Raw genomic sequence first — 45929 nt, 5'->3', positions numbered from 1 at the left:
CCGTCCAGGAGCAAGCCACGCAGATACAGGCCGCCCTTCACCCGCTGATCCGCCCGCGCCAAAGGCTTGAACATCTCCCCGGCGAACTCCTCCAACCGGTCCCGAAACGTAGCGAGTTCATCCGCCCTCATACCCGCAGAGAAGCACCAGACTGCCGACCCGACAAGACACCTAACAAAGCACTACTAGCCCTCGCCTTTCAGTTGGGCCCCTGAGATGGGTTGATGCCGGCGGCGATGTCCTCTCGGCCGTGTGTGGTTGCCGGGCATGTCGAGGGCCTGCCCGGAACCGCCGCGCGGAACCGAACCACAGCCCCGGTAGCCTGACCCGAACACGACCCGCCGGCCGAAGCATCGGCACCCGCATGCCGGAGCACCTTCGCACAGGTGGCGGTGGCACTGTTCAGCGAGGGCTCCGACAACGGACCCGGCCAGCCGACGGACAACGCCCGACCGTCCTTCGCCAGAGGACCGTGTCCCCGGTGCCGCCGCCCGAGAACGACGTGTCCACCGCCGCGCAGCCCGGCCCGACCGTACCGTCGGTCCGGCGCACCAGCGATTGTCAGGGGGTCCACACCCAAGGGGCAACCTCAAGTACGCCTTGTCCCCGGCCGCCGCGTCGGGCCGGCCTGCGGGAGCGGCCGATGGGCCCGCGGACCCGGACTCCCCCCGGCCGGTGCCGCCACGGCCAGGGCCACCTTCGCCGTCGCACTGACCGCACACCAGCGCCCCGCCGGCGTCCGCCGGTGACCAGCCCCGACTCGGCGGCCAGGCGCGGGCAGCCGCCGCATCCCGTTGCGTCGGCTGCGGCCGGGGGGCAAGCGGAGGGTCTCAGCCGACCGAAGGCCCAGGCCGGATCGAAAAGGGAGCGCCGGGCCCGGGCTGCCGCAAGGGCGGGACTCAGTCCCAGACCGGACCACGGAACCAGAGCTGCCACTCACCGCCGTTGCAGGGAAGGGTGTAGGTCCACTCCCGGAAGTCACCGTCGAGGCACTCGCCCGTCTCCAGGTTGACGAGGTTGTACATGCTTTCGCTCACCTGGTAGTAATGGTCGTCCTTCCGGTCGCCCACGTAGACGGCCTTCCAGCGCTGGGAGCGAGCGCCGTTGCAGGTCCAGCCATACACGTCGTCCCGGTTGTACCAGGTGTCGAGGCACAGGCCGGTGCTCTTCTCCTTGATCTCGTAAGCGCCGACCGACGACTTCCAGGTTATGGTCATCGTGCTTGCGTACTGGTACAGGTGGGCCGTTCCTCCTTCCTTGTTGCCCTCGATGCCCACGCCCAAGCCTGTGCGGTAGTGCCTGAGCTGCCCCGCCCCCTCGATCCCCTGGGCGGCGGATGCCGGCGCCTGGGCCACGGCGCCCAGCAACGACACCACGAACAACAACACCAGCGACGTCCGAGGCAACAGCGCTCTGATTTTCATCTGACAGTCCTTTCAACGCGGCACGATGGAGAGGGCCCACCCTCAGCGGACGAGTCGGAACCCTGCCGCGCCAGCGTGATCACGCCCGTGTCCACTTGCGCCAACTGACGGTGGACAGTCGAAGAACAGTTGACGGCACGACAGGTCCGTCGGCCCCTCAAGAACGGAAAGGCAGGGGTGAGGGCCCTCGACATCACCTTGTGCGGCGGCGGAGAACAGTCGCAGACGCAGGCGCTTGGGCTCCCAGCGGCGAGTCCCGCCGCTCAAGGCGAGCAGGGGAATCCAGGCGAGCAGGCCGAGTGCGATCTGGACGATCTCGCCAGATCCGGTTCTGCGCGGCCCGGTGAAGGGGGAGGATGCGCAGGCCGGTGTCGCGGGCGGCGCGGATGCGGTCCTCGGCCTGGGCCCGCCGGCGGTGCCGCGGCTCCCGCTGGGCGATTGGCGTGCCGACGGTGTCGGTATCGGCGACCCAGGCACCGTCGCGGCCCCGCTCATCCGGGATCTTCGCCGCCCGGCACCGCTCACGGTCGGCTGTCCAGGACTTGGGCAGATACAACTCACGGTCCACCAAGGCCCGTCCGCGTTCGGTGGGCGTAGGCGGCGAACACCCCGATCCGACAGTTGCCGATCTTTTCGAGGTGCCGGTGTACTGCCGGCTCACCCCCGCAGACGTGCGGCGGACCAGGGAGTCCTGCCAGGGCCGCCCTCCGTCAGGGAGGCGAGCTTGCGGACAGCCGAGCCCGCGCGCCTCAGCCGCCTGCCCCGTGCCTCGGCCCCAGCCAGCCCAGCTCCGCCGCCCGCAGTGCGATCTGGAAGCGGGTCTTCGCGCCCAGCGCACTGCCCGCGTCGGTGACGTGCTTCTGCACGGTGCGGCGGCTCACCTTCAGTACCCGGGCGATGGAGTCGTCCTTCAGGCCGGTGGCCATCAGCCGGAGGATCTCACGTGTCCGCTCGTCGACCCGGGGCACGTCCGGGCCGCTCTGGCCCTCCGAGCCGTCGGCGCCCCCGGGGGCGTTCGCCCCTCCCAGCACCGGCCAGTCGTCCCGGCTCTCCAACGACACCGGCGCAGCCTCCGCCCACAGGCTCTCGAACAATGCCGCCAACGCCTCCACCAGCGCGGGGGAGTGGACCACCAGCGACCCCACCTCCGGCCGGTCGCCGCGCACCGGCAGCACCGCCGCCGTCCGGTCGAAGACCACCAGCTTCATCGGCACCCGCGAGGCCAGGCGCAGTTTCCCGCCCAGCGCCGTACCCCGCAGCGCCGTCTCCAGCGAGACGGCGTCGGTGAAGCCACCCGTCTCGTACACCGATCGCAGCTCCACGCTTGCCATCACGCCCAGTTCATCCGAGGACACCCCGGAGCCCGTCACATACGGGGGCTTCGCCAGGTGCAGCACCTCCACCGAACTCTGCTTCAGCAGCTGGGTGTAGCGCGCGGTCACCTCCTCGTGCTCCAGCATCTCCACCAGATGCGCCGCCCGAGGGACCGACATCGCCTCGTACGCCTCCTGGAGCTGTTCCAGGATCCCCTCGGCCGCGGCCAGTTCGGCCCGGCGGCGGGCCAGCAGCGCGCCGAGCGACGAGCGCGGCGGGCTCGCGGCCCAGCGCACCGGCCGCCCGTCGAGCCGTCTCACGAGCAGGGCGCCCTCCAGCCGCCGCAGCGCCTCCTCGGCCTCGCGCAGCGGGACCCCGACGGCCGTTGCGACCGCGGCCGCGTCCGCGGACGGCGCGTCCACCAGGTGCTCGAGCACCCGTCCGCTGATCGCGTCCATTCCGGCTGCCGCCCACGGGTTGTCCGGGATGACGTTCATACGGCCTGACACTCCTGTACGCGGGACCGGGCGAGGTCGATCGGAACCTATGCCGACGCGCAACGGGCGTCGCTCGTATGTCCGTTGGGACGACTCACGCATGTGTGCAATTGCACGAACACGCACCCTGGCGGTCTTGTTCCCGCCGCCGCGTCCCGCGAGATTGATCACGCAACCTGCATGCCGTCCACATGTGACCCGCATGCCTCATCAGTCACGAAGACGTGCCTGGGCTTCCCCCTCTCTTTGTCCCATGAGGGACCTCCCTGAAGGGTGCCGCATGTCACCACGTCATCTCGGAGCACAAGTCGCGGTGCTCGCGGTCCTGCTCTTCGCCGCCACTGCGCCCCCGGCCGCCGACGCGGCCGAGTCCGCCCAGCCCGGCTCCCAGGCCGCCTCCTCCGCCTCCTCGTCCACGTCCACGTCCCACAGCATCTCCCTCGCCGACGGCTCGGTCGTCCGCTGGAGCGACGACGGCACCGGCACACTCACCGCCAAGGACGGCATCACCCGTCCCTTCCCCGTGGCCGGCACCACCGGCCGCAGCGGGCTCGGCGAGCAGCTCGCTCCGTCCGCCGCGCTGCTCCAACGCAGAGCTGACGCGGCAAAGGCGACGCCGTACCAGGTCACGTCGGGCGTGGGTTCGGCGTCCTCCGCCGTCCGCCCCCAGACCATGAACACCGGCGCCGTCGAGCTGCCCGAGCAGGTCCGCTCCGCCATCGACGACCTCGCCTCTCCGGCGGCCGGCGCACGCTCCACCGCGCGCGGAATCGCACCCGGCACCGCGACCGACGCCGCCGCCCTGCCCACCAACGCCGGCCTGACCACGTCCTTCCAGTCGTACCTCAACGCCGGCGGAGTCGACGCCGTAGGTGCCTTCCAGGACACCGCGACCTACTTGAACGCCCTGCCCGGCGCCGGGCAGATCATCACCAACGTCTCCCTCGGGGACCTCACCGACCAGTCCATGGCCGACGCCGGCGACGCGTACGTCAAGCAGTACGGGCCCACCACGGTCGTCAAGCACGGCCAGCGCTACCTCGATTACCCGTCCCTGCCGCTGATCCCCACCTACACCAGCGACAACCACGGCCGCCTCGACCCGGTCGGAACCATCGAGGGGCAGGATCCCAACCTCGCCGAAGTCCTCCTCGACTTCTCGATGATGGCCCCGCTGCCGCACGACCGGCAGCGCCCGAAGGCGACCGGAAGCGGTGTCACCGACCTGCTCGGCATCGCCCCCGGCGCCGACTACCGCCTCGTCGTCCCCGAGGAGGCGTCCGGCACGGGCATCGCCGCCGCGCTGCGCGCCGCCGCCGCCCAGACTCCCCGGCCCGACGTGATCACCGCGAGCCTGGGCTTCGGCACCGACGGCTCCATCGGCTTCCCGTCGCGCTGGCTGGAGGACGACCCGGAGATCCGCGAGACCCTGCGCGAGATCGTGGACTCGGGCATCGTGGTCGTCGTCTCCTCCAACGACGGCACCCGGCTCGGCCTGCCCGTCTCCGTCGGTCCCGACGGCGGCAGCACCCCGACCGAGCGCACCACCAGGGCCAAGTCCGAGACCGTCATCGACGACGTCGCAGCCACCACCGTCCCCTCGAGGGTCCGTGACACGGGCGCGATAGCCGCCGGTGGCAGCACCACCGATGACACCCTCAGCTCCGGCGACGTCCGCACCTCGGGCTACCCCGCCACCCGCTACAACGGCACGGCCGGCTACTCCTCGGGCTTCGGCAGCCGTGTCGACCTCGCCGCCCCCGGCGACAATCTGCCCTCGCTCATCCACGTCCCCGACGGCACCGGCGTCGTCCTCAGCGGCGGCACCTCCGCCTCCGCCCCGATGATCGCCGCCGCCGCCGCGAACGTCCTGTCCGCCGCCGAAGCCACCGGGCAGAAGCTCACCCCGCTCCAGGTCCGCGACCTGCTCGTCGACACCGGACGACCGCTCGCCCAGCCCCCGCAGACGGACCGGAAACTTGCCATGGGGCCGCAGCTCGACGTCACCGCCGCCGTCGAGAAGGTCCTGGCCAAGAAGCACGGACTCATGCCCACCGCGGTCCGGCTCTCGGTCGCGGAACGGCAGTTGATGTCCGTCACGCCCACCACCAACTTCGTGGAGGCCACCGACTCGGACGCCATCGACCTGGGCGGACCGCGCGACGACAACGGCAATGGCAACGGCCAGAACGCCGTCTCACCGATCACCCTCGGACTCGACCTCACCGGAGCCCGCGAGGGCCTCACCTACCGGCTGCGCGTCGACGGCGGCAAGACCATCCCCGCCCCCGGCCCCAGCCTGCGCCTTCTGCCCAGCGAACTGTTCGCCGCCGCAGGGCTGCCGCTTGCCTCGAAGGAGTCCCGCAGCCTGACGGTCACCTTCGAGGCACTCGAGCACGGCCGCGTTGTCGCCTCGGCGGGCCGCACGCTGACCTTCACCGCCACCGACGGCACCTACGCGCAGCCTCAGGCGCCCACCGCGCCCGGCACGACTCCGCTCGGCGACTCCGTGACCGTCCACTACGACCTGACCGGTCTGCGTGACACCACCGAACCGGAGCTGGTGCTCTCCTCCGTGGGCCACTGGACGCCGTTCACCACCGCCGACAAATGGCGCGCCACCTGGCGCACCCCGCTCACCGAGACCAAGGGCACCGTCACCATCCCCGCCTCCGCCTTCGAGGCGGGCGGCGCGGGACTCTACGGCGTGGGCATCACCCTGTACGGCGGGCAGGTCTACGGTGACTTCCGCGCCCTGACCGTCGGCGCCGGCGCGGACCAGCGCGCCGAGGCGCCTCAGCTCGGCCACGGCGCCGCCACCGGGTACTCCGCGCAACTCACCTACGGCCAGCGCACCTTGACGGTCTCCTGGGACGCGAACGGGGTGCCGGGCGCGAACGGCGCCGCCATCGAGTTCCTCACTCCCGCGCCCACCTTGTACGGCGCGCTCAACACCACCACCAACCAGAACGGCAGCGGACGCGACGACAACGGTGTCGATCACGCCTCCACCCTGTTCCGGGAGCTGCCGTCCGCCAAGGGCCGTACCACCCTGGATCTGCAGGCGCTCAACCTGCCGACCGGCCTCCAGTACCCCGTACGGATCATCGCCACCCGGGACGGCAAACCCGTGGGCCAGGCCTCCCCGACCTCCTTCCTGGAGTACCTCGACGGCGACCTCGTCTCCGGCGTCCTGGAGAACTTCGAGGTCACCGGCGACACGGCGCTGCTCGCCACCGACACCTTCTCCGAGGACGGCGAGCTCACCGGCGGCAGCGTCACCGGCTACTCGCTGACCGACGGCAGCCGCGGCTCCACCGTCTCCACCGACACCGGCTCGGGGATGATGCGGACGGTGGTCGGCGCCGACCCCACGACCGGCACCACCCTCATCGCACACCGGCCGTACGCGGGAGGCCTCCTCCCGGAGATCGACCTGCGTGACACCAGGACCGGTGCCGAGGTCAGGACCGCCACGCTGGACCCGAACGCGGGCACCACGTCCGTCTACTACCAGGGCGGCGCCGTCGACCCCGACCGACACCGTGCCGCGATCGTCACCTACAACGCGGTCTCCGGCATCGACCAGCTTTGGACCGTCGACATGAAGAGCGGCGAGGTCTCCGAACCCCTGCCCGTCAACCGGTCGAGCCCCGGCCGCGCCTTCAGCAACGTCTCGGTCGACGCCTCCACCGGCACCTTCTTCGTCGCCACCACCGGTACCCAGGGCCGCTGCGTCGACGTTCGCGTCCCCTATGCCGCGGTCAGTTTCGACCCCGAGGCCCGCACGGTGTCCCCGATGACCACCATGCCGCAGTGCACCGCGGGGCTGCTGCCCGACGGCAAGGGCGACAAGGTCTACGTCGCCGCCGGCCCCGCCACGCCCGACTACTCCAGCGGCTCCTTCCCGACCGGCACCTGGCGCACCGCCGACCAGCACACCCTGGCCACCGGCACCGCTGCCGACCTCGGCACCCGCGGCGTGGTCTGGCCCGCGCTCGACACCCACAACAACGTGGCCGTCGTCGCGCATCTCTACGAGGAGGCCACCAGCGGCGACAACAACGCTCTCAGCGAGATCACCGTCGTCGAACCCGACACCGGAAAGGTCCTCGCCCGGCACCCTCTCGCCAACCTCGTCAACAGCATGGGAGGTCTCGACAACTTCGAGCCGACCTCCCTCCGCGGGCTCCACCTCGACCCCGAGACCCACACGGTGTACCTCGTCAATCCGTGGGCGAACGGGCTGCAGCGGCTGAAGTACTGACCGCACGACACGAGACCGCACAAACACGGACGGCGCCGCACTTTTTTGCGGTGGGTGCGGCGCCGCCTTTCTTCCGGGCACGGAATCGACTCATGGAGTCCGCTTGCACTCCGGCGACGATATTCCGTGCGGCAGAAACCTGCCGCATTCCGGCGCTAAATGCCGTGCAGGGAACGCTTGTTGTGCGCTTCAGAAGCACGCGACGGCAAAGTCCTTTTACTGCAAGGAATTTCGCACGCAACATTCACATGTCATGCTCTTGTCAATAATTCGGCCTTCCGTCGGTTTTCGACGGGTGTGCCGAAACGAGTCCAGGAAGGACGAACCTTCAGATGCGCGCTCCCTCTATATCCACCATCGCCATCGCACTCGCCATCGCCACCGCGGCCTCCGCCTCGGTCACGGTGACCGCCGTGGCGAGCCCCGCGCCGAGCGGCTCGAACACCTGGCAGGCGCTCCCCTCCGGGGCGGCGATTGCCGACGCCGCCCGGACGGCGGCCTTCGCACAGGCCGCCGAGACCGGCCTGACCGAACAGAGCGGACTGGCCGCCACGGACGTTCTGATCGACCAGGACGGCAAGCAGCACGTGCGCTTCTCGCAGACCTACCGGGGCATCCCCGTCGTAGGTGCCGACATCGTCGTGCACCTCACCGCGAAGGGCGGGTACCTCGGGGTGACCCGCGCCTACGACCAGCCGGTCTCGGTACCGACCGTGGCGGCGAAGGTGACGGCGGAGCAGGCGCGGGTCAAGGCCGCGTCGGTGGTGTCGAACGGGGCAGCAGCGACCCCCCGGCTGATCGTGCACGCCCAGCACGGCACCAGCATCCTGGCCTACCAGGTCCAGGTGGAGGTGGACGGTGACGCGACGGCCTCCCACTCGGTGCTGCTCGACGCGGGCACGGGCAGCGTGGTGAGCGACGTCGCAGCCCTGGACGGGATCATCTCGCCGAAGCTGGCGAAGAAGCTCAAGGCCCTCGGCAAGAGCGCCACTGCCGGCGGCCAGTCGACCGGAGGGAAGGCCGCGGGGCAGGCTGCCTCGACGCCGGCGGTGGGCAGCGGGCTGTCGATGTACAGCGGCACGGTGACGCTGAACACCACACGGTCCAAGACCTACAACCTGATCGACAGCACCCGCGGCAACGCCGAAGTAAGGAACGCCAACAACAACGCGCTGTCGGAGTCACGCGTCTTCAGCGGCTCGAGCTCCATGACCGACTCGGACAACACGTGGGGCAATGGCACCACGTCCGACGTCAACACCGCCGGTGTGGACGCCCAGTACGGGCTGACGTCGACCTTCGACTTCTACAAGAAGACCTTCGGCCGTAACGGCATCCTCAACGACGGCGTCGGCCCGCACGGCGTCGTCCACTACGCGCGCAACTACGGCAACGCCGGGTGGAGCGACGGCTGCTGGTGCATGGTCTACGGAGACGGTGACGGCGTGACCTTCACCAAGCCGCTGACCCAGCTCGACGTCACCGGGCACGAGCTGACGCACGGTGTGGTGTCGGCCACGGCCGGCCTGGAGACCGACTACAACGCCTACGGCGACCAGATCGGCGAGCCGGGTTCGCTGAACGAGTCGCTGGCCGACATCTTCGGCACGTCCGTGGAGTTCGCCACCAACAACGCAGCACACGCTCCCAACTACCTGATGGGTGAGCAGCTCGGTCTGGCACAGGGGTTCCTGCGCCGGCTGGACCACCCGTCGCTGGACAAGCTGGAGGGCACCGTCGACTACTGGAGCACCAACGCCCCCCAGACGGAGGTGCACGCGGGCTCCGGTGTCTCCTCGCACGCCTTCTACCTCCTGGCGGAGGGCAGCGGGAGCAAGACCATCAACGGCGTGTCGTACAACTCGGCGACGTACGACGGCTCGACGGTGACCGGCATCGGCCGGGACAAGGCGGTGGCGATCTTCTACCAGGCGCTGACCCGGTACATGGTCTCCAGCACCGACTTCCATGGCGCCCGCACGGCGACGCTGCAGGCCGCGGCTGACCTCTATGGGCAGGGCAGCACGGAGTACGACACGGTGAACAAGGCGTGGGCCGCGGTGAATGTCACCGCGGCCAACGGCTGAGGACGCTGCGGCTGGCACCGGCCCATGTCTGAGGCCGCCCTTTCCTCATGCATGACCGCCTGACCGTCGTCACACCAGTGGCTCGTCACGTCGTCCCGCACCCCGCGGGCACCCAGGCCGACCAGGTGCCTGCGCGGTGCGGGACCACGGATGCCGGACGGCAGGGGCGGACGGAGGCCCAGCGTGCGTTACGCGGGGGTCCTCGGCTCCCGGCTCGGTGAGCGGGTGCCCGGCAAAGCGAAGCAGCGGGCGCACGCTGCGCCCGAACAGTTCATGTCCCACTACCGAGCCCGGCCTGTGCCGGGCTGTCGGAGGCACTCGCACATGTCATCAGGCATACCGCGTACACCGGTTGGGGTGACAGGCCGTATCGGCCTGTCGGCCCTGCTCGCCGTGGCAACGGCGCTGGGCGTCAGCGGACTGACCGCTCCCGCGCACGCAGCCGCGTCCGCCCCGCTCGTCCAGGACGCGACGTCCGTCACGGCGGCTCCCGCCCTGGTGGAGGGGCTGGCCGAGCCGGCGGACGCGTCCGTGCCGGCCGCAGCCGCAGCCCGGGCGCATCTGGCGGAGCACCAGGACCGCTACCGGATTCCCTCGCCCAACCGGGATCTGGTCACCGACGCCGTCACCACGCAAAGCGACGGCTCCGAGACCGTCCGCCTGAACCAGCGGTACCGCGGGGTGCCGGTGCTCGGCGCCCAGTACCTGGTGCGGATGACCCACCGGGACGGCAAACGGACCGTCACCGGCACCTCCGGCTCCTACTTCACCGACCTCGACGTCGACACGGACGCCCCGGCTCTCCCCACCCCCGGCGCGGTGCGGAGCGCGGTGGACCAGGTCCGGGCCGAGCTGACCAAGGGCGGATACCGGCCCGCCCACGCGGCCGGCGGCGCGGACAGGCTGTCCGGCACCGACCGCGGACTGACCGTCCTGCCCACCGGCAAGGGCGTGCTGACCCGCCATGTCACCGTACGCGGCACCGACCCGGCCAGCCGCACGCCGGTGGTACAAGAGGTGTTCGTCGACGCCGCCACCGGTGTCGCGCTCTTCGAGTACGGCGGGCTGCCCACCTTCACCGCACCGAGCCAGGGCGGTGCCGCCGGGCAGGGCGGCGAGCAGGCCCAGCCTGGCACGCCGGGCGAGCCCGGACCCGGTTCGGCGTCCGTCACCGGCAGCGGCACCCTGCTGAACGGCACCACCGTGCCGCTGTACCTGACCAAGCCGGTCCGGTGAGGGCGGACCAGAATGCGACGGCCTTCGACCGGTGGGTGCGGACTGCCTCGCCGTGGACGGTGGGAAGGCTCAGCGTGGTCCGGGTGCCCGGAAGCGTGGCGCCGGCATCCTTGGAGGTCGCGTCCTTGGTCGCACTGGGTTTGAGGGTGGCCGAGTCCGTCGTCCGGGTGAGGATCAGCGGAAGTTCACTGGTGTGCTTGTCGTCGTACCCCTGGGCTATCAGCTGGGTGACGTCGAAGAGTTCCTTGTCGAGTCGACCGGCTGCTATGTAGGCCACGGCATCGTCCGGGTACACATACGTGTTCCCGTCCTCGGTGGAGACGCGCACCGAGCCCGTGGCGCCCGGCGCGCGCTGGACGTTCACCTCAGGAGTCGATCCGGCAGTTCCCGGAGTCACCGTCACCTTGTCTCCGGTGATCAGGGTCACCGTGGCCGGTGTGCGGTTCGTGCTGCCGGTCACGGCCGATGGCGCCGCTGTGAGCGACGGTGATGGGGCGTCAGCGCCATGTGCTGCCCCATGCGTCATCAGAGTGGCGACGAGGGCTGAGCTGAGACACGCCGCAAGTCTTCGAGTGAAGAGAAGCCGCATACTGCCTCCAGATTTGAGAAGTTGAACGATTTCGCCCACATTCGATGAAGTGGTGTGCAGGTCCTGAACGCTGCGCGACCTGGAGCCGCAGGTTGCTCGGTTTTGCATTCCAGGTCAAGCAGCCTGCTGGCGGCACGACTTGATGACGCACCGAGTGCAACAGGGGATAAATGCGGGCCGGTTCGGGCAAGAAGCCCCAGCCCCACCCCCCTTCGGGTCCCGAACGGCAGCCAACTGCCCGAACTGGCACGACGGACGGACCGTAGGGACAGTCGGCTCCGCCCTTGCCGCGTCCCTGGCGGGCCTGTGGGGGCGGCGCGCGCGGAAGACAGGATCGAGACGCGCGCACGACCCGGCGCCACCCGCTTCCGGCCGCCACCGGCACGTTCGGACTCTCTCCATGGCACTCGACATGGCCGGAGTCCAGTGACGGCTTGCCCAAAAGGCGTGTTTCCGTCAATTTCTAACTAAATCTGCTCAGTTGATGTGTTATCAGTCTTTAACATGATCAACATGGGTACTTCACAGAGCCTACTGAGCACCACCGTCCGTACTCTCGGCAAGGACAGCTCACTCGAGGCCGTCCAGGGCTATGACAACGTCACCGGCGTCGGCTCGCCCGCTCCCGGCTACGTCGCGTCCTGGCGCTGATCGGCAACCCCACGCGAACCCCGTCAGGCGTTCGGCCGGTGCTCCGGCCGAACGCCTGACGGGCCTCGACAAGCGAGCACCTGCCGACCAGACGATGGGCGCGTTCGGGCTGGCTCTGACCGGCCGGGCAGGTGCCCGTCTCGCCTGGGCCATGGGGATCGCGACCAGCCGCACCATGCTGTTGCGCCGCCGCAGCCGCTCGGTGACCCGGGCCGTGGCGGCGGGTCAGTCCCGGCACCTGCTCCACGAACGTTCGCCGACCGCATGCCGTGGCTGCGCAGAAGAACCGCCGGACCCGCAAGGCAAGTTGGGCTCTCCGTCCGCCGGCTGGCAGGTCTGCGGGAAACCGCAGGCAGGAGCTATGGACCCGTTCCGTCCAGTGGGTGCAGTCGGAGCAGGTGGCTCCGATGGGCGTGCACCGGGCCTCGACGCGTATCGCGTCGCCGTCCGTATGTACGGCCACGACGGCGACTTTGGGGACTGATGGGAACAACAACTCCTGCAACCGGGACAGCGCCTCGTTCACGGCCACCAAATGCCGGCCGTGTCACCCGCACGAGGAGCGACTTCAAGGCAACTTCCGTACCACGCGACGAAAGATCCGTAACTACAAGGCGTGACCGGCTCGCTGAGTAGGCCCGGAGTACTACGGCGGCTCCGCCCCGTCCCGGACCGATCAGCGGTCGATGCGCTCAGCCCGGGCAGCCTGGTCGAATCGCTTCGCCACAGCACTCGCCGTGCACAGGCCCGCAATACTCGCGCCGACCACGACAGCCCGCCGCCGTAATGTCGTAGGGCTGGATGACAGATCCTTACATGTGGATCTTGTACCTGGGACCTGGCACGACCGCGCCCGGTCCACCTGATGGCTCAGGGCGAGCCGGCCGAAGACGACAGCCCCGCGGTCTGACCGGTTGGCCGGGCGTGGTCACTTGACGGCCGCTCAACAGCGTCTTTACGGGCGTGTGGTCGTCCCAGCTCCCCTCGTCCGGATCAGGCCGGCTCGCGGGGTCCGATACCGTTCCCTCAAGCTCTTCGTACAGAGGTGCTTTCGGCGGTGATGGCGTCGGTCGCCAGGGCCGCGCCCTCACTCCCTCCGCCGCCTTGCGGCGTACGGGGCCGGACCCCGCTCCCTCACCAAGCCGGACCGCATGGCGCGGCCGGTGGGTGGGCCGGGGTCAGAAGGCCAGGCTCCAGCTCTGGAGGTGGCCCGGGTCCAGCGTGAAGATGCCCGGAGTGCCGTCGGTGACGCGCAGCTTCCAGGTGCCCTTCGCCGGGACTGCCGAGGCGTCGACGGTGTATGTCTCATTCAGCTCGGTAGTGATCACCCAGGGGCCCCAGGGCTTGACCGGGATGACGGTGCCGTCCGGGGCGATCAGATCGATCACCATGGCATTGCTGAACTGGTGGGTGATGTCGACCGTGACCTTGAGGTCACTCGGAGCGTTGCCCGGGCCTCCCGGGACGACGATCGGGGACTCGAGGGTGCCCCCCTTGGGGATCAGGTACGTCGTGGGGTTGACGAAGTAGTGCCCGCCGGACTCGACAACGGTCCAGGTCACCGGGATCTCCCGGACGTCCCCTGCCGACGTCGTGATGGTGATGACCGTGCTGTACGCCCCGACCTTGCTCGGCGTGCCGGTGATCAGGCCGGTGGCCGGGTCGATGGACAGGCCCTTGGGCAGGCGCTGGGCCGAGTAGCTCAGCGGGCCCGGACGGTCGCTCGTCGCCACGATCTGACGGCTGACCGGCTGACCGAGCGCCACCGCCCCGCTCGGCAGCGACGCGACGGCGATGTGGTCGATGTAGCGGGCCCCGACGTTGACGGCCGCCCAGGCGTTGGCGACGGCCTCGTAGGCGTCGCTGCCCGCGCCGTAGAGGTCGGCGGCGGCCTGGAGCGTGGCGGTGCGGGCACCCGCGTAGTCGGTGGTGCTGGTCATGTAGACGGTGAGCGCGCGGTAGATGACGTCGGTGGCGTTGGTCAGTCCGATGCCCGCCACCGGCAGCCCGTCGTAGGTGGGGCTGTCGTAGTCCACGCCGTTGATGGTCTTCCGCCCGCTGCCCTCGGCGAGCAGGTAGAAGAAGTGGTCTCCCACCCCGGCCACCATGTGTGGCTCGTCCCACTTCGCCTGAGGCGTCCAGTAGTCCAGAGGCGCGTAGCCGACGGCGCTGATGCCCGCCTTGGAGGGCAGGTCCATGTAGCGGATGGGCTTGCCGTCACCGTGCAGGTCGTCCAGCTCGGCCATCGTGTAGTCGGGCACGTCGTTCGGGCTGTCGGCGTAGAACTCGACGGCGGCGGCCATCATGTCGCTGATCGCCTCGTTGAGGGCAGCCGGCTCACCTTTGTCGCCCAGACCGGCCGTGCTGTAGGTGACTCCGTGCGCCATCTCGTGGGCGGCGATGTCCAGAGACGTCACCGGGTGCTGACCGTCCTGGCCGTCGCCGTAGCTCATGCAGAAGCAGTCGTCCTGCCAGTTGGCGTTCGCGAGGGATTCCCCTTGCACCGCCTGGTAGTGGACCCGGGAGTAACTGCTGCGGCCGTCGCCGGCTATGCCGTTGCGGCCGAAGCGGTCCTTGTAGAAGTTCCAGGTCGTCTGCGCACCGTAGGCCGCATCCACCGCCGCGGTCTGGGGATCTGCCGCGGTTCCGTCGCCCCACACGTCGTCGTCGCCGGTGACCAGGACCCCGCTGGAGCCGGTGGTCGAGTCGAGCGTCCGGTGGCCGGTCTGCGGGTCGATCAGGGCGTAGCTGCCGTCGTCCTGGCGGGTGCTGCCGATATGGACCGTACCGCTGTACATGCTGTTGCCGACGGCGGATTCGACGTGCTCCGCGCTTTTGAGTACCGCGCCGCTGTCGGCGTCGGTGAGAACGTGCAGCTCGCTGGGAGACCCGTCCTTCTGCACACCGGTGACCACGGACTCCCACGCCAGCTTCGGCTTGCCGTCCTGCGCCCAGACGACCAGGCGGGGTGCCTTGTCCGAGGCCGCCTTGGCGGTGCCCTTGGCCTTGGCCTCGCTCATGGCCGACTTCTTCGCCTCGGCCGCCGGGTGCTCGGCCTTGGTCGTCGGAACGGACAGCTTCTCCTTGAAGGCGAAGCTGGTGCTCAGAACGCCGGCCCGATCGTGCACCACCAGGTCGCCGCCCAGGACGGGCAGTCCGGCGTACGTCCGCTCATAGCGGGTGTGGACGGTCCCGTCGGCGTCCTTGACGACATCCTTCGGAACCAGCTTCTCCTGGGAACCCAGCTTCAGCGCGCGAGCGGTCTCCGGCGCCGCGTCGGCTGCCTCGTCGAGCAGTTGCCGGCGCTGTGCGGGCGAGAGCGGGACGGCCTTGGCCCCGGGGCGTGGCTGCGCCACTGTCCGGGGTGGCGCCGCTTCCGTGTCGGCGGCTGCCCGAACGGCGGCGGAAGCCGGCAGCACGGAGGCGGCCAGGGCGGCGACCAGGACCGTCGCGGTCGCGGCGAGCCGCCCCCGCGAACGGCGAGCACCCTCAGGTGCTGAGACCCGTCTACTGGAGCTATTCACTTCTGAAGTTCCTTTCGTCCCCGCGGTGTTTCCGGCGCGGAGAACCACTCAGGCGTGTTTGACCGGGTGATCGTTACAGCAGAGATCCACGCTGTCAGGCGCGGCCGAATCCGGTGTCCGGAAACCGTCCACCGGCACCGCGTGAGCACACGACACACCAGGTGGGCATTTACGCGCGGGCAACAGTGCCGTTACCGGAAAGATTGGCTAATTCCGACTGTCGACAGGGCACTTGACCGCGAGTAATGGTGGGCTGCGCGGGAATCGGACAATGCCGGGTAGATGTCCCGATTCTCTTGCTCCCGGATATGCCGTTGCATTCCTCCTGTCTGTGAGGGGGCGCTACCACGGGCCTGTGAACTTGGGAACACGCTTGGTTTGCAAGGAAGTTGCCTGCTTGTGATTTTTGGCGCCGCGATTGGTTCGGAAGGCCTGTTGCCGCAGTAAGTGCCTTTAATTTCAGTGCAGTTCACCCGCAATTCATGCTCTCGTCATTCCTCGTCGGCTGTTCGCTGGTTGTCGGCGGCTGCGCTGAGACGAGCCCAGGAAGGACGAACCTGCCCGACATCGTTGTCCACCTCGCCAGGTCCTCGGCATACCTCGGGGTGACGCGTGCGGGCCCGGGCGGGGGCCTGTTCCACGAACCGGAACAGGGCATGCGGGATTCCGCCCCCGGCCGTGTCCTTATGAAGGTGTGATCGCAGAACAGAGGGAAGCCGCTGCCAGGGGAGCCAAGGACGCCGACTCCGGGGAATCCGAGGCCCGCCGGTCCGTCCTCGGTCGGGCCTTCGAGCTGCTGGACTGTTTCGACGGCCTGGAGCCCGATCAGTCCATCGCGAGCCTGTGCAGACAGACGGGGCTGCCGCCGGCCACCGTGCACCGGCTGCTCGCCTCACTGGTGGAGTGGGGAGCGGTGGAGCGTTCGTCGCGCGGCCACTACCGGCTCGGGATGCGGCTGTGGCGGCTCGGCTGGGGCGTGCCCGAGGCGCGGGTGGTCCGGGACGTGGCCCGTCCCTTCATGGTGGACCTGTACGCGATGACCAGGGAGATCGTGGTGCTCGGCAGCCGGGAGGGCGACAGTCTGCTGCTCGTCGACCAGATCGCGGGGCAGTCCGCCGAGGTCGCCTGGCGGTCCGCCCGCAGGGTCCCGCTCGGCGCCCTCGCCCCCGGGCTGGTGTATCTCGCCCAACTGCCGCTCGACGACCTGCGGCGCAAGCTGGCCGACTCGGTCCTCGGTCTGCCCGCCGAGCTGGCGGACAACGAGTACCGGCTGCTCCAGACCCTCGCGGAGATCCGCGCCACCGGCGTGGCCGTGAGCCGCGGCCGGAGCCGGGGCTGGATCTCCGCGCCCGTCCTCGACGCCGACGGAAGCGTCCGCTCCACGCTGTCGATGGTCGTCCCCGAACAGCGGCTCAACGTGACCGGACACGGGCGGCTGGTCGGCCAGGCGGCCCGGGCGGTCTCCCGCAGCCTCGCCGCCCGGCGCGCGCTCGACCAGCCCTGACACGGCTCCCGCAGGACGCGTACCTCCCTGAACGGACGCGTACTCCCCTGAACAGCGCCCCGGAACAGGGCGCGTACCCCCACGAAAGGTGAACTCCCGTGAAGCGACGCAGCATCGAGGTGCCCGGGCGCGGGCACGGCACCCAGCCCATCCCGGCCGCCTCCGTCGTCGGCAACCTCCTGGTCTCCGGCGGGATCAGCGGCAAGGACCCGGCGACCGGCACCGTCCCCGAGGACCCGGCCGCCGAGGTGGCCCAGGCGTTCGCCAACCTGCGGGCGATCCTCGACGCCGCGGACGCGAGCCTCGACGACGTCGCCAAGGTGACCGTGTTCGTGAGGGAACGAGGCATCCGCGCCCATCTGAACCCGGTGTGGACCGAGCTCTTCCCCGACCCGGACTCGCGCCCCGCCCGCCACACCCTGGAGGCGAACCTCACCGGTATGCGCCTGCAACTGGAGTGCCTCGCCGTACTGCCCGGCGCGGACGGTTCCACTGGGTGAGAGGAGGTCCCCGCGACCCGCGTGCGGCGGCGGATGCTGCCGTGAGTGACACGGTACGACGGCGAAGGGCTCGATGGCGATGGCAGAGATCGTGGTGGGAGTGGCGGCCTCCCACACCCCCCAGCTCAGTTCGGGTGTGGACATGTGGGAGGACCACGGCGAGCGTGACCGGACGAAGAACAGACTCCTCGGCCACGACGGCGAGTTCCACGAGTACGAGGAACTCCTGAAGACCGCCGGCCCCGAGATCGCCGGCGAACTGACCGCGGAGGTCTGGGAGTCGAAGTACCAGAGGGCCCAGGACGGCATCGACACGGTCAAGAACGTCCTCGCGGAGGCCGCGGCCGACGTGGCCGTCGTGATCGGTGACGACCAGTGGGAGATCTTCCGCGCCGAAGGACTGCCGACCTTCGGTCTCTTCCACGGCGACAAGCTCTTCGACGACCCGCGCCGGGGCGAGGAGTACGAGCGGATGTCCGCCGGGGTGCGTGCCGCCCACTGGGCCATGCACGGCGAGTCGCGGGCCTGGCACCGCACCGACGGCGCGCTGTCGCGGCACATCACCGAGACGCTGGCGCAGCGGGACTTCGACGTCTTCCACTTCTCGGAGCAGCGTGAGGACCGTTCACTCGGCCACGCGTTCACGTTCCCCCGCTACCGGATGGGCCTCTCGCCCGAGACGCCGATCGTGCCGGTGTTCATCAACACCTACTTCCCGCCCAACGTCCCCAGCGCGCACCGGTGTTACCAGCTCGGCCAGGGCCTCAGGCACGCGATCGGGACGTGGGACGCGGACGTCCGCGTCGCCGTCGTCACCTCGGGCGGCCTGAGCCACTTCGTCGTGAACGAGGAGCTGGACCGGCGGGTTCTGAGCGCCCTGGGCGCGGGTGACTTCGCGGCCTTCGGCGACCTGCCGCGCAACCAGATGCGCTCGGGCAACTCCGAGATCCTCAACTGGGTGACCGCCGCCGGAGCGCTGGAGAAGCACACCGCGACGGTCGTCGACTACATCCCGGGCTACCGCAGCCCCGCCGGCACCGGGACCGGCATGGCGTTCGCCTACTGGAAGTGACGAGAGGGACAAGCGAGATGGCGTACAAGGGCACCCTGGTGCTGGACGTGCACGGTCATGTGACCGTGCCTCCGGGCGCCAACAATCACCTGGTCCAGATGCTGGGCTCCAACCAGCCCTTCCCGAGCCCGATCGGGCAGCCGGGAAAGAACTGGAAGCACATCTCCGAGGAGGAGTTCCGCAAGGCCGCGCAGATCCACGTCGACTACATCGACGCGCGGAACATCGATGTCCAGGTGATCGGCCCGCGGCCGTTCCTGCAGATGGGCTGGATGGAGCCCCATATCGCGCCGGCCTGGGCGGCCTACAACAACGACATGATCGCCCAGCAGGTGTCGTTCTTCCCCGAGCGGTTCGTGGGCGCGGCCCAGCTGCCGTTCACACCGTCCGCCCCGGACACCGAGCACCTCCTGCCGGAGCTCGACCGCGCGGTCGAGGAGCTGGGCTTCGTCGCCGCCTACGTCTCGCCGGACGCGAGCGGCACCCGGGCGCAGCCCGGCATGGACGACCCGTGGTGGTTCCCGCTCTACGAGCGTGCCGAGGAACTCGACGTCCCGCTGATCGTGCACGGCACCAACACCCTGGACCCGCGGTTCCGGCGCGTGCCGATGAACTACCAGCTCGCCTTCCTCACCGAGCAGTACCTGGCCGGGCAGTTCCTGAGCCACGGCGACGTCTTCGAGCGGTTCCCGCGGCTGCGGATCATCATCTGCCACTGCGGCGGTGCCCTGGACCGGTTCATCCCGACCGACCACCACATCGCGCAGAAGGATCTGAGCGCCAACCTCTTCTACGACAGCTGCGGTTACGACCTGAACTTCCTGGAGGCGGCCATCAAGCAGCGCGGCGTGAACCGCGTGGTGTTCGGCACCGAGGCGCCGGGATCCGGCGGCGCCGTACGCCCCGAGACCGGCCGGACCTCGGACGACCTGGTGCCCGTCCTGGACGGCTTCGGTTTCCTGACCGACGCGGACCGCAAGGCGATCCTGCACGACAACCCGCTCCGCGTCGTCCCCGGCTTCGTGAAGTCCGGCCGGGTCAAGCCCCTCGACGTCTGACCGCACCGACCGAAGGAGAAGAACGACCATGCTCAGCGTGGCGGACAACGAACTGCTGACCAGGACCGGACGGGGCACCCCGATGGGCGACCTCTTCCGACGCTTCTGGATACCGGCGCTGCTCTCCGCCGAACTGCCGGCGCAGGGCGGCCCGGCGGTCAAGGTGGGACTGCTCGGCGAGAAACTGATCGCCTTCCGCGGCGCCGGCGGCAAGGTCGGGCTCCTGGAGTCCCGCTGCCCCCACCGGCACGCCAACCTCTACTGGGGGCGCAACGAGGAGGACGGCATCCGCTGCGTCTACCACGGCTGGAAGTTCGGCCTGGACGGCGGATGCATGGAGATGCCCGCCGAGCCGGCGGACAGCCAGTACAAGGAGCGCGTCAAGGCGGTCGCCTATCCCACCCACGAGGCCGGCGGCATCATCTGGGCCTACCTCGGCCCCGCCGAACCGCAGCCGGAGTTCCCCGAGTTCGACTGGGCCCGGCTGCCCGAGGACCACTTCTACGTCACCAAGCGCCACCAGCGCTGCAACTGGTTCCAGAACGTCGAGGGCGAACTCGACACCGCCCACGTGCAGTTCCTGCACCGTGAGCTCAACAAGAACCACACCTTCACACCGCAGAAGGTCTTCGAGCAGGCGACCAGCCCCGAGTACACCATCGCCGAGACCCCGGTCGGCATGCTGGCCATCGCCCGGCGTGGCCTGCCGGACGGCGACAACTACTGGCGCATCACGCCGTTCATGATGCCCTCGTACACCATCGTGCCGACCCTGCCCGGCAACCGGTACACCTTCACCGCCGCGGTGCCGATCGACGACACCAGTATGTGGGGCTTCACCGTGAGCTGGGCCCCCGACCGGCCGCTGCGCGACGACGAACTGGAGCAGGACCGCTCCGGTGTGCGGCTCCACGTGACCGTCGACCCGGTCACCTTCGAGCCGGTCGCCAACAAGGACAACGACTACCTGCGCGACTTCGACCTGATGACCACCGAGAACTTCACCGGCATCATGGGCATCCGCAACCAGGACCTGCCCGTCCAGGAGGACCAGGACGGTCCGGTCTGCCGGCGAGAGAGCGAGCACCTGGGCACCACCGACCGGGCCATAGTCGCCGCCCGCCGGCTGATGCTGCGGGCCGCGAAGGCACTCGCCGACGGCACCGAGCCCGCCCAGCCGCGGCACGCGGCCGCCTTCCGGCAGCGTTCCTTCGCCGGCGAGGGCGGGGGCGAGCAGGCCTGGCCCGAACTCTTCGACGGCGTGCAGGCGAGCGAGACCCAGGCCCTCGGGATCCACGCATGAGCCGGGGGACGGGGCTGCTCGACCGCCTCGCCGCACTCGACTCCTGCGTGGTCTCCGACGCGCTCGACCACCTCGGCCTGTCCGGTGCCACCACCGGCATCCGGCCCATGTGGGGCATCCCGAAGATCGTCGGGTTCGCCCGCACCGTGGAGGTCGTGGACGCGGCCGCCGCCGGTGACGTCAAGGGCCGTCACCTGGCCACCCGGACGGTGGAGTCCTCGGGGCCCGAGGACGTCGTCGTCATCGCCAACCAGGGGCGTACCGACGTCTCCTGCTGGGGTGACATCCTCACCACCGCCGCCCAGGAGCGCGGCATCCGCGGGGTGGTCGTCGACGGCGCCTGCCGCGATGTCGACGCCATCACCGAGGCGGCCTTCCCGGTGTACGCGCGGGCCGGGGTGCCGGTCACGGCGCGCGGCCGGATCGTGGAGCGGGCCAGTGACGTACCGGTGTCCTTCGGCGGTGTACAGGTACGCCCCAACGACCTGGTCATCGCCGACGCCAGCGGCGTGGTGATCGTGCCCGCCGCGCACGCCGGGGAGGTCCTGGCCGCCGCCGAGCGCCTCGCCCTGCGGCAGGAGCGGATGCTCGCCGCCGTCCGCTCCGGACGCTCGGTCGTCGAGGTCATGGCCGACGGCCAGTTCGCCGCCGCGCTGTCCGGCAGGGGCCCGGACGCCGGGCCGTCCGGCACGCACTCCACGCACTCCACGCACGAGAACACCTTTCCCGCAGGCGACTCCCGAGGAAGCGCCGCTCACCGAACCGGGGGTCCCGCATGACCGACATGGCCCGGCTGGCCCATCTGGGCACGGCCACCGTCTCGGACGCCCTCGACCGGCTCGGACTGCCGGGCAGCGCGCACGGCATCGCCCCGCTGGCCGACGGCACCCGGATGGCCGGACCCGCGTACACCGTGCGCTACGTACCGGTCGGCGATCCCAAGGGCACCGTCGGGGACTACATCGACGACATCCCCGAGGGACATGTCGCGGTCCTCGACAACCAGGGCCGCACCGACGCCACCGTCTGGGGCGACATCCTCACCACCTACGCCCACCACCGCGGCATCGCCGGCACGGCGATCTGGGGCGTGTGCCGGGACGTGAAGGTCGCCCTGGAATCCAGGTACCCCATGTACAGCGCCGGCCGGTTCATGCGGACCGGCAAGGACCGGGTCGAGGTCGCCGACGTCCAGGTGCCGGTCGCCCTCGGCGACGTCCAGGTCCGGCCCGGCGACATCGTCGTCGGCGACGACGACGGTGTGGTGGTCATCCCCGCCCACCGCCTGGCGGAGGTCGCCGCGCTCGCCGAGTCCATCGGCACCACCGAGGACGCCATCGCCGAGGCCGTCGTCAGCGGCCACACCATCGGCGAGGCCCGTGCCCGGCACGGCTACCACACGCTCCAGCGGCAGGAGACCTCATGAGCACCTCAGTCGCCGGGGAGAGGGTGACGGACGAGCAACTGGCCGGCCTCGGCCGCTACGGCACCGCCACCGTCTACGAGGCCTCCGGCCTCGACTGTGCCCTCGACCCCGCGCTGCGCCCGGTGTGGCGCGGCGCCCGGATCGCCGGCCGCGCCCTTCCGGTACGCACCCACCCGGCCGACAACCTGCCACTGCACCTCGCGCTCGAACAGGCGCGGCCCGGTGATGTGCTGGTGGTCGACGGACGCGGGGAACTGTGCGGCTACTGGGGCGAGGTGCTCGCCGTGGCCGCCCGGGCCCGCGGCGTGACCGGCCTGATCATGGACGGTGGCGTACGGGACACCGTCGAGCTGGAGGAAATGGGCTTCCCGGTGTTCTCGCGCGGCGTGTGCGTGCGCCGCACCGGCAAGTTCTGGCCGGGTCTGGCGGGCGAGGAGATCACCGTCGCCGGTGTGCCGGTGCGCCCCGGTGACGCGGTCGTCGCCGACGCGGACGGGATCGTGGTCCTGCCGCCGTCGGCCGTCGCGCCGACGCTGGAGAAGTCCGAGGCCCGCGTCGAGAAGGAGACCGCATTCCTGGAGCGCATCCGGGCCGGCGCGTCGACCATGGACCTGTACGGGTTCGGCCGATGAGCACGGCCGTCGACCTGGCGCCGCCCACGGTGGACCGGCTCGCGGTCCGCGAGATGCTGGTCCGGCAGGTGCGCTGGGAGGCCGACGGGGTGGTCTCCGTGGAACTGGCCCCGGCCGACGGCACACCCGTTCCCGCCTGGGAACCGGGCGCGCACCTCGACCTGGTCCTCCCCTCCGGGACGGTCCGGCAGTACTCGCTGTGCGGGGACCCGGCCGACCGCTCCCGGTACACCGTGGCCGTGCTCCGTGAGGAGCGCGGCCGGGGCGGCTCCCGGGAGATCCACGACACCGCGCTCGTCGGCCGCACGATCGGAGTGCGCGGGCCGCGCAACCACTTCCCGCTGAGGGAGGCCGGCGCCTGTCTCCTGATCGCAGGCGGCATCGGGATCACCCCGCTGCTCGCCATGGCGAGGCAGCTTCAGCAGCGGGGCGCCGACTGGCGGTTGGTCTACGCGGGCCGCTCGCGCCGCACCATGGCCTTCCTGGACCTGCTGGCCGAGTACGGCGAGGCGGTACGGGTCGTGCCGGAGGACGAGGAGGGCAGGCTGGACCTGGCGGCCCTGATGGCCTCGGCGGTGCCGGGCACCGAGATCTGGTGCTGCGGACCTACGGGACTGCTGGAAGCGGTCGAGAACGCGGCGCGGGAGCGGGACATCCCCGTGCACACCGAACGCTTCACCGCCTCCGGGCAGACACCACCCGCCGCGGACGCCCCCGGCGGCGAGACCTTCGAGGTGGAGCTGCGCCGCAGCGGCCGTACCGTCGAGGTGACGCCGGACCGCAGCGTTCTGGACGCCGTCCGCGAACACGTCCCCGACGTGGTCTCCTCCTGCGAGGAGGGCTTCTGCGGAGCCTGCGAGACACCCGTGCTGGAGGGGATCCCGGACCACCGGGACGAGGTCCTGAGCGACGGGGAACGCGCGGAGAACAACACCATGATGATCTGCGTCAGCAGGGCCTGCTCGAAGCGCCTGGTCCTCGACCTGTGAGCCTTGTCCGCTGAGCGGCCACGCAGGCCCGAGCGGTCACAGAAGCGGGGCGCCCCCGGCGGGGGCGCCCCACACGCGTTCGCACGAGGACGGACTCACAGCCGGGCGGCGATCTCCCGCAGGATCACCGCGGCCTGAGGGCAGCGGTCCTCGGGAATGAGGTCGTGGGCCTCCCACAGGCGGGACCGCAGGGCCGTCCACTTCTCCAACTCCCCTGCGGAGCAGGACAGTTCCGCCTGGCGGACCTGGATGTCGACCAAGGTCCACAAAGCGTCTATCTCGCTCTCCCGGTAGATGAGGTCCTCGAACGTCGTCGCCGCCATGAGGCGTTCCGCGATCGCCGTGAGCGTGTCCGGGGTCAGCTCGGCGACCTGGTGCATCCGGTTCCGGGCAGATCCGATCTGGGTGTCCATGGCCCCCACGGTAGGACGGCCGGACGGGCCGTGGAGCTTCAATTCCACTGGGTGCGAGCGGCCCTGCGGGCGGCCCGCCCCGGCGAGCAGCATGACGGCATGGCAACGGTGCGTGACGCGGTCTTCGGGGTGCTCAGGCAGCTCGGACTGACCAGGATATTCGCCAACCCGGGCTCGACCGAGGTGGCGCTTCTTACCGATCTTCCCGACGACCTCTCCTTCGTGCTCGCCCTGCACGAGAACTCCGTCATCGGCATGGCCGCCGGTCATGCCCTGGCCTCGGGGCGGCCCTCGCTGGCCCTCCTGCACACCACGGCCGGTTTCGGCAACGCGGTCGGCGCGATCGCCACCGCCCGCACCAACCGGGCACCCCTGGTGATCCTCGTCGGACAGCAGGACCGCCGGCACCTGGACGCCGAGCCGTTCCTCGCCGGGCACCTGCGGGGCCTCGCGGGCGAGTACCCGGTCTCCGTCCGCACCCCCGAGTGCGCGCAGGCCCTGCCCGGCGCGGTCGCCCGCGCCTACCACGACGCCGTCGCCCGCAAGGGTCCCGCGGTCGTGATCGTGCCGATGGGCGACTGGGCCGAACCCGCCGGCGAACAGGCGCGCCCCGCCGCCCCCGTGGTCCTGCGCCACAGCGCTGCCGCCGACCCCGCGGTCACCACCGAGGTCGCGGGCCTGCTCGCCGGCGCCACCGCCCCCGCGATCGTCGTGGGACCCGGCGCCGACGACGCCCGAAGCTGGGCCGCCCTCATCGACCTCGCCGGCCGGCTCGACGCCCCCGTCTGGCAGGAGGCGTACGCCTCCCAGGCCGGCTTCCCGCACGACCATCCCCGTTTCCGGGGCCATCTGCCCGCCCTGCGCGACCGATTGCGCGCCACGTTGGCGCCGCACGACCTGGTCCTGGTGGCCGGGGGACCGGCCTTCCGGCAGGGCGGCTTCCGCGAAGGGCCGTTCGTCGAGGACGGCACCACCGTGGTGGTCCTCACCGACGACCACGACATCGCCGGGTACAGCGCCGCCGACCTCGCCGTCGTCGGGGACATCCCCGCGACACTGGAGGACCTCGCGCCCCGGGTCCGGGCCCGTGAGCCCCGTACGGCCGCCCCCGCGGAGCGCGCCGTCCCGGCCGTCGAGCCCGGCGGCCCCCTGCGTGCCGCGCACGTCTTCGCCGAACTCGCCGCCCGGCTGCCCGCCGAATCCACGGTGTTCGAAGAAAGCCCCTCCACCCGCGGCCAGTTGCTCGACCTGGTGCCCGCCCGCGCCCCCTTCGGCTTCCTCACCGTCGCCCAGGGCGGCCTCGGCTTCGCGCTGCCCGGCGCCACCGGCGTGAAACTCGCGCGTCCCGAACGGCCCGTGGTCGCCCTGGTCGGCGACGGCGCCTCGCTCTACGGCATCCAGGCCCTGTGGAGCGCCGCCCACTACCGGGCCGGCGTCCTCTTCGTGATCCTCGACAACGGCGGCTACGCGGTGATGGACCGGCTCGCCCACGAGGCGGGTGGAAAGCCCCCGTGGCCCGGTTTCGCGGAGATCGACCCGGTCGCCCTGGCCACCGGCTTCGGCTGCCCCGCCCGGCGCGTCGACACGTACGGCGAACTCGTCGACGCGTTCGACGAGCTCGTGCCCACGCTGGCCGGACGCACCACACCCCTGCTTCTCGACGTCCACGTCGAGCCCTGACCCCCGCAAGGAATCCCCCCGACTCCCGTACGGAAGCACAACGTTTAGGAGAGCCGCCATGGCCAAGGACTGGCTGGCAGAGAGCATTCTCACGCCCGAGCAGGAGGCGCTGCGCGACGCCGTCTCGGACATCGCCCAGAGCTTCGACCGCGAGTACTGGATCGAGGTCAACGCCGCGGGCCGCTATCCCGACGAGTACGTCCAGGCGCTCACCGACGGCGGCTGGCTGTCGATGCTGATCCCCGAGGAGTACGGCGGCGGCGGAGCCTCCATCGAGGAGTCCGCACTGGTCCTGGAGACCCTGAACCGCTGGGGCGGCAACGCCAACACCGTGCACGCGCAGATGTACCAGATGGGCGCGGTGCTGCGGCACGGCAACGACGAGCAGAAGCGCAGGTGGCTGCCCCAGATCGCGAACGAGGGCCTGCGGCTCCAGTCCTTCGGCGTCACCGAGCCGGACGCCGGCACGGACACCACCCGCATCCGCACCTACGCGGAGAAGCGCGGCGACAAGTACATCGTCAACGGCGGCAAGATCTTCACCTCTCGCTTCCAGCACACCGACCTGATGCTGCTCCTGGTGCGCACCAAGCGCTACGAGGAGGTCGAGCGCAAGACCGACGGCATCACCGTCCTGCTCGTCGACACCCGCGAGGCGCGGAACAACGGGCAGATCGAACACCGTCAGATCAAGGTCATGGCGGGCGGCAGCGACACCAACCAGCTCACCTTCAACGACCTGGAGGTCCCCGCCGAGAACCTCATCGGCGAGGAGGGCAAGGGCTTCCGCGTCATCATGAGCGGAATGAACGCGGAGCGGATCAGCGCCGCCTCCGAATACATCGGCTCCGGGCTCTACTTCATCGACCGGGCTACCGAATACGCCAAGGAACGCGAGGTGTTCGGCCGCCCCATCGGTATGAACCAGGGCATCCAGTTCCCGCTCGCCTCCTCCTTCACCGAGCTGCGCGCGGCGAGCGTGATGCGCTGGCAGGCCGCCCGTCAGTTCGCCGCCGGCAGCCGCGACGGCTTCTACGCCAACACCTGCAAGTACCTGGCCGCGAACGCCCTGTGGAACGCCGCCAACGCCGCGATGGACACCTTCGGCGGCTACGGCCTGGCCTCGGAGTACGGCATCGAGCAGAAGTTCCGCAGCGCCCGCGCCTCGCTGATCGCGCCGATCAGCCGCAACCTCATCCTCGCAGGCATCGCCCACCGCGACCTCGGCATGCCGAAGTCCTACTGACGGGAGCCGCACATCATGGGAGCCGCACTGGGCGCGACCGAGGTCATCGCCCGATTCGCGGTGGCGCCTCGGCCCACGGCACCGGCCAACGCGGCCGCCGTGGGCCGTGTCCTTCAGGACACGGCCGGAGTCGCCGTCGCCGGGACGGGCACCGGCACCGGACGGCGGCTGCTCGCCTGGCTGGAGGGCGAACGGGCACCGGGACCCGCCACCGTGTGGGGCACCGGGCTCGCCCTCGCCCCCTCACAGGCCGCGCTGGCCAACGGCACCACCGCGCACGCCCTCGACTGGGACGACGCCGTCCCGTCGATGGCGATGCACCCCGGCGCCGTACTCCTCCCGGCGCTGCTCGCACAGGCCGCCGCCGAACCGGGGCCGATTCCGGGCGGGCGGCTGGCCGCCGCGTACGACGTCGGCTCGGCCGTCTTCCGGGCCGTCTCCGAGGCACTGCCGCTGACCTACCACTACGGCCGCGGCTGGCACAACACCTCCACCACCGGCAGGCTCGCCGCCACCGCGGCCCTGGCGCGCCTCACCGGCCTGGACGTGACCGCGACCCGCCATGCCCTCGGCATCGCCGCGTCCTGCGCCTGCGGCAGCCTGGCCAACTTCGGCTCGATGACCAAGCCGCTGCACGCCGGGCTCGCCGCACGGGACGCGGTCACCGCGATCGGCCTCGCCCGGCGTGGCTTCACCGCCAACCCGGAGCAACTCGAGGCGGGCCGGGGGTTCTTCGCCGCCTACGGCGAGACCACCCCGGAACTCCTCGGCGCCCTCGGCGAACGTCTGGCGTACTGGGAGACCGCCTGGGTGGACGACTGGGCCCTCAAGCGGCACCCGTCGTGCTTCGCCACCCACCGGGCCGTCGACGCGGCGCTGGTCCTGCACCCCCGCGTGACCGGGACCATCACCCGGGCCGAGGTGTCGGTGCCGGCCGGGTCGACCCGCCCGCTCATCGACCACCTGCCCACCACCGGGCTGGAGGGCAAGTTCAGCCTCGAGTACACCGTGGCCCGCGCCCTGCTCGACGGGCACCTGGACCTCGCCGACTTCACCGAGGAGCAGGTGCACGAGGAGCGGGTCCGCGAGGTGATGGCCGTCCTCACCGTCGTGGAGCGCGGCCAGGACGAGGAGTCGGGCCCCGGCCCGCACACCACCGTCACCGTCGAACTCGCCGGAGGGGAGCGCCTCGTCCACGGTGTCGACGTCACCCACGGCGACGCCCGCGACCCGCTGACCGACGAGGAACTCGACGGCAAGTTCGCCTCCGCGCTCGCCGCGGCCGGATGGAAGCCCGGCGAGGCCGCAGCGCTCGGCCCGCGTCTGCGCCAGGCACCCGGCGACGGGTCCGTGGCCTGGCTGCAGGACGCCCTGCGTACCGGGGACAGCGAGGGCGGAGCCGGAAAGGAGACACGATGAGCCTGCCCCGGGTCGAGATCATCGAAGAGGGCATGCGCGAGGGCATGCAGATCGAGAGCGCCGACATCTCCGTCGACGACAAGCTGCGCCTGCTCGACGCCCTCTCCCGCACCGGCCTGAAGTCCATCAACGTCGGCTCGTTCGTCAGCCCCAGGTGGGTGCCGCAGATGGCGCACATGGACGAGCTGATGGCCCGCTTCGAACCGGCCCCCGGCGTCCGCTACTTCGCGCTCGCCCTCAACCAGAAGGGCGTCGAGCGCCGCGACGCGTGGATCCCAGAGAAGCTCGCCCCCGACGAGCCGCTCGGCGTCACCAGCGTCCACCTGTGCGACGTGTTCGTGCGGCGCAACACCGCGCGCAGCCAGGCCGACGAACTCGCCGCGATTCCCCAGCGGATCGCCCGCGCCGTCGAACGGGGCCTGACCGAGGCGTCCGTACGGATCAACGCGGCCTGGGGCTCCAACTGGCTCGGCGCGTTCTCCCTCGAACAGCGCCTCGGCCTCCTCCGGCAGCAGATCGACGCCTGGGAGGAGGCCGGTATCCCGGTCACCCATACGTGGATCGGCGACCCGATGAGCTGGAACACGCCCCGGGCCGTCGAGGAGACCCTCGCCGCGATGACCGAGCGCATGCCCGGCATCACCACCTACCACCTCCACCTCCACGACGGACGCGGCACCGCGCTGCTCTCCGCGTACCAGGCACTGCGCGTCCTCGACGAGCGGCACACCCTCGTCATCGACAGCTCCGTAGGCGGGATGGGCGGCTGTCCCTACTGCGGCAACGGCCGCATGACCCGCATGATCGCCACCGAGGACCTGGTCCATCTGCTTCAGGCCGAGGGCGTCGACACGGGCGTCGACCTGCCCGCCCTGATCGAGGCCGGGCACCTCGCGGAGGGGATAGTCGGCCACGAGCTCTACGGACACGTCGGCAAGGCGGGCCCCCGGCCCGGCCCCGGCGAGCTCTACCCGATGGACATGCCGCTGGTGGAGACGGCGGACGAGGCACAGCACTTCCGGCTCGGCCCCCAGGTCTACGAGGGCCGCCCCCGCCCCTGGAAGCAACCCATCACCTCCGAGGCGCGCGACGCCGTGGAACGGAAGGAACGGCCATGACCGCGAACAGCGTGAACGGCGGCGGCATACCCGTCTCCGCCGTCCCCGGGTCGATGCACGGCCTGCGGGTCGTCGAGGTCGGCACCAGCGTCGCCGGGCCCATGTGCGGGCAGATCCTCGGCGACCTCGGCGCCGAAGTGATCAAGGTCGAGCGGATCGGCCACGGCGACGACACCCGCTCCTGGGCGCCTCCCTTCTGGGACGGCGTCAGCACCGCCTTCCTCGGCCTCAACCGCAACAAGCGCAGCCTCGAACTCGACTTCAAGGAACCGCGCGGCGCCGAGATCATGGACAAGCTGATCCGCTCCGCGGACGTCCTGATCCAGAACCTGCGCCCCGGCACCCTGGAGAAGGCCGGCTTCTCCTGGGAGCGGATGCGCGAACTCAACGACCGCCTCGTCTACGCCGAGATGACCGGCTTCGGCCCGGCCGGGCCGCGCGCCGCCGAGCCCGCGTACGATCCGCTCCTTCAGGCGTACTCCGGCATCGTCTCGATGATGCCGGACACCGGGCAGGGCCCCGCCCGGGTGCCGCTGTCCATCCTCGACAAGGGCACCGCCTTCTGGGGCGCCATCGGCATCCTCGACGCGCTGCGCCGCCGCGACCGCGACGGCGTGGGCAGCAAGGTCAACGTCTCGCTCCTCAACACCGCCCTCGACTGGGTCAGCATCGGCATGCTGGGCAGGATGGCCGGCAACGCGCCCGCCAGGAACCTCGGCTCGGGCTTCCCCGGGGTCGTTCCCTACGGCGCCTTCCCGACCTCGGACGGCCACATCTTCATCTCGGCCGGCAGCCAGCGCCTGTGGCTGCGCCTGCTCGACGCGCTCGGCGTGCCCGAGCTGGACTCCCGCGAGGGCTTCGGCTCCAACACCGACCGCGCGGCCAACCGCGCCGAGGTCGACACGGCCCTGTCCGAGGTGACCCGCGCCTTCACCCGTGACCGGATCAACGAGCTGCTGCTCGCCGCCGGGGTGCCCAACTCGCCCGTACGGTCCGTGGGCGAGCTCCCGGACGATCCGCAGGTGCGGGCGATCGGCGCGCTCGCCCCGCTGCCGCATCCGCAGGTCCCCGGGCTCACCGTGGTCAACCTGCCGGTCCAGGTCGACGGAGCGAACCTGCCCCACCAGACGCCGCCCCCGCTGCTCGGCGCCGACACCGAGTCCGTCCTCGGCTCCCTCGGGTTCGAGGCGGACGAGATCCGCGGCCTTCTCGACGCGGGCGTCGTCGCCACCACGGAGGCCCGGGCCGGGCGGTCCGTGTCCGACGGAACGGCGGTGTGCTGATGGCAGGCTCGGGTTTCCTCGACCCCGGCATCCGTGAGGCCGCCCTCTTCCTCGGCGGCTGGCGGCGGACCGGCACCGACCTGCCCGTCACCGAGCCGGCGACAGGGCGTCGGCTCGCCCAGGTGGGCGGGGCGACGGCCGAACACGTCGACACCGCCGTGACGGCCGCCGTCGAAGCCCAGCGCGCCTGGGCCGCCGAACCGTACCCGGCCCGCGCCCGCGTCCTGCGCAGGGCGGCCGCCCTCTTCGAGGAACACGCCGAGGAGATCGCGTACTGGGCGTCCCGCGAGGCCGGAGCGGTCCGTGCCGTGGCCGCGGGACAGGGACCGGTCGCCGCCGAGGAGTGCCACGAGGCGGCCGCCCTCGCCGCGCGGCCGCACGGCGACGTGCTCCGCTCGACGCAGCCCCGGCTGTCCCTCGCCCGCCGCGTCCCGGCCGGCGTCGTCGGCGTGATCGCGCCGTTCAACGCGCCGCTGCTCCTCGCGATCCGGTCGGTCGCCCCGGCCCTCGCGCTCGGCAACGCCGTCGTCCTCAAGCCCGACCCGCGCACCCCGGTCACCGGCGGTGTCGTGATCGCCCGGGTCTTCGAGGAGGCGGGGCTGCCGCCCGGCCTGCTGCATGTCCTGCCCGGCGGGGCCGACGTCGGTGCGGCCCTGGTGAGCCATCGGGCGGTGCCGGTCCTGGCCTTCACCGGGTCCACCGGGGCCGGCCGGGCGATCGCCGCCGAGGCGGGCCGGCACCTCAAGCGGGTCCACCTCGAACTCGGCGGCAACTCGGCCCTGGTGGTCCTCGACGACGCCGACCTCGACCGGGCGGTGGCCGCCGGGGCCCTCGGCTCCTTCCGCCACCAGGGCCAGATCTGCATGGCCACCGGCCGTCACCTGGTCCACGAGAGCATCGCCGCGGAGTACACGGCCCGGCTCGCCGAACTCGCCGAGAAGGCGGTGGCCGGCGACCCGCTCGACACGAGCGTCACCATCGGCCCGCTGATCGACGAGCGCCAGCGCGACCGCGTCCACCGCCTGGTGACCGACAGCCTCGCCGCCGGCGCCGAGGCCGCCGCCGGAGGCACCTACGACGGCCTGTTCTACCGGCCGACCGTCCTCAGCGGCGTCACCGAGCGGACCCCGGCCTACGCCCAGGAGGTCTTCGGGCCCGTAGCCCCGGTCCTCGCCTTCCGCGACCTCGACCAGGCCGCCCGGCTCGCCTCCGCGAGCCCGTACGGACTCTCCCTCGGTGTGATCACCCGTGACGCGATGAAGGGCCTGGCCCTCGCCGACCGGATCCCCAGCGGCCTGGTCCACATCAACGACCAGACCATCAACGACGAGCCGGTCGCCCCCTTCGGCGGCCTTGGCGACTCGGGCAACGGCGCCCGCCACGGCGGCCACGCCACCAACCTCGACGCCTTCACCGACACCCAGTGGGTGACCATGCGCCCCGAGGCCGCCCGGCACACCGTCTTCGCACCGGAACTCTGATCGGCGACGACCTCTGATCAGAAGCGACCTCTGCACAGCGATCACCTCCGTACAGAAAGGCACAGGAATGACACAGGAGTCGGCGACCGAGGCCGCCGCCCGGGCCCTTGGCGCGTCCGGAGCCCCCGAGGGTGAGCGGCCCGTCCTGGAGATCGAGAACCACGGCCGGGTCCGGCTGCTGCGGCTCAACCGGCCCGACGTGCGCAACGCGCTCAGCGGCGAGCTCAACGACGCCCTGACCGAGGCGATCATCGACGCCGACCACGACCCCGACGTCTACGTCATCGCGATCACCGGCACCGGCACCTCGTTCTGCTCGGGCGCCGACCTCAAGGACGCCCGCACCCTCGCCGACCAGGGCAGGCCGTTCCTCGGCCCGCTCCACACCAACCGGCGCAGCCTCTTCGAAGTCCTCATCGACACCCGCAAGCCGACCGTCGCCGTCGTCAACGGCCCTGCCGTCGCCGGCGGTTTCGAGCTGGCCCTCGCCTGCGACATGCGGCTCGCCGCACCCGGCGCGTTCTTCGCGGTGCCCGAGGCCAAGCGGGGCCGAGGCGCCCACTTCGCCTCGGTGATGCTGCCGGTCACCGTGCCGCCCGGCATCGCCATGGAGTGGCTCTACACGGGCCGCCGCATCCCGCTGGCGGAGGCCGAGCGGTGGGGCCTGGTCAACGCGGTCCTCCCCGGCGAGCAGGTGGCCGACGAGGCCCTCGACTGGCTCGGCGACGTGGTCTCCTCGGCCCCGCTGTCCCTGCAGCGTCTCAAGCTCACGTACCGCAAGACCGCCGGCATGTCCCCGCACACCGCGATCCGCCTCGACGCCGGACCCGACGTGTATCTCTCCGAGGACCAGAAGGAGGGGGCACGGGCCTTCCTGGAGCGCCGGGAACCCCGGTGGCAGGGACGGTGAACCCCGCACCCGACGGCAGATCGAGCGGCCCGCTCCCCTTGGACGGGGTGCGGGTCCTCGATCTCAGCCGCTTTCTGGCCGGTCCCTATGCCGCGATGACGCTCGGGGACATGGGCGCCGACGTCATCAAGGTCGAGCGCTGCGGAAGCGGCGACGACTCACGTCGGATGGGTCCCCATGTGGCGGGCGAGTCCTACCCGTTCGCGATGAACAACCGCAACAAGCGCGGCATCGCCCTCGACCTCACCACCCGGCGCGGGCATGAGGTGTTCCTGAGACTCGTCGCCACGGCCGACGTGCTCATCGAGAACTTCCGCCCCGGCGTCACCGAAGGGCTCGGCATCGACCACGCCTCGCTGTCCGCCGTACGGCCGCGACTCATCCACTGCTCCGTCTCCGGCTTCGGCCAGACCGGCCCGGACCGGGAAAGGGCGGGGCTCGACATCATCGCGCAGGGCGCCTCGGGGCTCATGTCGATGACCGGCCATCCCGGCGAACCGCCCGTCAAGATGGGCATCGCCGCCAACGACATCGCCGCCGGCAGCCTCGCCGTCCAGGCCGTCCTCGCCGCCCACATCCACCGGCTGCGCACCGGCGAGGGACAGCACATCGACATCTCCCTGGTCGACGCGGGCCTCTCCTGGACGATCTGGGAGGCCGGCGCCTACTTCGGCTCCGGCGAGGTCGCCTCCGCACAGGGCAGCAGGCATCGCCGCTCCGCCCCGTACCAGGCCTTCCGCACCCAGGACGGCCATGTCACGGTCGGCGCCAACACCGACCGGCTGTGGGAACGGCTCGTCACCTCCGTCCTGGGCCGCCCCGACTGGCTGGACGACCCGCGCTACGCGGAGAACGCCTCCCGGCTGCGCAACGTCGACGTCCTCGAGACCGAGATCGAGGAGATCACCACCACCAGGCCGACCGCCGACTGGGTCGCCCTCCTCGACGAGGCCGGTGTCCCCGGCGGCCCTGTGTACACCTACGACCAGGCGCTTGCCACCCCGCAGGCCCGGGCCCGCGAGATGGTCGTCGAGGTCGACCACCCGATCGTCGGCCCGATGCGCCATCTCGGCGTCGCGCCCAAGATGTCGGGCACCCCGCTGCGCATCGACAGGGCCGCGCCCTGGCTCGGTCAGCACACCACGGAGGTGCTCGGCGAACTCGGGCTCACCGAGGGCGAGATCGAGGAGCTCTTCACCGACGGGCTCGTGGACGACAGCCATCGGCGGCGCTGAACCGGAGAAGCCGGGAAGCCCGTCCGCGACCTCCCCGGTCGCGGACGGGCTTTCTCCTGCGTGCGGCCGGTCAGCGGATACGCACGGCGTCCGGCGCCAGGGACTGGTCCGCGTCCGATTCCTTCAGCAGCAGGGCGAGACCGGCCGTCACCACCGCGACCGCGGCGAACGCGCGCCACAGCACCGCGTAGTTGCCCGCTTCGGGCAGGCCGTGGGCGGTGGTCGAGGACTGCAGGATCGCGGTCGCCACGGTCGGGCCGATGCCCAGCATGGCCAGCGACACCAGGTTGTCGGCACCCGCGACGCTCGCGCCTTCACCGTGCCGCGTGGCGCGCAGGAAGGAGGCCATGGAGGTGGTCTTCGCCAGGGAGTACCCGGCACCGAACACCGCGAGCTCCACCACGATCTCCCAGGCCCGGTCGTGGCAGAAGGAGAACCAGAGGAAGTCCGCCGCGACGATCAGGGCACCGGTCATGGCGGTCCTGCGCATGCCGAGCACCTTGATGACCCGTGGCGCGACCAGCGCACCGACCGTGATCAGGACGCCGACGGGCACCAGGAACAGGCCGGTCGTCAGCACCGACGCCCCGAACCCGTACCCGGCCTCCTTGGGCGTCTGCACCAGATGGCTGACGGCGAGCGAGTTGGTGGAGCCCAGACCGGCGCAGATACCGCCGACGAGGAACGCCGGCCACAGCGCCGACTTCACCACCACACGCAGGTCGATCATCGGGTTGAGGCTGCGCAGCTCCCAGACCGCCCAGGCGGCGAAGAGCACCACGGCTCCGGCCAGGGTGCCGAGGATGGACGGGGAGCTCCAGCCCCACGTGTTGCCCTGGCCGACGCCGACCATCAGGCAGACCAGGGCCCCGCCGAGGAGGACGCTGCCGAGGTAGTCGACCTTGCCCTGCGCACGGACGTCGCTGTCCGGGACGTACAGCCAGGCCAGCACGAACACCAGCAGGCTGACGACGATGAGCGCCCCGATGCTGCCGCGGGGCGTACCGCCGGAGTTGAGGACGAGCCCGCCGATGAGAAAGGAGACACCGGTGCCGATGCCGGCGACGGAGTTGAGTGTTCCTGAGGAGATGTCGACCTTGCCGGTCGTCTCCGCGCGGAGCCGGAAGAGGGCGTAGAAGATCGGTGTGGCCGCCGTGACACCGCAGACCGCACGGCCGACGATGAACAGGGCGGGACCGGGGGCGGCGAAACAGATGACGTTACCGGCCACGACCAGGCCCAGACTGACCAGCAGGAGCCTGCGCATCCCGTAGAGGTCGGCGAGGCGGGACAGGCCGAGCACCGTGGCCGCGGTGGCGATGCCGGTGACGGACAGGCTCCATGCGGCCTGAGTGGGGTTCATGTGGTACTGGCGGGTGAGCTCACCGATCAGCGGCAGGACCGCCTGGCTCTCCGCGGCGCTGGACAGCCACATCAGCGCCACGACGACGAGCAGCATGAACGGGGCCTTCTCCAGGCGCCGTGAGGCTGGTGTCTGCGGGAGTGTTGCTGGGGAATCGACCCGGTCGACGGTGACCATGGTCCTCCTTCGTTCGATCTTCGGAGTAGGCCAGGGCCCGTCGCCGTGCCCGGGGCGAGCGCGGCAGAGGGGCCGTTGCGGGTGTGCCTCGGAACGAGCTGCCCGGCCGGTGTCGTCCGGCCGGCGCCGCGGTCGCGGCCGCCGTTCGGGCCGGTTCGTTCGGGCCGGTTCGTTCGGACCGTCGTCCGGATGAGGTCGACGGCCCCTGATGGGTGGTGAGGTGGGCCACACCCTCCGGTCCGGAGCCAGGAGGGGCAAGCCCGCCGTGCCACGGATCAGAACGGGGCGTGCCGCGGGTCAGAACAGCGGCGAACTGCTGTCTTCGGGGCCCTGTGTGTTCCACTCGGCGGGACGAGGTCCCCTCGCGAAGCGGCTTCCACGGCCACGATCATCGTGAACCGACGGGGAAGACGAACAGAGGGGCGAGAACATGTCCGACCTGCTGCTGGAGAAGTCCGGTGCCGTGGCCACGCTGTGGTTCGACCGGCCGGAGCGGCGCAACGCGGTGTCCTACGAGATGTACCGCGAGATACCGCGCCTGGCCGGTGAGGTGGCCGCCGACGAGGCGGTTCGTGTCCTGGTGGTCCGCGGTGCCGGTGAGGTTGCCTTCTCGGCGGGCGCGGACATCAAGGAGTTCCGCACCGTACGGGCCGGCGGCGAGGGCGCCCGCCGCTACAACGCCGCCGTCGCCGAGGCCGAGCGCGCCCTGGCCGGCCTGCGCGTTCCCAGCATCGCGATGATCCACGGCTACTGCATCGGCGGCGGCTGCGGCATCGCCGCCTCCTGCGACCTGCGCCTCGGTGACACCCAGGCGCGCTTCGGTATCACCCCGGCCCGGCTCGGCCTCGTCTACGGTCTCGAGTCGACCAAGCGGGTCGTCGACCTGGTGGGCCCCTCCACCGCGCGTTTCCTCCTGTACTCGGGCCGTCACCTGGAGGCCCGCCGAGCCCTGGAATGCGGCCTCCTCGACGAGATCCACGAACCGTCCGAGCTGGAGAGGGCCACGTACGGACTCGCCGAGGAGATCGCGGCCCGGGCCCCGATCTCCGTCCAGGGCACGAAGCAGATGATCGCCCGTGTCCTGGCGGGCCAGACCCAGGACGACGAGGAAACGGTGGCCCTGCGCAACGCGTCCTTCGACTCGAAGGACTACGAGGAGGGCGTGACGGCCTTCCTGGAGAAGCGGGCCCCGGTCTTCCGGGGCGAGTAGACCCTTGCCCGACAGCCGGCGTTCACCCGCGACGCCGGCCCACCGGAGCCCCGGGCGCGAGGCCAAAGGCCCCCGCGTTCCGCCGGGCGGTACCGGAGGCTTCGCCGAGGCCCCTGTCGCACGAGAACCTTCCCCTGATCGCAGAACTGGCACCACGAGAGGACACCGCATGCCCCTCCAGCTGACCCAGGAGTCCACAAGCCGCTTCGTGAAGCTCCCGTCCGGCAACGTGCACTACAACGTCGCCGGCGAGGGCCACCCCCTGATCCTGCTGCACGGCAGCGGTCCGGGCGCCACCGGTTGGAGCAACTTCGGCCCCAACATCGCCACCCTCGCCGAGCAGTTCACCTGCTACGCCGTCGACATGCCCGGCTGGGGCGAGTCCGACCCGGTGACCCCACAGGACCGCGACCACGCGCAGACGGCTCTGGAGTTCATGGACGAACTCGGCCTGGAGAAGGCCGCGTTCGTCGGCAACTCCATGGGCGGAGCCACCACCATCCGGTTCGCCGTCGAGCACCCGGAGCGGCAGTCGCACCTCATCACCATGGGCGCCGGCGCCCGCGGCGTGAAGCTCTTCGGCGCCGGTGACGGCCCCACCGAGGGCCTCAAGATCCTGATGAAGGGCTACCGCGAGCCCAGCATCGAGACCATGCGCGAGCTGGTCGACGTGATGAGCTACGACTCCGGCGACCTGAGCGAGCAGCGTGCCCAGGAGCGCCTCGACAGCCTGCTCGCGCACCCCGAGCACGCCCGCAACTTCCTCTCCGGTGGCCGCAATCCGCGCGACTGGCCCGCCGAGGAGGCCGTGGCGGGCATCCAGGTCCCCGCCCTGCTCATCCACGGCCGCGACGACCGCGTGGTGCACTACGAGAACTCGCTGCGTCTGTGCGCACTGATCGGCAACTCGCGGCTCGTGCTGCTCAACCGCTGCGGCCACTGGGCCCAGGTCGAGCACGCCGAGGAGTTCAACCGCCTGGTCACGGACTTCGTCCACAACAACTGACGGCATCCCAGGGCCACCAGGGCCACCAGGGCCACCGCGAGGGGCGGTGCCGGCGCGCACCACCCCTCGCCGCCCGCCCACCCGCCGGGAACAGGCCGGCCCGCCAAGGACGGCCCCGCCGAGGACCGGCCGGCCCGGGACCGCCGTAACGCGAGAGGAGACAGCACATGGCAGACGTGTCGGCACCATCGGCACAGCGGCCGCGGCCCACCGCCCAGGAGCTCGGATTCCGCGAGGTACTCGGGCACTATCCCACCGGAGTCGTGGTGGTCACCGCGATCGACGTCACGGGCAGGCCGACCGGGATGACCATCGGTTCGTTCACCTCGGTCTCCCTCGACCCGCCCCTGATCGCCTTCCTCCCCGGCCGCCGCTCCGGCACCTTCGCCCGGATGCGCGAGGCACCGGCGTTCTGCGTCAACGTCCTGGCCGCCGACCAGGAGGACCTGTGCCGCCGCTTCGCGACCGGCGGCACCGGCGCCGACCGGTTCGCCGGCGTGGACTGGGCGCCCGCGCCCTCCGGCGCCCCCGTCCTGGACGGTGCCGTCGCCTGGATCGACTGCGGGTACCACAAGGTCACCGAGGCCGGGGACCACTACGTGGTGCTCGGCCGGGTCAACACCCTGCGCGTGGCACGCCCCACCCGGCCACTGCTCTTCTTCCAGGGCGGCTACGGCTGTTTCACCCCGAGCTCGCTGCGCGGCCTGCACGGCCCCGACCTGATCGAGAGCGTCCGGCCCGCCGGGTCCGCCCAGAGCGAGACGGACCGGCTGGCCCGGACCCTCGCCGTGGAGTGCTCCCTGCTGTCCGCGGTCGGTGACGACCTGGTCACCGTCGCCGTCACCCCCGCCGCGGGGCACACCCCCGAGTCCGCCGTCGGCGACCGCATCCCGCTGCGTGCCCCGCTCGGCGACCTCTACGTCGCCTGGCAGGACGAGGACACCGTCACCCGCTGGCTGGACAGCGCCGGCACACCGGACCCCGAGGCCCGCGAGTGCTACCGGCGCCGCCTCGACACCGCGCGCTGCCGCGGCTGGTCGATGTCACTGTCCGGGGCCAGCCCCGAGGACCGGCTCGGCTCCGCCCTGCGCCGGTACACCGAGGGCGACTTCACGCCTCATCAGCAGCGGCGTATGGAACGCGAGATCGCCGAGATGTCCCAGGCGTACGAACCGGTGCCTCTGGAGCCGGGCCGGCGCTACGACGTACGGTCCCTGGTGGCCCCCGTCTTCGGCCCCGGCGGGGACGTGAACCTCGTCCTGCGGCTCTCCAGGCTCCCCGCGAACGCCACTGAGTCCCAGGTACGGCGCTGGATCGCCCTGCTGACCGAGGCGGCCGCCCGCCTTTCCGACCCGGAAGGCGCGACGACGGCGCGGGAGGACCGCCGCAGCGCCAGGACGGCGGCGTGAGGAGACTCGCGCACGGCCGGGAGGAGACCCACGGAACTCCTCCCGGCCGGCCCGGAACGCGCGGTGCCATGACGGAAGGCCCGGCCACCGGGGTCGCGAGCGACGCCGGGCTGCGGCACTCGCTGCGCGCCTTCCGGCACCGGGACTACCGGCTGTTCTGGGCCGGCGCGCTCCTGTCCAACGTCGGTACCTGGCTGTCCAACCTGGCCGTCCCCTTCGTGCTGTTCGAGCTCACGCACAGCGCCCTGTGGGTCGGCATGGCCACCCTCGCGCAGTTCCTGCCCGGCGTGCTGATCTCCCCGTTCGGGGGTTCGCTCGCCGACCGGCGGGAGCGGCGCCGGGTGCTCCTCGCCGCTCAGGCGGGGATGGCGGCCTCGGCCGGCGGACTGTGGGCGCTGTGGGCGGTCGGGGTGCGAAGCCCTCTCGCGCTGCTCGCCCTGGTGGCCGTGGCCGGACTGATCCAGGGCGCCATGATGCCGAGCTGGCAGTCGTTCGTGAACGACCTGGTGCCCCGGGCGGACCTGCCGTCCGCCATCGCGCTCAACTCCCTCCAGTTCAACGCCGCACGCTCGCTCGGGCCGGCCATCGCGGGTGTGCTCCTTGCCGCGTTCGGGCCCGGCTGGGCTTTCCTGATCAACACGATGTCCTTCGTGTTCGTCCTGTGCGCGCTGTTCCTGATCCGGCCGCGCCCCGCGCTCCCGCGGGGGCCCGGCGGGCCCGGAACGCTCCGCGGCTTCGTCTCCGCGCTGGCTTACGTCCGTGAGCGCCCCGGCATCCGGGCGGCGATCCTGCTCTCGGTCCTGGCCGGCCTGCTCGGCAACCCGGTCTTCGGGTTCACCGTGGTCTTCGCCGACCAGGTGTTCCACGTCGGCGCGGTCGCTCTGGGAGTGCTGAACATGGCGCTCGGTGTCGGAGCGGTGCTCTGCGCGCCCGTGGTCGCCGGCCGGGGAGTGAGACTCACCCTGGCGCGGATCGTCCGCCGGGCGCTGCCGCTGTACGGGGTCTCCATGGCGGGCTTCGCGCTGTCGCCGGGCCCGGTGACCGGCGGGATCTGCCTGGTCGTGGTCGGCGGCTGTTTCCTCGCCGTGGTCTCCTCGGCGAACACCGCGATCCAGATGATCGTGGGGGAACGGGTGCGGGGCCGCGTCCTCGCCGTCCGCATCATGATCTTCAACGCGAGTCTCCCGCTGGGCTCCCTGGTCCAGGGCGCGGTCTCGGACCGGATCGGACCGCGGATCACGGTGGCCGGTGCCGGTGCTTTGATGCTCCTGGCCGGATTCGTCTTCCTCCGCGGCCCCGGCCGGCGCCATCTGGACCGGCTCGACGATCCGCCCGACAGGGAGCGTCGCGGGTCTTGACCGGCGCGCACGTGCCAGAAGGTGGAACACGGGGTCTTCCATGGCCGGTGACCGCAGGGTACTGATGGGGCAAACACGCCGGCCGACGAGGGAGTCTGCCTATGTCATTGGTGCAGATAGCCGCCGCCGTGCAGTCGCACGGCGAACCTGATGAGCCCGCCGGGTCCCCCGTGACCTCGGTCGGCAAGGCTCTCCGGCTTCTCGACGCGTTCCGCACGATGGGACCGATCGCGGGGGTCAGCGAGCTCGCCCGGGCCACCGGACTGCCGAAATCCACGGCGTTCCGGCTGCTCAGCCAGCTCGAACGGAGCGGATTCCTGGAGCGTCTCGGTACGGACTACCGGCTCAACCTTCTGGTCTTCGAACTGGGCAATCGGGTCTCCGACTGCACGCCGGGGGACCTGCGCAGCATCGCGGGACCGTTCCTCAGCGAGCTGTTCCTGCAGAGCGGCTACGTGGTCCACCTGGCGGTACTCGACCACACCGACGTCCTCTACCTGGACAAGATCCACGGTCATGGCGGCATCAAGGTGCCCTCCACCGTGGGCGGGCGGATGCGGGCGTCGTTCTCCGGCCTCGGCAAGGCCATGCTGGCCTTCGGCCACCGGGACGCGGTCGAACGTATCCTGGAGGACGGCCTGACGAGGCGCACCCGCCACTCCATCGCCGCCCCCGGCCTCTTCCTGGCCGAGCTGCGAAGGGTCGCCGACCATGGCGTCGCCTTCGACCGGGAGGAGGCCGCACTGGGCCTGACCTGCGTCGCGGCGCCGGTCGTCCACCACGGCAAGGCCATCGCGGCCCTGTCCGTGTCCGGGCCCACCGGCCGTTTCGACCCGGCCCAACTGGCCGCACGTGTGCGGTCCGCGGCCCATGAGATCTCCGCCCTGCACGCCCGCCACGTCATCGAGCGGGCGGACGACACCGGGATCCTGTGACACGAGCCACCAGGGGTTCCACGGAGCGGAACACGCCCCTTCGCACGGCACCCGGCCACCCGAGAGGATCGTTCCGATCATGATCGGCAGTGGCCCTCCGGTCACCCGGACACCGAGAGAGGTGGCATGAGCGAGGTACCCGAACGCATCCGTGAAAGCAGGGAGTTCCTGGCGGACAGCGCCCCCGACTGCGAGCGGCTCGGCCGGCTCACCGACGAGGTCGCCGACCGGCTGCGCTGGACCGGGGTCACCCGGATGCTGCAGCCCCGTGAGTACGGCGGCGAGGAGGCACACCCCGCCGAGTGGTTCGAGGCCGTGATGGAGATCGGCGCGCGCAACGGCGCGGCCGGCTGGGTCTCCGGCGTCGTGGGCGTCCACCCCTGGGAGATGGCCCAGTGCGACCCCTCGGTGCAGCGGCAGGTGTGGGGCCAGGACCCCGACACCTGGATCGCCTCCCCGTACGCCCCGATGGGCCGCGCCAAGCCGGAGGGCGAGGGCCGGCTCCTGTCGGGCCGCTGGTCGTTCTCCTCCGGCACCGACCACTGCAAGTGGATCTTCCTGGGCGGGATGGTCACCGACGCCGACGGCAGGGTCGCCGATCCATCCACCGCCGTACGGCACTTCATCCTGCCGCGCTCCGACTACGAGATCGTCGCGGACTCCTGGGACGTGATCGGTCTGGAGGGCACCGGCAGCAAGGACGTCGTCGTCAAGGACGCCTACATCCCGCCGGAGCGGATCGTGGCGCCCGACCGGCTGCCCGAGTTCGCCGTCGAGCGCGGCCGGACCAACCCGCTGTACCGGATGCCGTTCGCCACCATGTTCTCCGGCGCGATCGCCGCGGGCAGCCTGGCCCTCGCGCAGGGCGCCCTCGACGCCTTCGTGGAGTACACCCGACAGCGCGTCGACGCCCGCGGTGCCGCCGCGGCCCGCAGCCCGCACCAACTGGCCGTCCTCGGCAGCGCGTCCTCGGACATCGCGGCCAGCCGTCTGCAGTTCCTGACCGACATCAACCGGATGTACGACACCGCGGCGGCCGGCAAGGAACTCACCACGTCGATGCGGCTGGAGGTCCGCCGCAACCAGGTCCGCTCGGTGCGCCGCGCCGTCGACGCCGTCGACAGCCTCTTCCTGCACGCCGGCGGTGGCGCGCTCCGCCGCGACATGCGGTTCCAGCGGTTCTGGCGCGACCTGCACGCGGCCATGAACCACGTCAACAACGCTGCCGAGATCACCTACGAGGGCTATGGGCTCAACCTGTTCGGCCTCCCTGTCCCCGCCGGTATCCGCTACTGACCCCCTGAAGACCGGAGGAGACCCGACATGGGCCAGCAGACCGAAGACGTCGACGAGTACCAGGCCGTGGACCCGGGTGAGTTCAGGGACACCCTGGGCCACTACCCGACAGGCGTCGTCGTGATCACCGCCGTCGACGACAGCGGTGAGCCCGCCGGCATGGTGGTGGGGTCCTTCACCTCGGTGTCCGTGGACCCGCCCCTGGTGGCCTTCCTTCCGCAGCGCGACTCCCGCACCTTCGAACGGCTGCGTACCGCCGCGCACTTCTGCGTCAACGTGCTCGCCGCCGACCAGGAGGATCTGTGCCGCCGGTTCGCCCGGCGCGGCCCGGACAAGTTCGCCGGGGTGGCGTGGAAGGCGGCACCCAGCGGCGCGCCGATCCTCGACGGAGCGGTGGCCTGGATCGATTGCTCCTACCAGTCGGTCGACGACGCCGGCGACCACTTCATGGTGATCGGCCGGGTCGAGGCCATGGACGTGGTCCGGCCCGCGCTGCCGCTGCTCTTCTTCCAGGGCGGCTACGGCCGCTTCACCCTGCCCTCGCTCCTCGCCAGGAGCGAGGCCGACCTGATCCAGGGCATCCGGCAGGCCGAGTTCGCCCGGGACCAGATCGAACGGGTCGCGGAGGAACTGGGCGTGGAGTGCAGCGTCAGCGCCGTCGCCGGCCAGGACGCGGTCTTCGTCGCCGTCGCCAGCCGCTCACCGGAGCCCAGTCGCATCTCGCTCGGTTTCCGGGTGCCCATGGTGCCGCCCCTGGGCGCGGTGTTCATCTGCCACGCGGGCTCCGTCGCCGTCGGCGACTGGCTCTCCCGGCTCCCCGGCTCGGACGAGGAGACCGTGGCGGCCTACATCGCGCAGTTGGAGAGGGTGCAGGAGCGCGGCTACTCCGTCTCGCTCCGCGGCACGCACACCGACCGGGAACTGCACACCGCCGTCCGGGACTACTCCTCGGCGGACCGGTTGCCCGAGCACGAGCGGCGGTTCAAACGCCTGATCGCGGAGACCGCGCGGCTCTATGAGCCGGACCTGGAGCCCGGCGGCCGCTACGACGTGCACTCCATCCTGGTGCCCGTCGAGGGCCCCATGCAGCAGGTGCAGATCGCGCTGCGGCTCGGCAACCTGCCGGCCGGCGCCACCGGGCGCCAGGTCGAGGCATGGGTGGAGCGCCTGCGCTCCGCCGCCGCGGTGGTCTCCGCGCGGCTGAACGAGAACCACCTGACGGAGCTGGGCATCAGTTTCTGACGCACCGTCAGGATCGGTCGTCGGAAGAGGCACGGCGCCCTTTCCAGCCCGTGGAACACCACGCTGGCCGGGCCGGTCGCACCGGTGAACTCTGATCGAAGACATCCCACAGAACGACGGGAGAAGTGATGAACGCGACCGTGCGAAGCCTCGGTTACGCCGTACTCGGGGCAGACGACCTCGAAAAGTGGCGGTCCTTCGCCACGGAAGTCCTGGGCCTCCAGGTCGTCGAGGCCGGGCAGGACACCCTGCGGCTCCGGATGGACGGGTACCTGTACCGGCTCCAGATCGAGAAAAGTGACACCCGTGGCGTCACCACGCTCGGCTGGGAGGTCGCCGGCCCCCGGGAACTGGCCGAGCTGGCCCGACGCGTCGAGCAGGCGGGCTACACCGTCGAGCGCCCGGGCCCGGACGCGGCCAGGGCCCGCGACGTCACCGAGCTGGTCCGCTTCCAGGACCCCGACGGCCTGACCCTCGAACTGTTCTACGGCCTGACCAGTTCCCTGACGAACTTCGTCTCCCCGACGGGGAACCGTTTCGTCGCGGGCCGTCTGCTCGGCCTCGGCCACGCCTTCCAACTGGTGAAGGACCCGGACGCGCACCTCGCGCTCTACCGCGACGTGCTGGGCTTCCGGCTCAGCGACCACATCGAGGTCGGGCCCGCGGCCGTGGCTACCTTCCTGCACTGCAACCCGCGCCACCACTCGTTCGCGTTCGTCCCGACCGCCAAGGACGACCGTAACCGCGGCCAGGGCGTGGGCCACCTGATGCTGGAGTCCGAGTCGATCGACGGTGTCGGCCGCGCCCTGGACGCGCTGTCCGCGCACGGCGGCAAGATGACCGCCACCCTCGGCAAGCACACCAACGACAAGATGATCTCGTTCTACTGCGAGTCCCCGTCCGGCACCGGCATCGAGTACGGCACCGGCGGCATCGAGATCGACGACGAGACCTGGACGCCCACCCGCTACCCGTCCGCGCACTACTGGGGGCACGAGCGATGAGCACAGTCGTCGACGAAAGTGCCGGGAGCGTCCTTGAGGAGGCCGGCGTGACAGAGACCGTCATGGAGCGG

Annotated in this window: 36 protein-coding genes and 2 pseudogenes (1 of these 38 only partly in view); 30 read left to right on the top strand and 8 right to left on the bottom strand. The window is 71.1% G+C overall.

Annotated elements, in window-relative coordinates:
* Positions 1-899: 899 nt before the first annotated feature.
* The 4 genes and pseudogenes from AB0927_RS28695 to AB0927_RS28680 all read right to left on the bottom strand — a co-directional run bounded on the left by AB0927_RS28695 (position 900) and on the right by AB0927_RS28680 (position 3235).
* Complete coding sequence (locus AB0927_RS28695) at positions 900-1424, bottom strand: RICIN domain-containing protein (protein ID WP_366670644.1); 525 nt, start codon at positions 1422-1424, stop codon at positions 900-902.
* Between the two features lie 210 nt (positions 1425-1634).
* A pseudogene (locus AB0927_RS28690) lies at positions 1635-1851 on the bottom strand (transposase); the annotation flags it as partial.
* A 54-nt stretch (positions 1852-1905) separates the two neighbouring features.
* Positions 1906-2262: pseudogene (locus tag AB0927_RS28685) on the bottom strand (transposase); the annotation flags it as partial.
* Positions 2174-3235: a LuxR C-terminal-related transcriptional regulator gene (locus AB0927_RS28680; protein ID WP_366670643.1), complete on the bottom strand. Its 1062-nt coding sequence runs from the start codon at positions 3233-3235 to the stop codon at positions 2174-2176. The pseudogene AB0927_RS28685 and the gene AB0927_RS28680, both read right to left, overlap by 89 nt.
* 280 nt (positions 3236-3515) lie before the next feature.
* On the opposite strand from AB0927_RS28680, the gene AB0927_RS28675 reads away from it, so the two are divergent.
* The 3 genes from AB0927_RS28675 (at position 3516) to AB0927_RS28665 (ending at position 10825) form a co-directional block, all read left to right on the top strand.
* On the top strand, positions 3516-7502 hold the full coding sequence (locus AB0927_RS28675) for a S8 family serine peptidase (protein WP_366670642.1): 3987 nt from the start codon (positions 3516-3518) through the stop codon (positions 7500-7502).
* Between the two features lie 332 nt (positions 7503-7834).
* Positions 7835-9589 carry a M4 family metallopeptidase gene (locus AB0927_RS28670; protein WP_366670641.1) on the top strand — a complete coding sequence of 585 codons (1755 nt, stop codon included), beginning with the start codon at positions 7835-7837 and terminating at the stop codon, positions 9587-9589.
* A gap of 357 nt (positions 9590-9946) precedes the next feature.
* Positions 9947-10825, top strand: a complete 879-nt coding sequence (locus tag AB0927_RS28665; RefSeq protein WP_366670640.1) for a hypothetical protein — start codon at positions 9947-9949, stop codon at positions 10823-10825.
* Here the strand turns inward: AB0927_RS28665 and AB0927_RS28660 are convergent.
* Positions 10758-11189 carry a hypothetical protein gene (locus AB0927_RS28660; RefSeq protein WP_366670639.1) on the bottom strand — a complete coding sequence of 144 codons (432 nt, stop codon included), beginning with the start codon at positions 11187-11189 and terminating at the stop codon, positions 10758-10760. The two genes, AB0927_RS28665 and AB0927_RS28660, sit on opposite strands and share 68 nt — an antisense overlap.
* A 738-nt stretch (positions 11190-11927) precedes the next feature.
* Here AB0927_RS28660 and AB0927_RS28655 point away from each other — a divergent pair.
* Positions 11928-12065 (top strand): hypothetical protein, encoded by a 138-nt coding sequence (locus AB0927_RS28655; protein WP_366670645.1) that lies wholly within the window; start codon positions 11928-11930, stop codon positions 12063-12065.
* Positions 12066-13243: 1178 nt separating this feature from the next.
* On the opposite strand, the gene AB0927_RS28650 is transcribed toward AB0927_RS28655, so the two are convergent.
* Positions 13244-15421 (bottom strand): M4 family metallopeptidase, encoded by a 2178-nt coding sequence (locus AB0927_RS28650; protein ID WP_366670638.1) that lies wholly within the window; start codon positions 15419-15421, stop codon positions 13244-13246.
* Between the two features lie 862 nt (positions 15422-16283).
* On the opposite strand from AB0927_RS28650, the gene AB0927_RS28645 reads away from it, so the two are divergent.
* The 9 genes from AB0927_RS28645 (at position 16284) to AB0927_RS28605 (ending at position 24073) form a co-directional block, all read left to right on the top strand.
* Complete coding sequence (locus AB0927_RS28645; RefSeq protein WP_366670637.1) at positions 16284-17093, top strand: IclR family transcriptional regulator; 810 nt, start codon at positions 16284-16286, stop codon at positions 17091-17093.
* A 98-nt stretch (positions 17094-17191) separates the two neighbouring features.
* Positions 17192-17593 (top strand): RidA family protein, encoded by a 402-nt coding sequence (locus AB0927_RS28640; protein WP_366670636.1) that lies wholly within the window; start codon positions 17192-17194, stop codon positions 17591-17593.
* A 79-nt stretch (positions 17594-17672) separates the two neighbouring features.
* On the top strand, positions 17673-18665 hold the full coding sequence (locus tag AB0927_RS28635) for a hypothetical protein (RefSeq protein ID WP_366670635.1): 993 nt from the start codon (positions 17673-17675) through the stop codon (positions 18663-18665).
* Entirely contained in the window at positions 18662-19723 is a 1062-nt protein-coding gene (locus tag AB0927_RS28630) for an amidohydrolase family protein (RefSeq protein ID WP_366670634.1), read from the top strand. The genes AB0927_RS28635 and AB0927_RS28630 overlap by 4 nt, the downstream gene beginning before the upstream one ends.
* Before the next feature lie 28 nt (positions 19724-19751).
* On the top strand, positions 19752-21026 hold the full coding sequence (locus tag AB0927_RS28625; RefSeq protein ID WP_366670633.1) for a Rieske 2Fe-2S domain-containing protein: 1275 nt from the start codon (positions 19752-19754) through the stop codon (positions 21024-21026).
* Complete coding sequence (locus AB0927_RS28620) at positions 21023-21805, top strand: RraA family protein (protein WP_366670632.1); 783 nt, start codon at positions 21023-21025, stop codon at positions 21803-21805. The genes AB0927_RS28625 and AB0927_RS28620 overlap by 4 nt, the downstream gene beginning before the upstream one ends.
* Entirely contained in the window at positions 21802-22452 is a 651-nt protein-coding gene (locus AB0927_RS28615) for an RraA family protein (protein WP_366670631.1), read from the top strand. The genes AB0927_RS28620 and AB0927_RS28615 overlap by 4 nt, the downstream gene beginning before the upstream one ends.
* Positions 22449-23084, top strand: coding sequence for a 4-carboxy-4-hydroxy-2-oxoadipate aldolase/oxaloacetate decarboxylase (locus AB0927_RS28610; protein WP_366670630.1), 636 nt, complete (start codon positions 22449-22451; stop codon positions 23082-23084). Before AB0927_RS28615 ends, AB0927_RS28610 begins: the two co-directional genes overlap by 4 nt.
* Positions 23081-24073, top strand: a complete 993-nt coding sequence (locus AB0927_RS28605) for a PDR/VanB family oxidoreductase (protein WP_366670629.1) — start codon at positions 23081-23083, stop codon at positions 24071-24073. The genes AB0927_RS28610 and AB0927_RS28605 overlap by 4 nt, the downstream gene beginning before the upstream one ends.
* Before the next feature lie 95 nt (positions 24074-24168).
* Here AB0927_RS28605 and AB0927_RS28600 read toward each other — a convergent pair whose 3' ends face one another.
* Entirely contained in the window at positions 24169-24486 is a 318-nt protein-coding gene (locus AB0927_RS28600) for a hypothetical protein (RefSeq protein ID WP_366670628.1), read from the bottom strand.
* Between the two features lie 99 nt (positions 24487-24585).
* Here AB0927_RS28600 and AB0927_RS28595 point away from each other — a divergent pair, with 99 nt between their 5' ends.
* From AB0927_RS28595 to AB0927_RS28560, 8 genes are all read left to right on the top strand, one after another.
* Complete coding sequence (locus AB0927_RS28595) at positions 24586-26166, top strand: thiamine pyrophosphate-dependent enzyme (RefSeq protein ID WP_366670627.1); 1581 nt, start codon at positions 24586-24588, stop codon at positions 26164-26166.
* A 58-nt stretch (positions 26167-26224) separates the two neighbouring features.
* Positions 26225-27412, top strand: coding sequence for an acyl-CoA dehydrogenase family protein (locus AB0927_RS28590; protein ID WP_366670626.1), 1188 nt, complete (start codon positions 26225-26227; stop codon positions 27410-27412).
* 15 nt (positions 27413-27427) lie between these two features.
* Positions 27428-28831, top strand: coding sequence for an MmgE/PrpD family protein (locus AB0927_RS28585; protein ID WP_366670625.1), 1404 nt, complete (start codon positions 27428-27430; stop codon positions 28829-28831).
* A complete protein-coding gene (locus AB0927_RS28580; protein ID WP_366670624.1) occupies positions 28828-29949 on the top strand; it encodes a hypothetical protein in 1122 nt (373 codons plus the stop codon). Before AB0927_RS28585 ends, AB0927_RS28580 begins: the two co-directional genes overlap by 4 nt.
* The gene (locus tag AB0927_RS28575; protein ID WP_366670623.1) at positions 29946-31232 is read left to right on the top strand and encodes a CoA transferase; all 1287 of its coding nucleotides are present in this window, start codon (positions 29946-29948) and stop codon (positions 31230-31232) included. Before AB0927_RS28580 ends, AB0927_RS28575 begins: the two co-directional genes overlap by 4 nt.
* Positions 31232-32713 carry an aldehyde dehydrogenase family protein gene (locus tag AB0927_RS28570; protein WP_366670622.1) on the top strand — a complete coding sequence of 494 codons (1482 nt, stop codon included), beginning with the start codon at positions 31232-31234 and terminating at the stop codon, positions 32711-32713. The genes AB0927_RS28575 and AB0927_RS28570 overlap by 1 nt, the downstream gene beginning before the upstream one ends.
* 67 nt (positions 32714-32780) lie before the next feature.
* Positions 32781-33623, top strand: a complete 843-nt coding sequence (locus AB0927_RS28565) for an enoyl-CoA hydratase/isomerase family protein (RefSeq protein WP_366670621.1) — start codon at positions 32781-32783, stop codon at positions 33621-33623.
* Positions 33608-34858, top strand: coding sequence for a CoA transferase (locus tag AB0927_RS28560; RefSeq protein WP_366670620.1), 1251 nt, complete (start codon positions 33608-33610; stop codon positions 34856-34858). Before AB0927_RS28565 ends, AB0927_RS28560 begins: the two co-directional genes overlap by 16 nt.
* A gap of 70 nt (positions 34859-34928) precedes the next feature.
* Here AB0927_RS28560 and AB0927_RS28555 read toward each other — a convergent pair whose 3' ends face one another.
* Positions 34929-36398: an MFS transporter gene (locus AB0927_RS28555; RefSeq protein ID WP_366670619.1), complete on the bottom strand. Its 1470-nt coding sequence runs from the start codon at positions 36396-36398 to the stop codon at positions 34929-34931.
* Positions 36399-36828: 430 nt separating this feature from the next.
* Here AB0927_RS28555 and AB0927_RS28550 point away from each other — a divergent pair, with 430 nt between their 5' ends.
* The 9 genes from AB0927_RS28550 to AB0927_RS28510 all read left to right on the top strand — a co-directional run.
* Positions 36829-37608 (top strand): enoyl-CoA hydratase-related protein, encoded by a 780-nt coding sequence (locus AB0927_RS28550; RefSeq protein ID WP_366670618.1) that lies wholly within the window; start codon positions 36829-36831, stop codon positions 37606-37608.
* Positions 37609-37777: 169 nt separating this feature from the next.
* A complete protein-coding gene (locus AB0927_RS28545; RefSeq protein ID WP_366670617.1) occupies positions 37778-38614 on the top strand; it encodes an alpha/beta hydrolase in 837 nt (278 codons plus the stop codon).
* Positions 38615-38781: 167 nt separating this feature from the next.
* Positions 38782-40023 carry a flavin reductase gene (locus AB0927_RS28540; RefSeq protein ID WP_366670616.1) on the top strand — a complete coding sequence of 414 codons (1242 nt, stop codon included), beginning with the start codon at positions 38782-38784 and terminating at the stop codon, positions 40021-40023.
* A gap of 68 nt (positions 40024-40091) precedes the next feature.
* The gene (locus AB0927_RS28535; RefSeq protein ID WP_366670615.1) at positions 40092-41381 is read left to right on the top strand and encodes an MFS transporter; all 1290 of its coding nucleotides are present in this window, start codon (positions 40092-40094) and stop codon (positions 41379-41381) included.
* 101 nt (positions 41382-41482) lie between these two features.
* Entirely contained in the window at positions 41483-42316 is an 834-nt protein-coding gene (locus AB0927_RS28530; protein WP_366670614.1) for an IclR family transcriptional regulator, read from the top strand.
* 126 nt (positions 42317-42442) lie between these two features.
* A complete protein-coding gene (locus tag AB0927_RS28525; RefSeq protein ID WP_366670613.1) occupies positions 42443-43612 on the top strand; it encodes an acyl-CoA dehydrogenase family protein in 1170 nt (389 codons plus the stop codon).
* Positions 43613-43639: 27 nt separating this feature from the next.
* A complete protein-coding gene (locus AB0927_RS28520; RefSeq protein ID WP_366670612.1) occupies positions 43640-44854 on the top strand; it encodes a flavin reductase in 1215 nt (404 codons plus the stop codon).
* A gap of 128 nt (positions 44855-44982) precedes the next feature.
* A complete protein-coding gene (locus tag AB0927_RS28515) occupies positions 44983-45858 on the top strand; it encodes a VOC family protein (protein ID WP_366670611.1) in 876 nt (291 codons plus the stop codon).
* A gap of 47 nt (positions 45859-45905) precedes the next feature.
* On the top strand, positions 45906-45929 hold the 5' portion of the coding sequence (locus AB0927_RS28510; protein WP_366670610.1) for an acyl-CoA dehydrogenase family protein. The gene runs 1149 nt beyond the window's last position; 24 of the gene's 1173 nt are visible here — the first part of the coding sequence; its start codon is at positions 45906-45908; its stop codon lies off the right edge, out of view.

This window comes from Streptomyces sp. NPDC048106 (genome assembly GCF_040706415.1).
Taxonomy (GTDB): domain Bacteria; phylum Actinomycetota; class Actinomycetes; order Streptomycetales; family Streptomycetaceae; genus Streptomyces.
The sequence above is the reverse complement of the archived record's forward strand: the minus strand, read 5'-3'. Positions and strand labels throughout refer to the sequence as shown.

What these genes read in the sequence shown, in the direction of transcription:
- AB0927_RS28525 (WP_366670613.1), top strand. Translation starts at nt 42,443, where the DNA reads ATGAGCGAGGTACCCGAACGCATCCGTGAAAGCAGGGAGTTCCTGGCG.
- AB0927_RS28625 (WP_366670633.1), top strand. Translation starts at nt 19,752, where the DNA reads ATGCTCAGCGTGGCGGACAACGAACTGCTGACCAGGACCGGACGGGGC.
- AB0927_RS28580 (WP_366670624.1), top strand. Translation starts at nt 28,828, where the DNA reads ATGAGCCTGCCCCGGGTCGAGATCATCGAAGAGGGCATGCGCGAGGGC.
- AB0927_RS28550 (WP_366670618.1), top strand. Translation starts at nt 36,829, where the DNA reads ATGTCCGACCTGCTGCTGGAGAAGTCCGGTGCCGTGGCCACGCTGTGG.
- AB0927_RS28575 (WP_366670623.1), top strand. Translation starts at nt 29,946, where the DNA reads ATGACCGCGAACAGCGTGAACGGCGGCGGCATACCCGTCTCCGCCGTC.
- AB0927_RS28680 (WP_366670643.1), bottom strand. Translation starts at nt 3,235, where the DNA reads ATGAACGTCATCCCGGACAACCCGTGGGCGGCAGCCGGAATGGACGCG.
- AB0927_RS28655 (WP_366670645.1), top strand. Translation starts at nt 11,928, where the DNA reads ATGGGTACTTCACAGAGCCTACTGAGCACCACCGTCCGTACTCTCGGC.
- AB0927_RS28635 (WP_366670635.1), top strand. Translation starts at nt 17,673, where the DNA reads ATGGCAGAGATCGTGGTGGGAGTGGCGGCCTCCCACACCCCCCAGCTC.
- AB0927_RS28675 (WP_366670642.1), top strand. Translation starts at nt 3,516, where the DNA reads ATGTCACCACGTCATCTCGGAGCACAAGTCGCGGTGCTCGCGGTCCTG.
- AB0927_RS28620 (WP_366670632.1), top strand. Translation starts at nt 21,023, where the DNA reads ATGAGCCGGGGGACGGGGCTGCTCGACCGCCTCGCCGCACTCGACTCC.
- AB0927_RS28695 (WP_366670644.1), bottom strand. Translation starts at nt 1,424, where the DNA reads ATGAAAATCAGAGCGCTGTTGCCTCGGACGTCGCTGGTGTTGTTGTTC.
- AB0927_RS28555 (WP_366670619.1), bottom strand. Translation starts at nt 36,398, where the DNA reads ATGGTCACCGTCGACCGGGTCGATTCCCCAGCAACACTCCCGCAGACA.
- AB0927_RS28520 (WP_366670612.1), top strand. Translation starts at nt 43,640, where the DNA reads ATGGGCCAGCAGACCGAAGACGTCGACGAGTACCAGGCCGTGGACCCG.
- AB0927_RS28595 (WP_366670627.1), top strand. Translation starts at nt 24,586, where the DNA reads ATGGCAACGGTGCGTGACGCGGTCTTCGGGGTGCTCAGGCAGCTCGGA.
- AB0927_RS28605 (WP_366670629.1), top strand. Translation starts at nt 23,081, where the DNA reads ATGAGCACGGCCGTCGACCTGGCGCCGCCCACGGTGGACCGGCTCGCG.
- AB0927_RS28600 (WP_366670628.1), bottom strand. Translation starts at nt 24,486, where the DNA reads ATGGACACCCAGATCGGATCTGCCCGGAACCGGATGCACCAGGTCGCC.
- AB0927_RS28570 (WP_366670622.1), top strand. Translation starts at nt 31,232, where the DNA reads ATGGCAGGCTCGGGTTTCCTCGACCCCGGCATCCGTGAGGCCGCCCTC.
- AB0927_RS28545 (WP_366670617.1), top strand. Translation starts at nt 37,778, where the DNA reads ATGCCCCTCCAGCTGACCCAGGAGTCCACAAGCCGCTTCGTGAAGCTC.
- AB0927_RS28610 (WP_366670630.1), top strand. Translation starts at nt 22,449, where the DNA reads ATGAGCACCTCAGTCGCCGGGGAGAGGGTGACGGACGAGCAACTGGCC.
- AB0927_RS28535 (WP_366670615.1), top strand. Translation starts at nt 40,092, where the DNA reads ATGACGGAAGGCCCGGCCACCGGGGTCGCGAGCGACGCCGGGCTGCGG.
- AB0927_RS28515 (WP_366670611.1), top strand. Translation starts at nt 44,983, where the DNA reads ATGAACGCGACCGTGCGAAGCCTCGGTTACGCCGTACTCGGGGCAGAC.
- AB0927_RS28585 (WP_366670625.1), top strand. Translation starts at nt 27,428, where the DNA reads ATGGGAGCCGCACTGGGCGCGACCGAGGTCATCGCCCGATTCGCGGTG.
- AB0927_RS28615 (WP_366670631.1), top strand. Translation starts at nt 21,802, where the DNA reads ATGACCGACATGGCCCGGCTGGCCCATCTGGGCACGGCCACCGTCTCG.
- AB0927_RS28530 (WP_366670614.1), top strand. Translation starts at nt 41,483, where the DNA reads ATGTCATTGGTGCAGATAGCCGCCGCCGTGCAGTCGCACGGCGAACCT.
- AB0927_RS28590 (WP_366670626.1), top strand. Translation starts at nt 26,225, where the DNA reads ATGGCCAAGGACTGGCTGGCAGAGAGCATTCTCACGCCCGAGCAGGAG.
- AB0927_RS28565 (WP_366670621.1), top strand. Translation starts at nt 32,781, where the DNA reads ATGACACAGGAGTCGGCGACCGAGGCCGCCGCCCGGGCCCTTGGCGCG.
- AB0927_RS28540 (WP_366670616.1), top strand. Translation starts at nt 38,782, where the DNA reads ATGGCAGACGTGTCGGCACCATCGGCACAGCGGCCGCGGCCCACCGCC.
- AB0927_RS28670 (WP_366670641.1), top strand. Translation starts at nt 7,835, where the DNA reads ATGCGCGCTCCCTCTATATCCACCATCGCCATCGCACTCGCCATCGCC.